The organism is Paenibacillus sp. 37 (assembly GCF_008386395.1).
In the GTDB taxonomy this organism is placed as follows: Bacteria; Bacillota; Bacilli; order Paenibacillales; family Paenibacillaceae; genus Paenibacillus; species Paenibacillus amylolyticus_B.
Genome location: NZ_CP043761.1, coordinates 6,686,252 through 6,743,922 on the forward strand (window position 1 = coordinate 6,686,252; position 57,671 = coordinate 6,743,922).

Consider the following 57,671-nt stretch of genomic DNA (forward strand, 5'->3'; position numbering starts at 1 on the left):
CATGTTCATTAAAAGGGGAGATCGTAGCTCCATCTAAATTAATAGCAGCAACAAACCACCGCATCTACGTCGTTCCTCCTTCCGTCGAAAGAATAATCTGGAATTGATCAGTATACTGAGAATCTTCATTGATATTTTGTCCATTAAGCATTAACCATGCATGAGCACCGAATGGCATCTTTCGAACGCCAACAACTAACTCCACAGGCAAATAAAATTTTTTCCGTAAATATTGATAACCCAGAAAAGAGCGATGCATACATTGAGCAGAACGTGGGTACACTGTACAGACATAATCAATGGTTACCAACATTTTATTGATTTCTTCTTTAATATAATTAGTTTCCTTTACTTTTTGCACATTGACTGAATCTAGTGAATAAAGTCGCATATATCTTTGAAGCAATGTTTCGAATCCGACTACCTGTAAGCTCAGATCAATTCTAACTAGTGAGATATAGAGTTTAGCAAGTTCTAACTTACTCATCATTTTAACCTCATCTCTTCTTAATGAGCTTGCTTCGTTTGAGTTCAGCGATAAATGTCTCTATATCTATATATAGTTGTTGCCTAGAAACACCTGCATATTTGTGCTGCATTAATGTAAAAATAGCATCCATATCAAGGCCAGATTCAATTCCCATCCAAATATCAGCACCAATCTCATCTATGCCGTAGAATAGACCACGTTTTGTATCAAACAGGACCTTCTCTCCATCCTCGTCAACAGTTCTAACATATGGATTAATCTTCACTAATTTCTCTCACCTCAATAAGTATCATTTATTTACAATCAATAATATGTATTGTTGACATAAGCAAATAATCATATTTGCTTATGTCAACGGACTACCTGAATTTCACGAAAAATTGTATATAAGAGTTCAACAGAGATAACACTTCGTTTAAAAATAGGTTCGATAACTTATTGTGAGCGATTATGTATGAGGAGATTGTCCTAGCCAATGATGAAGTTTAGCCAAGGTTATCCGCCTCTTTTCAATAACCCTCTTCGTAATGTCTGGGTTGGTGTCCGCGCACAAGGTTTAATGAATGAATTGACGAGATTAAATTAAGGATATATCTTCCATACTAAACATTAGCAGGTAGAATGATTAGCACACGTATCCGGCGGATCTTTGATTGCGCAAACAGTTTCATAATTACAATTAGCTCGCTCCAAACAATTTTTTTGAAGAAACTCATAATAACCTGTTTTATCCACTGTAAAGTTCTCCACCCCCCAATTACAATCACCTTGGATAAGATCCTTGGATTTACCGAACTTTACTAACTTCGGAGTTGCATAAACTTGGTTAAACACTAGTATTACCTCCCAGTAATTTTTTTGCAGCTTTTATACAATTAAATACAGCTACACCCTTAATCTATCATCATATGCCAATATTTTCAATATAATTACATTTTATTGTTTAACTTGTCATATAAAAATATAAAACACCATATTAATTAATATAAGGATAGATTCAGTATAAAACTCTCTCTTTAGGATCATTAATTCTCTCAAAATAAGAGAATCACCTAAAAATACTATGATATTATCCCCCTCAAGGTAGACAGCGAAAAAGAGAGCCTATCAGAGTGAACTCAAAGTTGATAATCAGAGGTCATTTGGGCTATACCAGCAATGAAAAGAAAATCTTGAATTGAAAAGAAAGAGGCTTGTTCGTCTGCGAACGAAAGTAAAATGTACCCTATCAGATGGACACTTTGAAAAAAGTCCATCTGATAGGGTATTTTGTTTATAATAATGAAAAAAGATGTCGGAGCGGATATTATGACGAAAAGATTACTGACGAAGAAAGAACAAGAACAGCTAAAACGGAATCCAAATGTAATCGCTGTTAGCGAAAAGGGGATTACGTATACAGATGCATTTAAGCGCCATTTCATTGCCCAAAATGAACAAGGTAAACTTCCTCGTGAAATTTTTGAAGAAGCTGGCTTCGATGCCGAATGTATTGGTTTGGAGCGTATCCGTTCTGCTGGGAAACGTTGGCGTTCCTCGTATCGTGAGGCAGGTGTAGAAGGCTTACAGGATACACGCAAAACGAATTCAGGTCGCCCATCGGAACGTGAATTAACTTTAGAGCAAAAGATTGAACGATTAGAAGCAAAGAATCGATTGTTACGAGCGGAAAATGAACTGCTAAAAAAGCTCGATCTACTCGAAAGGCAGATATTGAAAAAGAAATAAAAGTTGCAGTAGAACTGAAGTTTGAACTCATTCATCTTACGATCCAAACCTACAAATTGAAGCGGTTGGTTAGCTATCTATGCGATGTCATGGAAGTATCCCGTTCGGGATATTACAATTACTTCTCTGGAAAATCAGCGCAGAAACGCATAGCTAAAACCAAAGCAGATAAGAGGGTAAAGGAAATGATCTTAAAAGCGTATCATTTTCGTAGACGGAAAAAAGGAGCACGCCAAATTAAAATGACATTAGAAAATCAATACAAGATGACGTACAACTTGAAGCGTATTCGCCGGATCATGAAGAAATTCGAAATCATCTGTCCCATTCGAAAAGCTAATCCAGCCCGTAGAATGGCAAAAGCAACGAAAGAGCATCCCACATGCCCAAACGAATTACAGCGCAATTTCAAGCCAGGCGAGGCGGGAAAGGTGTTATTAACCGATATCACATATTTAACGTACAGAGGAAATAAACGTGCGTATTTATCGACGATTAAAGACGCACAGACGAATGAAATTTTAGCGTATGAAGTATCTTCTTCGTTACATGTAGAAATTGGGCTGAACACGCTCCATCAATTGAAGAAGCACCGCCATATAACAAAAGATGCGTTGATTCATTCCGATCAAGGCTTTCATTATACGAGTCCACAATTCCAATCTCTGGTGAAAAAAATGGGATTAAGTCAATCCATGTCACGCCTGGGAAACTGTTGGGATAATGCCCCCCAAGAATCGTTCTTTGGGCATTTTAAGGATGAAACGAATATCAAAGAATGCGAAACATTCGAAGAAGTAAAACGAGAAATCAAGAGTTATATGACGTATTACAATCATGATCGAGGGCAATGGAATTTGAAAAAGCTGCCGCCTGCAAAATACAGACAGCAGCTTCAACAAGTTGCCTAGTTTTTTTCAAAATGTCCTTTACAAAGGGTACACTTTATATGACCCAGGCTCTTTTTGCTTGTTCTCAAATAAGTGATTTACTGTGATATCGTAATGACTGAGGTTACAAAATGATAAGACTCATTCTCCAAAATGGCCTGCGATAACAGGATTTTATTGCCTTCCGGACTCCAGGCGAGCGGGTCAGAGGCGTTGTCCATATCCGCCGAGATCTGGAACTGTTCTGCCGACTCCGTGTTGGAGACAAACAGCCCTTTCTCATTATCATTCTCGGAATTGATGGTGTATGCAATCTTGGAATCATCACCCGACCAGCTTGTGCCGAAAATCTGCGTGCCTCTGGCGAGCGTAGCCTTCTCATTGCCTTCCAGATCGGTGAGCACCAGCACCCGTTTGGTATCCGCTGTTCTTTTCACAATCGCAAGCCTTGCTCCATCATTGGAAGGGATGACCCACTCCACACTTTTCAGCACCTGTTTCACGTCACCCGTCTTCGCATCGTATGCATTCAACTGGCCATCTTCGCCCGTAATATAATAGAGCATATTGCCTGACACCTCGATACTCCGCACATTGAAATTACCCGTCTCCACCAGTTCCTTTGTTGTACCATCCACACTTGCTGAGATGAGATCACCCTTCATATTGGGGAAAACGACATGTTCATTATCCAGCCATGCGCCCTCTTGGATAAATCCATCCTCCTTGCCAGCAGGGGTTGTCTCCCCATTATGCAGGTTCAGGAAGTAGCCTTTTCCCGTATTTTCCTCCGGCTCCCGGTAGAACAGGTACTGACTATCTGGTGACACCAACGGTGCACCCAGGCTAACTTCACTTTCCTTGAGCGGCGTGTCTGTACCTTTGGTTAGATCATACATATATAAGTTATGCGGATATCTTTCCTGGCCTTCAACGTTAACGGATTTCAGGGATTTGTTCTCCTTGTCGGATACAATCCAGTCGTCACTTAGCCATGCAATTCCGCGCATATTCGGCAATTTATCAATTTTCTCCAGCTTAAAGCTCTGGTACACGGACGTGTTGGTATTATCTTTTACTGTAATGTCGGTGCCCGTTTTCCCACCTTGTGCGTTGCCCCCCGGCTCCGTTGTTCCCCCGCATGCCGCTGTCGTTAACAGGGCAATGGCTCCGAACGTGCCCAAAGCTGCTTGTTTCCAATTCATGATGGTCCCCCCTGGTTTCTCTTGCTATAGACCAAGCATACACATCGCATACTTCCAAAGTTATTCAGACTTGTTTCGAACTTGTAAACTTGAATCAGCCAAAGGGAACATGAGCTGGAACGTCACACCTTCCCCAGCTTCTGGATTGCCCGGCAGCAGGGTGATTGTACCGCCCTGTTTTTCAACAAACTGCTTCACGAGAGATAACCCCAGTCCGGTTCCACCGGTTTTTCTGGCTCTGTCTTTGTTTACGGTGTAAAAGGGTTCAAAAATCTTCTCCCGCGCCTCTGCCGGAATCGGCGTACCCGAGTTGTAGATGCGAATGATCGCTTGACGCTCCTGCATCCGTAGTTCATTCTTCACCCGGATCACACCATCCGGAATGTTATATTTGATGGCATTATCCAGCATGTTGATGAAAATATGCATAAGACTCTCCCGGTCGCTACGGATCACCGCCGGTTCAAGATCCAGTTCCATGTTCAGCGCAAACTTCTCCGCTTTCCCACGCATCCGGCCACAGGCATCCTCCAGTAGAGCACTGACCTCTACATCTTCGGCCTGGTTCTCGAAGTCATACTTTTCCAAGGCAGATAAATGTAAGACTTTCTCCACCATCTCGTACAGCCGCTCCGTTTCTTTGTCAATGTTACTCGTCGCATCATCAAGAAGTTGCGGATCATCCTTATACATGTCGAGCAGCTCCACATAAGCTTTGATCGATGTCAGCGGTGTCTTGAACTCATGGCTAATGTTACCGATATATTGTTTCTGCTGCTGTTCTAGCGCCTGAAGTTTCTCAATCGCCAGTTGCAGCTTCTGCTGCTCCGCATGCATGGCTGTGATATTTTGCTGAATGGATGTACTCATATAATAGATGCCCTGCCCCAGCTCGCCCAACTCATCCTTGCGCTTTAAAGGAGACTCCGTAATGTAATTCCCTTCGCGAATGGAATCTGCAGACTTTTTCAGCCGGGTAATCGCGACAGCAAACCGATTGTAGAACAGATACCCCAGAATGAAGCTCAGCGCAACAACCGCAATCCCTGCCCACATAAATAGTTGAAGGATACGGGCATAAAAATCTTGGTAACTCTGGACAGGATACTGTATCCACACGGCACCCATCTGCCCATCCGGACCGTCCAATGGTGCAGCGTAGAGCAGGGTCTCGCCCTGCTCGTGATAAGCTATTTTATTTTGCAGCGCATAGTCCAGCGTTTCCTGTACGAGTTCACTCTCTCCGGAGGCGAAGGATGCTCCCACCTGCTGACCTGTCATGTTATAAAGTGCTATTGGCAATCCGGTAGAGTTGGCCAGTTCCTGTGCCAGCCTGCGGCCATTTCGCTGTAAAAAAATGTCCTGATCGAGATGAACGGACTCGGTGTAGTAGGACTGTCGTACATTCAGGTTCACCAGCCGTGTCTGCTGCGATAGAATACCTTCAATCTGTGACTGCTGATTGCGTTCAATACCGCGCAGGACCAGTGAACTAAGCACCACCACGGTCAGGATAAGCAATGCCGCCAGAAAAACACTGAACTTCAGCTTGATGCTGACTCTCATATGGCCCCGCCTGGTTCAGGTGCAGATGCTTTGTAGCCGATCCCATATACGGTCTGCAATTTTTGCTGATCCGTATCTCCGATTTTTTTGCGCAAACGCTGAATGTGAATGTCCACGGTCCGTGTGCCACCTGCATATTCCATGCCCCAGACCCGATCCAGCAGATCATCTCTTGTGTACACCCGCTCAGGATTGGACATGAGAATGGTCAGCAGATCGAACTCTTTTGGTGTCAGATCCAGCTTTTCCTCATTCACGGTCACCGTGCGGTGAGCAACATGAATACGCAGTGTGCCATTCACGATGGCCTGATTCTTTGAATCATCCGGTGGTGGACTGCTTTTCTCGACACGGCGCATGAGCGCCTTCACCCTTGCGAGCAGTTCACGGATCTCGAATGGTTTGGTCATGTAATCATCGGCCCCCATTTCCAGGCCAACGATTTTGTCCACGATATCATTTTTGACAGTCAGCAAAATAATGCCGATATCCTCGCGGTCCTCCAGCCTGCGGCATACGCCGTATCCATCAAGCCTTGGCATCATCACGTCCAGAATCATGACCTGTGGGTGAAACGATGCGACCTTAACCAAGGCCTCTTCACCGTCACTCGCAGTATCTACTTCATATCCTTCGCGCCGCAGCGCGTAAGCAATGGCACTGACGATGCTTGATTCGTCATCTACCACGAGTACTTTTTTATTCATGGGATTCATCCTCTTTATCTATGTCATGAGTTCGTTTATGGGTCTATGTTAGCAAGGTCTATGTTAAATGGCTATGGATGAGTTGCAATTTGTATGAAAGGTGCATATCCTCTCGGCTTGGACTTCGCTTTACTTTCTTTATACCCCAAAGGCAACAAAAAGAGCCAACCCGCGATTGGATCAGCCCTTGGTCTATAGATTCCGATTCATGTTACGGTTTAGGCAACAACTTCTTGATCACCTCAGCATTTACTCCTCAAATGACAGATTCAGCGGCTCATCCGACATCTCATACTCTGTCTCCATATGTGTCAGCGGTGTGTTCAGATCAACCTCCTCGAAGCGGAAGCTGTCAACCCACACTTTTCCTTTACCGTTCAAAATAACCCCGAACGAAATGACCGCGCTGCCCTCCGGCACATCAAGCACAATACTATACTGGTTCCATGGCTGCGTACCCGTAATCGGCCGATCATGCATGTTATCGAATTGAAGTACATCATGGACATTATTATCCACACGCATCCATAATCCGCAGAACGCGTCCACACGCTCGGTCTTCACAAATCCCGATAATTTCATCCGCTTGCCTACATACTTGTCCGCTCTGAACTGTTGCATCATCGTTGCAAATTCGTTAGGCTCCATCGGCGTAACTGCTTTCAAATATCCTGAAGCTTTCCCCTGATGCACTTCGGCAGGGTCAATGCCCATCTCATAATTTTGCGGATGACTTCCCGTTAACATCCAACCTGGAATTGTTGACGTCTGATTCATCTGTACTTCTCCTCCTCTGGTTCTTCCTTCGAATAATTTCAGATCGAACAATTTGCGAAAACGTCCTGGTGGCATGCCATATAATTTGCGGAATGCACGGGTGAAGGCTTCCTGACTCTCAAAGCCACATGCCAGCGCGATGTCCAAAATACCCGCATCCGTCGATCGGAGGGTCGTGGACGCCAGACTCATCCGGCGATTGCGTATATAATCCACCACGGTCATGCCCACCTCATTACGGAAAATTCGATGGTAGTGATATGGCGACAACAACGCCTCGGATGCCACTTCTTCCAGCCCAATCTGCTCATGCAGATGAGTCTCAATATAAAACAAACTTTGCTGAATCATTGCACGGTAACGGCTCAACTGAGGTAAAGCCCCCTTCCATATCCTTACTATACGTGCTTCAGCATAAGGCGTTTTGATCATTTCTGCTACATATCGAGATAACCGTAATTGGAGAATTATTCTCTCATCGGAGTTGGTGTAACTAAGCGTTGGTTACAAGGGCATATATACGCCTCACAAAAACAAAAAAAGAGCCGATCCAGGGACAACATTGCCCCTTGACCGACTCTATACGAAAACTCAACAATCAGACAGCCGGTACCGGCTGTGCGCCAACCTCTTCGTCATCATGCTCCACCAGTTCATGTTTCTCCCAAGCTCTGCTCTTCCAGCGGAAGAACATAATGACCGCACGGGTCCACTCATCCGCCGCAATGGCAAGCCACACACCAGCAAGCCCCAGATGAAGCTGGAATATGAGCAGGTACCCCAGTGGCAGACTCATGCAGACCATGGAGATCAGACCCATGTATACCGGGAACTTCGCATCCCCTGCCGCACGCAGGGAACCAATGATCACAATATTGCAGGTACGCCCGGTTTCGAGCAAAAGACTGAGTAGAATCACTTGAGCCCCCAGCTTGATAATTTCCGGATTATCCGTAAAGATGCTCATCAGCGGCACACGGAAAAAAATGATGATTACATCAATGATGACTGTGGCCAGAAGCGCCCATTTTACACTGTCAAAAACACGTTTGTACGCATCATCTTTGCGTCGCGCACCCACAAGCCGACCTACAATGATCGATGTCCCCATACCAATCGCCATGCTGAACAAGTAAATATAGCTGGAGATGTTACCCGCATACTGCTTGGTTGCCATAGCTTCTGCGCCAAGATAGGTCACATACAGCGTGAACACGAGCTGGCAAGAATGATATACCATGGATTCCATCGCAGACGGAATGCCAATCCGCAGAATTTTGCCAATGAATTTCTTGGACAACTTAATGTAGTATTCGAAATCCACCCGCACCTCGCTCACACGATACAACAACCAGAAGAAGATCAGCAGGCAGATAAACCGACTCCCTACCGTAGAGATGGCTGCACCTTCCACCCCAAGCTTCGGCAGGCCGAAGTGACCAAAGATCAATGCATAGTTACCAACAACGTGAATCACGTTCATGAATACAGCGACGTACATTGTTTCTTTGGTGTAACCATGTGTACGAATCGTCGCAGCCAGCGCATTAATGAGTGCCTGGAGGAAGATCCCGCCACCGACGATATTTATATACGAACGGGCAAAATCATAAATTTCGCCTTGAATATTCAAGAGTGATAACAAATGTCCTCCGAACAGAAGAAAGATTCCGCTCAGGACCAGACCTACGATAAGGTTCAGCGTAATCGCATTACCTGTCACTTGTGCTGCTTCACTTAACTTTTTGGATCCAATATATTGTGCTACTACAATCGCAGCACCATGTCCAATGACTTCCAATACAAGGATAGCGATAGAAATAATCTGATTGGCTGCTCCAACGCCGGAGACCGCATTATCGGATACCGAGCTGAGCATGAGCGTATCCACGCTCCCCATCAACATAAATAAGAAGAGTTCCAGGAAAATAGGCCATGTCAGTCGAATCAGATTCAGATCCTTGGCATCAGAACGAAGGGACTCTTTGGTTGAGGATATTGCTGTCATTTTCTCACCTTTCCCATGTGGGCTTTAATTCTTAGGGTATGTTAGCACAGGTGGTTTGAAAATGCAGTAGTTTTGCGAAAAAAGTTGAAAGTTTTTTGTAATTCCATAAATAGGTATTTTCAGCATTTTCATCTAGTCCCTTTTCCGTACGACTATCCAAGGTTTTAGAAGACAAAAAAGGCCCCTCCCCACTCGCTTTTAAGCAAGTGATGAAAGGACCTTCGACGCTCAACCTTTTAACCTTTAACTGAACCCGCAGCAATGCCCTCCACGATTCGATTACTCAGGATGAGAAAAGCAATCAGAATCGGCATAATGCTGATCATCAGCGTGGCACCAATGGCTCCCCAATCCGTTGTATATTGACCGATAAAGTTCTGTACCCCAACGGTCAGGGTCTTGTATGAATCCGTACTGATGAACGTATTAACAAAGATGAACTCATTCCAGTTATAGATCATGTTGATGATTGCCGTTGTGGAGATAACCGAAGCTGTCATCGGCAAGATAATCCGAAAGAAAATTCGATGCACGGAGCAGCCATCCATCACTGCGGCTTCTTCCACTTCCCGGGGAAGCGCGTAGTAGAATCCGAGTAGAATCATAATGGTAATTGGCATATTAAAGGCAATATAAGACAAGATGACTGACAAAGGATGATCTGTGAGATGAAGCTTCAGGAACAAGCTGAACAGCGGGATCAACGTGGAGTGTACAGGGATCATCAGACCCACCATGAATAGCCCCAGCACCAGCGAACGACCCTTCCAGCGCATACGTGTAATGGCAAAGGTCACCAGACTGGCAAACAGCACGGTGACCACCACCGAGACCACGGTAATCCATACACTGTTGAAGAAGTACAAGCTGATATTTCCCTCTGTCCATACCTTGACATAGTTTTCCCAACGCGGGGTAGCAGGAAGGGAAAAAGGCGCCATGTCGAATACTTCCTGATTATTTTTAAGCGAGAACAACAGCAGCCATACCAAGGGTAAAATTTGCAGCAAAGCTACCAGGGACAAGAGGAAATACAGCAGAATATATCCGAATCTCCTTAACCATGCCGAACCTCGGCTTGTCCCCGGGTAAGTTGACAATCTAACGGCCGTATCCGTCTTCACCGGGATGGACCTCCTTTCATTTCACTAGGGCGTGTCTGGAAACTCCGAAGGTGGCAGATTTTGCCGAATTTTCGTTCCAAGCAAGGAAATTTTCCGCAGGCGTGCCCGGGCACGTCAAGGGAAAGTGACGCAGCAGGGGGAGAAAAGGCGGTAAAAGATGCACTTCAGCGAGTTTTCAGACACGAACTAGCGTCAGGAATACTGGATCGTATCTTTGGATGCCGTCGCTTTACGAAGCAGCCAGGTAACAAGCAGACAGATCAAGAGCAGGAAGAACCCTACAGCACTGCCGTAACCAAAGTCGAAGCTACGGAACGCCTGACGATACATATAGGAGGCCATCACTTCGCTGGAGCCATTTGGTCCGCCATCGGTCATCACGTAGATGAGATCAAAATACTTGAGTGAGCCTACCACAGCCAGTACCACAGTCACCTTGATGACTTCAGTAATTAGCGGCAACTTGATTCGAAAAGCGATCTGCCAAGGGCTTGCCCCATCAATCCGGGCTGCTTCCACCAGAGATTCCGGAATATTTTTGAGGGCCGCATAATAGATCAAAATATAGAAGCCTGCATACTGCCATAGGATCGGTACGAACAGTGCATACAGCACCAGGGATGGCTCCGCCAGCCAAGCTGGCGGATTGCTGAAGCCGATCGCTTCCAGAAAGGTGTTCAGCACACCATTGCTGGGATGATAGATCTTCAGCCATAACTGAGCGATCGCGACCGAAGACAGCAGCATCGGGATCAAATATATTTTGCGGAACAGATTGGCACCCTTGATCTTGCCTGACAGCACCAAAGCAATCATCAGATAACCGATCAGACTCAGCGCAGAGAACAAAGCAAGCAAAAAAGTATGGTTCGCACTCTGCCAAAATGTTCCGTCCTGAAGCAGTCTGGCGTAATTATCCAATCCAATAAAGGTCATTGCACCGATCCCGTCCCATTGCATCAACCCATAATACCCGGTGAGCACGATTGGGATGTACACCAAGACCAGCAGCAGAAGCAGTGCAGGAAGCACGTACAACGCAGCAACGAGACGGTTGGACATGACTTTGTCCATCACATTATCCTCCCTTCAAGCGTTCAAACGTGTGTACGTCAATTGCCTTTATCAATCGCAGCCTGATGATTCTTCACAAAATCCTCCGGTGTAACCGCTTCGCCAAACAACGCCTGAATCATATCCAGATGTGCCTGAGCGGCTGCCGGTTTCATCTGCACGTCTGCAAAGAGCGTAAGGCTGCTGGCCTGATTCAATTCGTTCAGCAGGTCGATGTAGAGCTGTGGCAACTGTACTGCAGCCGTATCCACTTTGGTTGCCGGGATGACGCCTGCCTCAGTCACCGAACTCTCGCCCCATTTTTCCACAAAGTATTGCACGAACTTCTGCGCTTCTTCCTTCACTTTGGAATTCTGGGCCACGAACAGCCCTACGCCTGGACCACCTACCCAGCTGTTAATATCGCTCTTGCCATCTTCCATCGTTGGGAATTTGAAAAATCCGATCTTGTCTTTGAATTCCTGTGGGATGTCCGGGTTAGTCGTGAAGTTTGGCAGTTCCCACGTACCCATCAGATACATGGCAGCCTTTTCGTTCATGAATTCGGATTTGCCCTCATCGTTGGACAACCCGTTGAAACCTTTGTTGAAGGCATTCATGTCCACCAGCTTTTGTACCTCGGCAGCAGCTTGAGTCAGAGCAGGATCGTCAAACTTGCCGGAGCCATTGATTGCCTTTTCCAGTGCATCTCCACCTAACCGATTTGCCAGATACATATACCAGAGTGAGCCAGTCCAGCGGTCTTTATTGCCCAGTGCGATCGGAACCTCACCGTTCTCGGTCAGTGTCTTCAGCACGCTCAGGAATTCATCGTACGTTGCTGGCGGCTGCAAGTTATATTTCGCAAAAATGGCTTTGTTATAATAAATGGGGGAGATATTTAACTCGATTGGTAGCGCATATGTTTTGTCGTCTATGGCATAAGCTTCTGTTGTTCCGGCTATGAATTTCTCGCCCAACGAGTCGCTCAGCAGATCATCGACCGGTGCGAACAGGTTCCCCTTCACATAAGGCTCCAGAAAACCAGCAGCCCAAGTTACACCAACATCGGGAAGTTCATTGGATGCAGACAGGATTTTCAATTTGTTCTTGTATTGTTCATTCTCCAGCACTTCCTGCTTAATGGTTACATTCGGATGATCCGTTTGATACTGCTTGATGATATCGTTGACCAATTTGTTTTGCTGTGCGGAGCTGCCTGCCGGCCAGAGGTGCATGAATTTGAGGGTTACTTTCCCATCTGTGCCGTTGCTGCCTGTTTCACCCTCTTCATCCGAACTTGAACTGTTACATCCGGATAAAATTACGGCGAGAACCAGCGTCCATGACAGAAGAATGGCCATCGTCTTTTTGCTCATTATTCCAGACCCCCTTGGTTTTTTCGGTTAATGTAACCGCTTTAACCAAATTGTAGCACGGGCCTATTGCCGCTATAAGACCAGAACAATTTGGAAAAACTCCACTTTTTTGAGGTTATTTGTTATCTCGTTCAGATAGGGAATGCCGATATTTGCTTGGACTAAGCCCCTCAAGACTTTTAAATACCGTGATAAAATACTTATCCGTCTGATAACCCACCTGTTCCGCAATCTCCGAGATTGGCATCGTTGTCTGCACAAGCAACTCCTTCGCGCGCTGAATGCGTTTCCGGGTGAGGTATTCACTAAAATTGATGCCGATCTGTTCCTTAAACAAAACACTGAAGTAACTCGAGTTGAGATGCAGCAGATCAGCGATTTCACGCATGGTCACATGTTCACCCAGGTGAGTATCCACATAGGTCAAAGCTTCACTGATCTGGCTATTTAGTCTCTGTTCCCCTCGCTCCTTAACATCCAGCAGCTTGGGGTCAACCATTTCTTGCATCGTTTGAATACGTCGCTGTTGTTCGCTGAACTTTAGGGCTTTTTCGACGGTCTGTAGCAATTGTTCCTTATCAATCGGTTTCAACATATACTCCACAACACCCAACTTAATGGCCTGCTGGGCGTATTGAAAATCGGCATGTCCCGACATAATCAGGACAACAGGTTTGTTTGCAAAATGCTGAATGGCTTCAATGAGGGACAAGCCAGAGAATTCCGGCATGCGAACATCCGTTATTAACAGATCTGCCGGCTTTTTCTTGAGCCATTCGACAGCCTCGACGCCACTTTCTGCAGTCTGAATGTGATTTCGTCCTGCTGACCATCCTTCCAATGTTTTACGAATACCCTCTCTTGTACGCGGCTCATCATCCACGATAAGAATCGTTTTGTCATGAATCATATGCACCCTCCGTTCCCATGGGAATCTCAAAGCCAATGACGGTCCCTTCCCCAACCTTACTTGTTAAGGAGAGCTTGCACCGTTCGCCAAGTTGGCTGCCAAAGTAGAGCTTCAGCCGTCGATGTACGTTGATTAGACCTACACCTGTCCCCTTCTTGGACACAGCCGGCCCGCCATGTAAAGCATGAATAACAGATTGAAGTCGTGATTCATCCATACCCGGGCCATCATCCCGAACCTCAATGCGAACCAGATTCTTGTCGGTCGAAGCATCCACATGGATGCTTATCTTTCCAGGTCCCAGTTTACTTTCAATGCCATGGAGGATCGCATTTTCCACCAAGGGCTGTATAAGCAGTTTCGGAATGGGGACCTTACGAACCGCATCGCTGAGCTCAATCTCCCATTGCATTCGATCCCCCAACCGCATCTGCATAATGCGAAGATACCGCTCTGCGTGTTCCAGCTCGTCGGCAATCGTAACCCACTCATCCTGCTGAGAGCTGGAGATAATGTAACGAAACAATCGGGACATCGCCACAACCATACGTGCCATCTCCTCGTCTCCCTTTTCCTCCAGGGACCAATAGAACGCCTCCAGTGTGTTAAATAGAAAGTGGGGGTTAATCTGAGACTGCAACGCCTTCAACTCCGCCCGGGACTGCATGACTTCCTTCTCATGAACCACACGGGTCAATTCGTTCTGTCTGTAGACCATCTGGTTATACACGTTGTTGAGTTCATTAATCTCCATCGTTGCGCTGACCATTAGATTAGGTCTCATGGCTCCCGGTTGTGCACTGCGCATGGCCCGCATCAGGCGTATGAGCGGACGTGTAATCATCGTGGAGAGAAAGAAGGACATGATCAGGAACAGAACAACACCAATGATTCCCGAAACGAGAAGCGCCGTCCTCAGGATGGATACCCCTTCCGTTGTCTCCTGCAGCGGAGTCAGCACAGCAAGTGTCCATCCCGTTAATTCAGACTTTTGCCGGACGACGATATAGGATTCCTCCCCGTTCTGCACGACGGATTCGCTGTCCAATATGGCTTTTGGATCGAGATTAATCTCCAGATCAGAAGTCACCACTTCGCCTGCACCATCCAAGAGCATGATCGAGTCCTGCGAACCATCTGCCCCATTCGAATCATTGAGTTGAAAGAAACTGCGTTGCATCCGCACCACAATATAACCTCCATGCTCAAAGGAATGTTCCAGCAGGTTAATGCGCCGAATAGCCAGAAGCACACCCGGATCTTCAGGGTCAGCACCTGCCCATACCAGTCTGCCTTTGCCTTCGTCCGCCAGGCTGATCCAGTTGCGCTCCACTCTGAGATCGAGGGATCGGTCATCCATGGGAAAGATGCGGTTATAACCCGTAGTGTATATCTCCATACTCTGCGCGCCATTGATGAAAGACTGATAGCTGCCCGCAATCTGCAAGAGAGCTTGACGCTGATTAAAGGTGGCCGGGTTGCCTTGTTTCTCATCGCTGAGCAGACGCTGCACGTATGAATCATCCGCCACCTGAGCGGTCAGCGAATTCACTTGTGCAATGAGTGCATCCAATCTGCCACTGGCCTGGACGGCAGTTTGATGAATATGTTTCTCCGCATTGCTTTTTAGCAAAGCAGCTACCCGATCATAGGCCGATATGCCTGCGAACAACAGAACAACAAGCATCACCATAACAAAACCAATAAAGATTTGATTCCGAAGAGAGTTAAAATGTCCTTTTTTCCCGTGCAACTGCCCCATTCTCCTCTCTTTTTTGGCATGTAAAAGAACCCACCACCTTACGCCCGTGCTCTTGAAGACTGGGTACAAACGATGCCGGATTTATCTACGTATTCAGTTTTTCTTATTAAAGCGCTTGCAAAAATGAATCTTAATCCCCTCTTCTTATCGTCTTTGTTTATCGATTAAACTAACGACTAAAAAATAGCATAGTTTTACAGGTTAATCAATCCTTTTGACAGTTCTCAAACGTCAAATGACAAGGATCAAAAAAAAGAGAGTGGACTCTTAGAGTCCACTCTCTTGGTTCATATTCCTTCACACATAATCTTTTCTTTAGCACATCTTCGGTTATTTTACAGACCCTTGTGTAACCCCGTTGATGATCCACTTCTGTGCAAACAGGTAGATGATAATCATCGGCAGCAACGCGAGCAGGTAGGATGCAAACGCAAGGTTAAACTCGGTATTGAACTGCCCTTGGAATACATACTGTACAAGCGGCAATGTGTACTGTCCCGGATCACTGATAATAATGAGTGGCAGCAAGAAGTCGTTGTACGTGGACAGACAGGTCAGAATACCAACCGTGGCACTGATTGGCGCCATGAGCGGGAAAATGATTTTCCAGAATGTGCCCCAGGTTGTTGCCCCATCCACAAACGCCGCTTCCTCCAGCGCTACCGGAATGGACCGGATGTATCCAACGTACACAAATACGTTAAATGCCAGGCCATATACCGTGTGCAGCAGGATCAGACCTACCAGATTTGTCATCTCCAGCGATGCGGTCAGTTTAACAATCGGCAGCATGATGATCGGGAACGGAATGAACATCGCGCTGACGAAGTAATAATAGAGTCCTTTGAAAAACTTGCGCTTCTCCATATTTCTCGCAATCGCATAGGCCACCATGGAGTTACTGAGTAACGTCAAAAGCACGGTGGAGGCGGTAACGATCGCACTGTTACGGAACGATTGGAAGAAGTTTGTCATATCGATGGCTCTTGCGAAATTCTCCCAGTGTAAAGTTGTCGGAAGGGCAAAGACCGATTGGGCCATCTGCTCCGGATTTTTCAAAGCAATCGTAACGGTCATATACAAGGGGAACAGGATAAACAGGGTACCCAGTACAACGAGCAGCATAACGAGCCAATTGATTCGTGTACGGCTTCTCATTACAGATCCATCTCCCTTCTTTGCAGGAACCGGATTTGCAGAATTGAAATCACCGCAATAACGATGAAGTAAATAACCGAGTTCGCAGATTGATATGCATATTCGCCGCCTTCAAATCCTCCGGTGTAGATCAGATGGGAGATGGACTGCGTCGCCCGTCCGGGACCACCGTTGGTCAAGGCTACGATTTGGTCGAAGACCATAAGTGAATTTTTCATTGCCAGCACCATATTAATGGTGAAGAACGGGGCAATAAGCGGGAAGGTAATACTCCAGAATTCACGCCATTTGCCTGCACCGTCGAGGTTGGATGCCTCGTACAGTGTCGTTGGTATCGTTTGCAGACCAGCCAAATACAGAATCGTATTCAGGGCCACGGATTGCCATACGGCAACAATGACGATACCGATCCAAGCCAGACTCTCGCTGCCGAGTATGTTCGTGGATAGCGCGTTGATGCCCAGATTTTGTCCCCAGATCGGGAATACGTTGGAGAACAGGTAGTTAAATATGTAACCTACAATCAGTACACTCAGAATATTGGGCAGGAAGTAGATGCCGCGGAAAAAGTTACGGAACTTAATCTTGGCATTCAGCCCGAGTGCAATGAGCAGGCTCAGAATATTGGTCAGGATCGTCACCACGATCGCGAATTTGAACGTAAACCAGTAGGCGTTACCTACATTGTCGTCCTGGAACAAGTTGAAATAGTTTTTGAAGCCAACAAAATCATACTCTTTCCCGAATCCATTATAATTCGTAAATGAATAATAGATGCCCTGGAGGGCCGGCAGTGTCATAAATACAAAGAACAATATAACCGCCGGAACCGTCATCCAGTAATAAGGTGCGATACGCTTGTTCATACTCCATCCTCCTTCAGACAAGGCTTAGCGCCGATTGGCAACCTTGTCCCATTCTTTGTCGAGTGTATCTAGATAGTTGTCGATGTTTTGGTTCTGCAAAAAGGACTGTACGATGGAATTCAGCTGCACCGCAGCCGGAATATAGTGATCGGGAAAGTCAATAACCTTGCCCTGCTCGATATAAGGCATCAATTCCTGTACCGCAGGATCATCCTGCTTCACATCTTCGACCGCAGAGAACAGCGTCTGTTCGTCAATGTATCTTCCGATATTTTCAGGCTTCAGCAGAAAAGCAATAAACGTCTCTGCCTGCTCGCGATTAGGTGTGTCCGCTGCAATCGTAAATAGGGAGTCGATCCCGTTCACCAGCTTGATCTTGCTTGCATCATTGCCCGTTGGGAACGGGAAGAAACCGATCTCAATATTCGGGTTTGCTTTGCGAATCTCGGAGATGGCCCAGGTTCCCTGGATGTACATGAAGGCTTCACCGTTAGCGAAAGCACGGTTACCGTCTGAATAGGCTTTACCAAAGTTATCGCCGTGACCGTACTTCATGAGCTCCAGCTGCTTCTCAGCTACCTCGCGGTACTTCTCCTTGAACGTAACTTTGTTATCGCGCCGTTCCTGATAGAAATCAATGCCGACCAGGTTGGAGGCAAGTGCATTGAACGGCAGGCTTGTCTGCCAGTCATCCTTGTATGTGAAATAAAATGGAATTTCGCCCGCATCCTTAATCTTTTGGGCAGTCGCGATTAGTTCATCCCACGTCTTGGGCACGTCCAAGCCCATTTCCTTAAACAGCGTCTTGTTGTACATGATGCCGTTTGCATTCGTCGCGTAAGGAATACCCGTCACTTCGTCCATACCTGTGAGATCCTTAAGCATTTGTATGTAGTTTGGATCAATCGTCTGGAGCAGTGAACTGTCCGTCAGATTGGTGAAAATATCACTCTGGGCCAGAATGGAATAGGTGTCGGTTGCCCCCATGGCCATAATGTCCGGGATATCATTTTTGACAACACGTGTCTTCAATACGGTCTCCGCATCTGGCGGATTCACCTGTGTCACCTGAATATCGTCATGCTCCGCATTAAACGTTTTGATCAATTCGTCAAAGGTTGTTTTGGCTTCAGGCTTGTTCTGGAAAAATTCAATCTGCACTTTGCCATTCGCGCTATCTCCACTGGTACAGGAAGATAAAAGTACAGCCATCATTCCGCATAGCAACATTGTCCCGAGAGCCTTGGTAAGCGTTGTTCTCATGTTGTACCTCCCTCAGCTTTAAAAATTGAACTAATGTGATTTACACGGTGTCACTCCGATTGCAGTACCATCTTCCGATCGTTGTTATCCCCAGATTTTTTTGATTTCCTTCCTCAAAGGGAAAATCCGGTGATAAACACGCACGCTTCGCTTCTTCAGATTGGTTCTGCACTCTCCGTGTTCGTGTATATCTTAGTTTCACTTTATATACGTAAAGATTTACCCATTCAGGTGGTGAAATAACCATTTGGTTAATCCTTCCACAAACTCATACTATGAGCGTTGGCTATACAAGCCTTTATTATTCCTAAAACGATTTCGGTAAAAATGAATCAAGGCATTTCTTCCCACGATTCGAATTGGGCATAACAAAAAGGACATTGGAAGATATCCAATGTCCCTCATTTATTAAGCTTATATTCACCCACTGTAACGCTTTTATCCATGTTACGAACGTTCTGCTTTCGGCAAAGCATTGCGTAAACGTTTGGCCCGATAACTCTGATATGCACGAATCAACATGCCAATGATAATCATGACAACACCGATGTTAATTGCGACATCAGCGAGATTCAAAATCCCGCGTCCTGACGGAAATACGAGGAAATCCGTTACCCGGGCATAGATAAATCGATCGATCGCATTTCCTAAAGCCCCTCCGACCATAAAACCCGCGCCAGCTTGCATCCAGAAACCGCGAATCTCACCTTTACTCCGGTAATACAGCATGCCTGCTATGAACAGAACAGCAATCGCACCGAACAAACGCGCATTCCCCTGAAACATGCTGCCCGCCATTCCACTGTTCTCGTAATGCTGTAACTGCATGCCCGAGTTACCCAGTCTCATGACGTCGCCAACCTCCATATACATCCTCACTGCAATCTTGGTCCCCTGATCCACTAAAGTCACCAGCAGTGCTACAAAATAAAACAGCATCGTGCTTCTCCTCCTGCCTACTGAGCGCTAACTTATTTTAACTTTAAGAGTTTTGTATATTAGGTTACCTTCACTTTAACACAGCTGATGTACGGTCTCCAAATGAGCCATCCCCAGCCATACATATAGCGTCCAGTAACATGGTCCAGTCGCACTTGGAAGGTACTGTCCCCATTCATGTCGAATTTAGACATCAATCATATATGTAAAGGGGATGCCTGTAATTTGAACCTCACCATGATCGAAAAATTAAAGGAAATGAAACAGGAAGAATTAGAATTGGTATTTGCCACATTTGGTTCTGAAACGGCGCTTAACCTTGGCCTGCATCTGGTTGAAGAAGCGAAGCGTCGTTCACAGGCCGTGACCATCGACATTACCCTGAAGGGACATCGTCTCTTTTTGCATGCGATGGAAGGAACTCATCCCGACAACGAGGACTGGATTCGACGTAAAAACAACGTGGTGAATCATTTTTCCTCCAGTTCTTGGCATACCGCCCTGCGTTTGAGAAACGAGAACCAGACCCTTGAGCATAACTTCAATCTGCCTTCATCGGACTATGTACTGGCTGGTGGCGCTTTCCCGCTGATTCTCGAAAATGAGGGACAGGTCGGCACCATTACGGTATCGGGTCTGCCTGATGAGGAAGACCATGATCTGGTCACGACAGGAATTCGCTCGTTTTTGTTGCAGCAAGGGTAGATTAAACGTGTAAAAAAGCCCACCTGATCTATATAGTAGATAGGTGGGCTTTACTATCCAAAGCAACATGCTCAGGACGGATTTTTGCTTTTCATAATATGGTACACATTGCTAAAGCTGCCGGAGAGAATACCGGTAATCGGAAATATGGCCCAATTGATATCCCACCGTTGATATACAAAGCCTGTGAACAAGAAGATGGCTGTCGCCAGCGGCCATACAATCGCTTCCACGGCTCTCACAACCTTGACCTCCTGCTTCTTCTCTACCGTCAACTGGTGCTTCTCCAGCAAGTTTGTGTAAGCCCCCTGAATATTACCGTAATATACAAACAGGAATACTCCTACCCCAGCCATAACCATAAAGGCAGATACACCATAAGAGGCGTAGTTATCATTGATAGAAGAGGCTGCGAAAATAAACACAGGAGACAGAATGCACAGGCAGACACCCGTAATGATGGCTATACGGTAAGTTAGAGCAAAGCTCTCCCGACTATGCTGAATACTCATTTTAAGTGTATAAGGAAGTTGGAAGCCCTTCTCCATATAATTGAAGCGTTCCAGCTTCATACCGCTGTATATGAACATGCCTACCGCAATGGCAATCAATACGAACATGCCGATCAGGCCTAGTACAGCGCCCGTTTCCACCGAACGGTTTGCAGCTGAAATGGCATAGTTCTCAAATAAGGCATCCATGAAAATTAGAAATGCCACACCTGACGCGCACAATAAAACACCCAGTCCAATCCAAAATCCAGCATTTCTCTTCGCAGTGGTATATGCGTAAATCTCTTCTTCCGTTAACACAGGTACTGTCTCTTCCGGGCTGACTGGCTGAATACCGAGTTCGGCTGTTAACTCCTCGATGTTACCAAATTCCGAGATCACAATGCCGATGGCTTCATTCTCCGACTTGCCTTCTCGCTTCAATTCCAGGTACTTATCTTCCATCCCCGAAAGGAGTTCCTGCTTCAGATGTTCCACCTCGGGTGTCTTCGGCAGACCAACAAACATGTTCTCCAGATACACCATAATTGTCTCCATTTTCTGTCACAACTCCCTGATAAATAGATTAACAACCTCCTGCGTAACCTTCCATTCCTCACACTTTTCTCTGTAATAGTCGAGGCCGGGCGGCGTAATCCGGTAATAGGTACGACGCTTCCCCAAACTATTCTCATCCAGGTAAAACGATTGAATATAACCGTTCTTCTCCAATCTGGTGAAGGCCGAGTATAAAGTCGTTTCCTTCATGACGTACTTTTCCTCTGTCAGCTGTCGGATGTTCTTGGAAATCTCGTAGCCGTACGACTCCCCTTCGAGCAGCATGTAGAGGATCAGCGTATCATTGTAGCCACGTATAACGTCACTGCTGATCACAAAAGATACTCCTCCTCGTTACTTCATCTGTCGTAGTAGTTGAAGTATAGCACAACTTACTACGACAGGTGAAGTAGTTATTCCAAAAATGGGCAATAAAAAATCCGTACCTGGGAAAGGCACGGACTTTTTTGTTTTTCCTGCAGTTTAATTACTGCGTTTATTGGATCGCTGAGAGAACATCGAGCAACATGGATTTGAACTTCGGCCGATCAATGGCTTCACAGACACGTACATTCGGCTCTTTGCCAAAACGTCCGTTAATATCAACCACACTGTATCCGCGTGTCAGCTCTCCTGCCGCTTCTACATCCACATAATATTGACCCGACTTGGTCATGATGGATTCATCCGCGGCTACAGCCATCAGCAACGTATCGGGATGAGTGGTGCCATTGAGTTTATGTACCGACTTGTTGAACTGCATAACCACTTTGTTAATGGATGTAAAGAAATCGGCACCCGATGTACCGAGAGCGGCAATCTCTGCATGGTCGTCATCATCCATCACTGAATATTGCGTGCACATCTCCCAGCCAACCATTGTGATCGGAATGCCCGCATGCAGTACAATTTTCGCTGCTTCCGGGTCTACGTAGAAGTTATACTCCGCCGCCGGGGTGATATTGCCCAGTGCATTATTCGTTCCGCCCATGATGTACAGGTGGGCAATCTCCGGAATAATCGTGGGGTCTTTCTGAATCGCCATTGCAATATTGGTCAGCGGTGCAATTGCCAGCAGTTCAATTTCACCTGGATGTGCGTGTACCTTCTCAATGATAAAATCAACCGCATGCCCGCTCTCGGGACGCTGATCCGCCTTCGGGAAATGCGCGCCGCCCATGCCGTCATCGCCATGCACGTCTTCCACTGTACGGTGCTGAGCTTTACCGTAGGCCATTAGCGGTCGCTCGCATCCTTTATACACAGGCACCTTGCCGCCATGTCCAGCAACCTGTACCGTGTACAAGGCATTTTCAACCTCTTGGTCGAATTGTACGTTACCGCCCGTAATGGTGATGCCTTCCACCTGAAAGTGATGCAATGCCGTCAGGATCGCAATCGTATCGTCTCCTGCTGTATCTGTATCGATGATGACTCTTCTCATGATGCCGCGCCCCTTCTTCCGTTTATATAGTAAATTCTATAAAACACTATGTCTTATTTTACATTAAAAATGTACCGATGACGATGGAAACGCCGATGATAATTGAACGCAGCAGCTGCGCTACCGCCATATTTCCTCGTGCGATTTCATCGCAAACTCGCATTTTGGGCGTGAGGAAGTCAAATATAATATAGACTAGGCACAGCACAATAATTCCAAACGCCGACCACAGCAGCATATCCAACCACGAATGCGTTGAGAAAGATACCATGCCCACAATAATACACAGTCCCAACAATTTGCTGCCCATGTACATGCCCGCCGCTTCGTTTCCTTTCGCGATCTCTTCACTATCGTTATACCGGGTCAATTTGCTAAAAGCGAAATATCCACATACCAATACCACTAGCAAAATGCCTATACCCACCACAACATTCAGCAAGTTCAATCCCAAGTTCTCCATTCCTTCTTCTCCTCCTCATCATTCATCCGTTCACGAACCGCAGCCGCGCAATAATAGGCCATATCTCCGGTTACTTTCTCCCCAACCCGTGGCAGCACTCCAGCCAAACGCCCACCGATAACAAATACCCCTGTAAGCAGATAACCGCTGTACGCTCCATTTTCCGTCTCAATCACGACCTGTTCCATCGGAACCAGCTTCTGATAGATTTTGGGCTGATTTTCGTAATAAGCTGTAATCTCTTCATCCTCGTCTGTTGTCGCAGTTGCACGATTGGATTCCAGCGTCTCGTTAAGAGGATGCTCCATATCCTGCTTTCCAAAGGCATTGTTCGTTCCTCCATCCAGCAAAAGAGTTCCTCTGCCTTCGCGCCCCCAATAGCTTTTGGCTACATATGGCATGGCGTTCAGATCGAAGGGTTCAGCTGAAAAATAGGTTGGCAGCAGATATCGGGAAATGACGTCCATCTCTGTATCATCAAAGAGGGTAAACCCGCAATATTCCGGGGTTTGCTCATTACGCTCGTAGAGCGACCAGATTGCCGCCATGAAGCCTTTGCTCTGCATGAGCACATGCTGAACGGGATTCATCAGGCCTAGCCGTCCTTCCCGTACAAGTTCAAGTAACGCAGCGCCAATGTCCACGCCTGTCGTCTCATCCCGATCATCGATCAGATATTCCAGTGGATAGAGGCGGTAGAGCAGATTAATCTCCCGACCTTTATGGTAAAGCGCCTCTCCCGGAACAATCTCCAGTTCATCAAGTGGAGCATAGAAAACTTCGTATCCCGCTTCCTGACATCGTCTCATCAGGTATTCCGTATTTGTTCGATCTTCGACATGTTCACCAAAAGAAGTGAACGTCACCGGACCCTGCAATCCTTGCTCTGCATAGAATTCCAGCCATATCTTGAAACACGCCTGAATACGTGCATCCATCTCGGCAGATGGCGCTGCTAGCGTAGCATCCTCGGCAAGACCGACCAGGATATTTTCCAGAGCAGCAGCCTCCGGTATGCCCGTTGGAGTGTCCGTATTATTTTCAATACACTTGGGCCCAGCTTCTCCGATAATCCAGTCCTGACGGGTAATGCCTCCAGTCACCATCTCCATGCGTGCCGCCGGGATAAGCCCGGGATGGATACCCAGCTGATGCTCCAAAAAGGAATCCGGCATGTACTGTTGGATAAATCGCATCACTTTGCAATAGATGCTGTCTACCGCCTCGGCTGCGGTACGCAGCTCTTGTACCTCCGAAGGAGAATAGACTGTTAATGCAGGCACACAATATTGCTTCCCGTACATCCGATGGTATGGAATCTGTCGTTCTGTTGCACCCTGAAATACCTCTTCGTGACTAAACGGTAGTTGAACCACTTGCCTCATCCGTTTATCCTCCCGAACTGCGGAAGAAGCTACCGAAGCCGCTTGATTTGGACTTGGATTTGCTATAGGAGCTGTTACTGTCCTTGTTGCTTCGATACGACGACCCACCGTAGTAATAGTGTCCACTGCTGGAATCATATTCACATCCGGTATCATACTCCGGGTCACATTCATCATTGTTGCTGCCACAACCGGATAACACGGCAGGAACCGCCAGCATCAGGGAGAAAGCAACCAGCTTTGCTTTTGATCCGGGTTTCGATGCTTGCCCCCGCTCTTGGTCACTCATTACAGATCCACCTCTTTCATATAAAACAACACTTTCTTGCGATCCGCATCCAGCACGGAATACAGGAACTCATACGTCTTGCCACTGCGAACCATGTAATGGTCCAGCAGTTGCTCGGCAAGCTCCATCGTATAGGTGGATGACGCTGTGAGTTCCAACTCCTGAAACGAACTTCCATTCCACAGCATATACTCTGCACTATACATGGAAGACATTTTGCACATGGCCAGCGCAGCATCCGCAATGGCTGCACCGTACTCGTCCGGCATCTGTTGCTCATACGCCGTTACGTATACCGCATGTTCCCGTCCATCCTGGCATTCATTGGACAGATGCGCCCAGAGTTTGTTTTTCACCAGGGTAGCATCCACCAGTTTGCGCATGAACAGTTCATCTCGTGTGACTGAAGTCTGTTCCAGCACTCCCGTCTCCGCCTGTCGATCATCCGACCAATTCCGATACGTCAATGAATAATAGATACCGATAACCTCCCTTTTTGCGAGCTCTTAGGTGAGCCGTTTCAATTCATACAAACGTATTTAACGCATGTGAAGGTAAAAAGTTCCACTAGTGAATCAATTTCACAATACCTTTAGCTACTTCAATCAAGTTGACGATGCTACATTCGTGCTTTAACGCTCTCTTGGCTAACACAAAACGTATGGTATTTAACCCCGGTCAAAAAGGCCGGAAATGATTCTCCGACCTCGCTTGTTCCATCTTATGCTCATGCCATTCTGACTTATAACTCAGCCCACTGCGCCAATATATCATTATATTCAGCGGACAATTGCTCGCGATCATTCCAGATTTGTTCCAGTTCAACCGGATTGTTCTGTACGGATTCCAACTGTTGGTCCAGTGCCTGAATCTGTGCCTCAAGACGAGCTAACGTCTGTTCCAGCTTCTCCGCAGAATGGTTGTTGCCATTGCTACTTCTATAATTCGATGCAGTTGCTGCCGAAGGAGTCAACGCCTTGCTTGATCCTGTGGAAACTTCATGATCACGACTTCCATCGGTAGCCGTAACAGTGGAACCGTTCAATGTCGAGGTTGCTTCTGGTTTCTTCCCTGATCTGGCAGTTCCGCCGGGAGCAGACGTTAAACCTGACTTCATCTCTGACTTGGCACTCCCACGAGAAGGAACTCCCACTCCTGCTGTAGCCTGAGTTGTCTCCGCCGCACGAGCTTGCATTTCAAGCTTCTTCTCCCGATATGCCTCATAGTCTCCCAGATAAGCGGTCATCTGACCGTCCTCCAGTTCCCAGACACGGGAGGCGAGGCGATTGACGAAATACCGATCATGTGAGATGGCAAGTACGGTTCCTTCAAAATCAACCAGCGACTCTTCCAGCGCTTCTCTGGATGCGATATCCAGATGGTTGGTTGGCTCATCAAGCAGCAGTACATTGGGTTTGCGCTGCACCAGCAGAGCCAGCCGCAGGCGCGTCCATTCCCCGCCGGATAACTGCCCGACTGAGCGGAATACATCCGCTCCATAGAACAGGTATCGAGCCAGAATCCCGCGTGCTTCGCCTTCCTCCACGCCCGCTTCCAGACGGAAGTATTCAAGCACATTCAGCTTCGGATTCGTAGGTTCCTCCTGTTGAGCCAGATACCCTACATCCACGCGTGCTCCCCACTCCAGCTTGCCCGCATTGGGCTGCTCATCACCAAGCAACAGCTTGAACAAGGTCGTCTTGCCGGAGCCATTGCGTCCAATGAGTGCAATTTTATCCCCATATTCCAACAGACCCGAGATTCCAGACAGGATTTCGCGCTCACCATAGCTCTTCTCGACCTGTTCCAATACCGCTACCCGTTTGCCCGTTCGATCCGTAGGACGAACATCGAACTCGGCATTACGGCGCTCCAGCACAGGACGCTTCACCTGTTCCATCCGCTCGATTGCTTTACGCATCGAAGCCGCCCGTCTGAAGAACTTTTCATTCCCACCAATTCGGCCCCATTCCTCCAGTTGGCGGATCGTTTCCTTCATTTTTTTGATCACCTTCTGCTGCTCCTTGAACTCCTCGAATTGCTGCAACAGCCGCTGTTCTTTCACCGCCATATATTCCGTATAGCCCCCCGCTGCCGTTAACGCCTCACCATCCTCCAGCTCCAGCGTTCGATTCACCACCCGATCCAAAAAGTAGCGATCATGCGAGATCAGGACAATGGTGCCGGGATATTCACGTAAAAATCCTTCCAGCCACTCGACCCGCTCCAGATCAAGATGGTTCGTTGGCTCATCCAGCAATAACAGATCAGGTCTTACGATTAGCTGCGAGGCCAGCACCACCCGAGTCTGCTCCCCACCGGACAAGGAACCGAAGTGCCAACCATAGTGTGCCTTGGCGATATCCAAACCGTCCGCCACCTGATCGATCCGGGCATCCATTTCGTATCCACCCTCACGCTCAAACTGGTCTTGCAGTGCCGCATAACGTTTCAACAAGCGCTCCAATTGATTAGGGTCTGCTGCACATGCTGGATCGGACATCTGCTGCTCCATTTCCTTCATTTGCGTGCGACACATCATAAGCTCCTTGAATCCAAGACTCAGCACATCCAGTACGGTATGGTCATCCAGTCCTTCTGGAACCTGAGCTACATATCCCATTCGTGTATCTTTTTTGATCATCAATTGCCCTTCATCCGGCTTGTTCATTCTTGCCATCAGGCGCATAAGTGTGGTCTTGCCGCTTCCGTTGCGGCCGATTAAGGCAACCTTGTCACCTTCCATAATCTCAAATGTAATGCCGTCCAGCACCAGATGTGCTCCGTGGTATTGAGTCAGTTGTTGCGCGCTAATCATCATCATAATAAGGTTCCTCCTATAGTTGGAAGATCCTGACCGCAACACAAAAAGAGCCGCAGGAGGTTAGCTCCGCGGCCCTTCAGAATTCAAGCAATATCGCTTATCGTCCGAATGAGGTCAAGGCAGGCATCTTCTCGCAAATGTTAACTTCCGTATATTCAAAATTGGACAGACTTCTCCCGTTGGTCAGAAAAGTATGAACAATGCCAGCCATAGCAATCGGCAGCTGGCTAATACGGTTGTTAAGCATCTCGTGATTCACCTGTCTTCACCTCCCTTGTCATAATTAATGTAAATATATCACAGACGGATGCGTTCCTGCAACCATCCCATCACCCGATTCAATCTTACTGTATAGAGGTTTCATTCTTCCGCTTAATTCCTGCCCCGTCGCCGAAGCACCACATCCCTGATCGCCACCGTAATGAGTGTTAACATTCCCGCGGTACCCAGCGATACGCCAAGCAGGGCATATCCGATGCCGTTCCACCCGCCAATATCGATGCTGATCATGATTACGACGGCACCGCCGAGCAAGGCCACACATGGCAATATATATTGTACCCACGTCATTCGGCGTCCTTGCAACCGGTAGATAAGCCATTCAATCAGCAGCTGCACCGCCCACATTCCCAATGTCCACAAGATCAGTACTTCCATAAAGTCTCCTCCTAAGTGCTGGAAAGTGAACCTCCATCCAATGGCTCTGCCTTATTTCAACCTCATCATTACTGATCCGTCCAACTTCATACCCCGCACGATTATCCTTTACTTTAACCAATCGGAGAAAAACTGCCTGTACCCTTCCTTCATCTTCGTGCGCGAAAAAGCACCAAAGGCATACTCGCGGTTGTCTTCCGACACACTGCGCGGCGCTGCCGCAGCCATGTTCACCAGTTCAAACCAGTTATCCTCGTTGCCTGCAAAGGCATGCGTGGATCGAATGTGACCGTAGCAAGCGTGCTCCGGCTTCACAACCATTTTGCCCATCGCCATCGCTTCCGTCAGCGGCATCGCAAACGTATCAAAGGCTGAACAGCTCCAATACACCTTGGCAGAGTTCATCAACGTAAATATCTCATCCTGCGTGAGCGCGAACTTCAGCTTCACGTTGGCAGGAATGTCGTACTTCTTCATGGTTTCCTTATAGCGAACACCGCCAAACACCATATATACTTCCTTGTCCGGGTTCTGCCGAGCATATTCCAGCACCAGATCCGGTCGACGATTCGCTTCATCCCTACCAATCCAGAGCACCCGATTATGCACGACCTGGCTCGGGTCATAGTGCCGGTTCGCCAGCTCTTCGCTAAAGCCAATCGGGATGACGTTCACGTCATGTACGCCGAAATTGCGACCAAGTTCTGTTTTCAAAAACTCCGTCTGTACAACCGCTTTATCCACCATCGTATAAAATGGCTTCATCATCTCATATCCCGTTAGCGCGGGATCGGGGAAACTGTGCGGGAACAGTACACTCTTTGGTAAGAACATCTTCAAAAACGTAAACCCGGATACGGTGTAGATGACATGCTCTATATTTTGGCTATGAATCTGGTCCAGCACGATATCGTAGTTTACCAGGTCACCTTTCTCATGCTCATAACCCGGCAACCAGTCGTATCCGCTGACATGACGCTCCGGCGAGATGAACACAATATCCACGCCCAGCTCCAGACCAATCTGCTTCAGTCGATCCGCAAATACGCGTGGCCCCTGTGCTTCCGTGAATTGAATTTTACGCATAACAAGTCCGACTTTACGCAAGCTTCTCACCCCTCATTTCTATTCCTCACCCATGTGCTTCATGCACTGTTCCAGCGTCGCTGCCGTCTCATGCCACTGGTTACGCAACTGTTCCTTCGGCCACACACATTCCTCACTTCTCAGGTCACCATCAATCAAACACAGCATCCAGAGCGAAAATACAATAGCATAGGCGTTGTACCATCCTGCAAAAGAATCCCGTTCAATCTGCACGCCCAGGCTCTCTAGTTTGTCCAAATAAATGTCTATAACCCGCTCTCGCAAAGCAGGCGTAACCGTTCTGGGAAACAACGGATGCGAGAGATCTACCAGATGGTACATGTCCCACAGCGGCGTATTCAGATGGGCATGCTCCCAGTCCAAGACGACCAGCCTGCCGTCAACTTCCGCCAGATTCCCGGGATGCAGATCTCCGTGACACAGAACGGTAGGAAGTTCTTCTACTGCCGTGAAGATAAACCTTGAGATCTTGTCCCAATCGAATGCGGATAGCTGCATACCCAATCTGGATAACAGTTCATCGGTAAATTGCCTATGCATCTGCAACTCATCCAGCATCGTGCGAATGGGCGGTTTCTGACCTACGCGAGGCAGCTCACTCCAATCCGTAACAGGCAATGCATGCCATGCTGCCATATGTACCGCTGCATCAAGCATCGTCGCCTCTCGCGAATCATGCACCAGTTGCCCCAGATCCTCATAGATCATCCAACTCCGTGCCGGTGCAATGGTAAGATCCGACGCTGCAATGAGTTGCGGATAGATCTGTGCTAATCCTGATAATACGCGCTCGTACATCCATCGTTCCCGTCCATGCTGTGCAGAATTCGTCAGTGGTTTGAAAATATAACTTTCACCGGTAGGAACAGTGAATCGCTCCACATATCGTCCGTTCATTCCTTTATACAACTGTTCGCGGCTTGTTATATAGTGATCATTCAGCATTCCTTCGGGCGTCACCCAGCTATATGCATCCATCTCATCTTTCACGCAATCCACCATCCGTTTCGTTCTTCCTGCTGCTCCGATGTTGATTTCTATTCATCATACGTTGCCTCTCTCAAGCCTGCAAGCTTTGTCCGTAAGCGCTTATTCCATGTCTCCATTCAGAGTTTCAAAATTGCTTATTGCATTTTGGTTAGTAATCACTTACTATACAATCATGAAGAACAAATCTCATGTGGATAGCAAAAAGAAAGATATCCTACAAGCGGCGATGCGCTTGTTCGCAACCAAAGGCGTTGACGGCATATCCGTCAAAGAGATCGGTGACGCCGCCGGAGTAACCGATGCGGCGATCTACAAACATTTTAAAAACAAAGATGCCGTTGCCCTGGAAGCCTTCACCCAATACTGCGCGGACTATACTTCACTGATTGACGGGTATGTTCGCCAGGAAGGTCCCGTGTTGGAACGCTTCAAGCAACTGATTACCGAGGTTCTTCACCTGCACGATGAAGATCCCTATGGACTGCTGTTGATTTCACAGAATCATGAAATATTTATTGAAGCCGGAAGCAGTGATGATTACCGTCAACCATTGGATGCGTTAATGGATCTGATCGATCAGGGAATGATGCGGGGCGAACTGCCTCAGCAGGATTCACGGCTCACAGCCGTTCTGGTGATCGGTGCGATTACACGTATGGCGGTCTCGAGTATGCAAGGTGAATTGCCAGAGTTGTTGGTACCCTACACCGGCGAAACCGTTCACCGACTCTCATTGATGTTGGGGCAGGTATCTCAGGAGTAGAACTGGAGAGGCGCAACCATTCTGACCTCGCAGAACACCAAAAAAGGTTCAGAACTGCACGTTAATATAAGTACGTGTTCAAAAAGTGGACTTTTTGAACACATCTAAAAGAGAATCGTCAACAAACCATCAGGATATACCGATGGATTACCGGGTCATACGTGACCTTTTCTTTTTGCACATGAGGTTAGTGTTCATTAACTAAAATAGTCAGGACGTGTCGTCATCATGAAGAAAATATTAATCATCCAAGGCAATCCCGTTTCCCCAAGTTACAATGGCGCAATTGCCGAAGCTTACCATAAAGGTGCGGTGCAGGCTGGTGCCGACGTCCGCATGATCACTCTGAACGAGCTGGCATTCAACATGAATTTAGAGGGAGGCTATCGTAATAAACTGCCGCTTGAACCGGACTTGCTAGAAGCACAAGAGGCGATTAAATGGGCAGAGCATCTCGTATGGGTATTCCCGATTTGGTGGGGAGGACCGCCTGCCCTGCTGAAAGGATTCGTTGACCGAATCTTCATGCCAGGTTACGCATTCAAGTACCAAAAAGGAAAACCTTTCCCGGATCAGCTGCTCAAAGGCCGCACCGCTCGCATGATCACCACGATGGATGGTCCTAGCTGGTACTTCAAATGGTTCCAAGGTGAGCCCGCACACAAAATGATGAAAATCTCCACCTTTGCGCTGACAGGCATCAAACCAGTTCGGATAACACCTGTAGATGTGGTGGGAAAACAGTCCGAGGAACAGAGAAAGAAATGGTTGGAGAAGATCGAGTTGCTTGGCCGGAAGATGGGGTAAAAGATTTCTGCAAGAAATCCTCATCGGAAGTATAGGTTTCTCTCCAGATGTTCACCTTATAAGTTAAATCAAAAATCTGGGGATAAGCGTAATTCAAAGGTAGTCCTGTAATTTGAGTGGTGTAAGTGTAATTTTAGTTTAACTTATATCAGAAAGCAGGAAATGTGCCTATTCCCAGGTACAAAAAAAGGGTTGTCCCCTACGTCTTGTTCAAGGCGTAGGGGACAACCCTTTTAGCATTCATTTTAATTATGGTCTAACGAATCTTACACACGTTAATAGCTCCATTTCCGACAAGTCTTCCGTTTAACGAATCGTAGAAGCGTTATTCTCCCAATCTGTATGTGCTTTCGCAGGTTTGCACCCAAGCAACCATTACCCAAACGAAATACGATCCGACGGATGCTCAGGTAAAATGGACGATACCAACTGCTGCACAACCGGATGATCCGACTGCATGACCGAATCCCCGGCATCACCGCTGTAGACCAGCTTTCCCTGATCCATTACGGTAATACGGTCACAGATGGTCATGGCGGTCCGAATATCATGCGTGATAAAGAGGTACGACAACCCGTAGGACGCTCTTAACTCCGTCAATAAGGATAAGATTTGTGTCTGGTGCACCATATCCAGGCTGCTGATTGATTCGTCCAGTACGATTAACTTCGGCTTGAGCGCGATGGCTCGTGCGATGTTGACCCGCTGTAATTGCCCACCGCTGAACTGGTGCGGAAGCTTGCTCCCATCCTCTGGTGTAAGTCCGACCTGCTCAAGCAGTTGTCCAACCACACGCAGTTGTTCTTTTGCCGACAAACGCTCGTAATTATCCAGCGGCTCACCGATAATCTGCGCGGCAGTCATAAGCGGATTCACAGCCGAATAACAGTCCTGGAACACGACTTGCAGATCACGTCGTAATTCCTTAAGCACGGGTTTGCTAGATCGATAGATATCCTGTCCTTGAAATAAAACCTGACCCTTTCTGGGCTTCTCCAAACCAAGAATGATTTTGCCCAAGGTACTTTTACCTGCCCCGCTCGTACCCAGCAGTCCCAGACATACACCTTTCTCAATCGTAAGTGAGATGTCTGCCAGCACAGGAGGACGTGCTCCCGAACGATCCAGCCAATTGCGTTTGCCATAGCTATGGCTTACTTCACGTACCTGAAGCATCAGGTCATCCTCCTCTCTTGTACTTGGCAGAAGCAATCTCCGAAGAAGACAAAATTGCAAATCACCTTGTCCATTCCATCCCTACACTACCCACTCAAAATACAGTTCATTCCCGTTCTACACATAAACTCACTGAACGATTCAACTCACCTGTAATCGCTATCGTCCCAAAGACATACTAGGTCTAGCATTTAACAACATCCGGGTATACTCATGCTGCGGCTGATCGAACAGTTGATACACATCTGCCTGCTCTACAATTCGACCCTTCTGCATAACCGCGACTTCATCTGCCATTTGCGAGATCACACCCAGATCGTGGGAGATGAGCAAGATGGATGTGCCGTATTCGGTACGTAGCCGATCCAATTCCTGAAGCACCTTCAACTGATTCACAACATCCAGTGCCGTCGTTGGTTCGTCAGCAATTACCAGGGCGGGTCGCAGACACATCGATATGGCGATCATCACCCGCTGCAACATACCTCCACTCAGTTGGAAGGGATATCGCTTCATCAGTTTAGCTGGTTCAGGTAAGTTCATATCTGCCAAGGCTGCAATCGCCCGCTCTCGGGCCGCTGCTTTGGACATTCCTGTGTGCGTACGTAAAGTTTCAATGAATTGAGATCCAATCGTGTATACGGGTGTAAAAGCATTCATCGGATTCTGCATAATAAATCCGATGTCCTTGCCACGGATGCGTCGCATCTCCTCACCAGACAACGAGCCAAGCTCCCGTCCATTCAGACGGATGCTGCCCGATACCTCCATCCTGCGCGGATCAAGCAGATGGAGCAATGCGTTACAAGTAACGGTCTTACCGCTGCCACTCTCGCCGACCAGACCGAAGACACGACCTTTTTTCAATTCGAAATCAATGGGCGCAAGTAACGGGACGGAACCCTCCGCTGTTCTAAGATTCACTTGCAGACCTCGAACTTCGAGTACCTTCGCTGCATCATCCACCGTTACGTTCACCTCCGTGTGAGTTTGGTTCCGAATCAACTACCGTTTTGTAATGCCATAACGCTCGGATAACGCTTCGCCCAAGATGTTGAACGTAATGACCACCAGTAGAATCAATGCACCCGGGTAGATCATTAACTCCGGATGACTGCGAATATAACCCGTTCCTTCATGAATCATGGCGCCCCACTCTGCATTGGGTGGTTGAATGCCAAGCCCCAAGAAGGACAGTGCGGATATATCCATAATCGCCCAGCCCATCTCTAACGTGCCCATGACAACAATGGGACGCTGCACGTTGGGGATGATATGTTTACGAATAATCGTCCATGAAGAGGAACCACTAACTCGCGCCGCCGCGATAAAATTCCGTTCCTTCAGACTCACGACCATGTTCCGGCAGATGCGTGCATAATACACCCACTGTACCATCATGAGGGCTAGAAGCACCTGCATCAGACCTGGACCAAAAATCCCCACAATACCGAGCACCAGCACCAGATTCGGAAACGCCATAATGCCTTCACACAAGCGCATTAGCAAACTGTCCACCCAGCCACCAAGGTATCCGGAGATCGAACCCACAATGACACCAATGAGCAGAGAAGACAGAAAAATCAGAGTAGCAAATCCAAGCGACACCCGCGCACCATACATCAGCCTGGTGAGATTGTCGCGTCCGAGATGATCCGTTCCCAGCCAATGCTCAAGCGATGGACTCGCCAGCTTCTGCAACAAATTCACCTTCACCGGGTCATGAGGAGCAATCCATGGAGCTAATAACGCGACTATGAAGAAGAGCAATATGATCACAGAGCAGATCTGGATGGCTCTCTGTCCTTTAAATATCGCACGCCATTTGTTTATCAATGTTCTGCCCGTCCTTTCGCTGAAATCCGTGGGTCCATAACGAGCTGCACCAGATCAACGAGCAGATTGCATACGATGAACAGGCATGCCGCCAGGAAGACATAACATTGAATCACGGGAATATCCCGGTTAAATATCGCATCGACAAAATAACGCCCGAACCCCGGCCAGGAAAACACCTGCTCTACAATAATGGTGCCTGTGAGCAGCTTGCCCATACTCATCCCCATTCCTGTAATAAGGGGCGATATGGCGATTTTCAGGACATGTTTGAGCATAATCACTCTTTCGCGAATCCCGCGTGTTCTTGCATACTTTACATATGTCTCCTGCAATTGCTCCAGTACACTGGAACGTAACAATCGGGTGTAGACCGCAATCAGGATCATGGATAGTGTTACCGTAGGCAGAACCAGATTCTCCCACGATCCACGCCCCTCCACAGGCAGCCAGTCCAGCTTCACCGAGAAAAAGAAGATCAGCAGGTAACCGAGCCAGAATTGCGGAATAGATGCTCCAATATAGGAAATTGCCCGGCTGACCATGTCAATCCAGCTATTCTTGTACACTGCGGCCAGTATTCCCAAAGGAATACTTACCAGAGCCGATAACAACATACTCCAGAAGGCTAGTTCAGCCGTAGCCGGAAGCCTTAATTTCACTTCATCCCATACGGGTTTATTGGTGAGGTACGAGGTGCCGAAGTCGAGCTTGGCAATCTTCTGAATCGTATCCGCATATTGGGTTAACAAGGGCTGATCCAGACCGAATTCATGTCGCTTTTGCGCAAGCAGCTCCGGTGTTGGATAGATATGAGCTGCTGTCAGATAAGCCTCGGCCGGATCAACTGGTGAGATATGAATAAGTGCAAAGGTAACAAGTGTAGCGATAAAAACGATAGGAATGATCGCGATCATTCGTTTACCAATATAGCCGATCACCAAACGTTCCTCCCTTTCATCAAGCTACATGGCCTTACCAAGGACCATCCACTTCCCTAATTAAAGTACTTACTATTTATTGATTGCCCAGTTCAATGCCCACAAACGGATTCTCATCACGGTTCGCCGGGAAAATAAAGTTGGAGATTTTCTTCTGATATACAGCCGTTTTCTTAATATAAGAGATCGGTACGATCGCCGATTGCTCCTGAAGTGTTTTCAAGATGGAGCCATATAACTCCTGGCGTTTCGTCTCGTCTGTAGATGACAGGGCTGCATGCACCTGATCGTCCAGTTCCTTTTTCATCGGCAACGCACTCAAGGTCTCGGAAATCCCGAATCCAGGGCTTGCCACAACGTTAATGAAGGAATGAGGATCATACGGAGCGCCATAGTTATACCAGAAATACAGGTCAAAATCATTGGCTTTCAAACGTTTGATCTGTACCGTCAGTTCCAGTCCCGTGAGGTTTACTTTAACCCCCAGCTCGCTCCACTCAGCCTGAATGGTCTCAGCCATCGCTTTCTGAATCGGGTCCGTTTTGTCAAAAATCATCTCGAAATCAAGCTGCTGACCGTCTTTTTCACGAACCGTCCCACCAGCCGGCAGCTTCCAGCCCGCTTCATCCAGTAATGCTTTGGATTTTTCCACGTCATACGTGATTGGTTCCAAGTCTACATTGGTGTACGGATAGTTTTTGGACAATACGGTATCGGCTGGTTCTTCCAATCCGGAAGTGACACCCTCAACCATCGCCTGTTTGTTAAACCCTTGCTGGAGCGCCATCCGCACTCTGACATCGGACAACTTTGGATTGGAAGAGTTCAGCAGCAGACTGCGTGTGCCCACCGGATCAGACAATTGCGTCACATATTCATCGTTGTCACGAAGCTGTTGGAATGCATCCAGACTGATCACACCTTCCCCGTAGATCAGATCGAGATCACCTTTTTCAAAAGCAAGTACACGGGTTTCACCGTCAGGAATGATTTTGACCGTAATCTGATCTACCTTCGGCGCTGTTCCCCAATAATTCGGGTTGCGTTTGAAAACAGCATATTCGTCCTGCTTGTAATCAGCCAGCATCCACGGACCAGTACCCACCGGCTCTTTGATGCCTTGGGATGTATCTCCGTCATCCGGGAATCCAGCTTCACCCAGGAAGCGGAAAGGACGAACTACCGACAAGTCCTGAAGAACCGGATAATACGGCTCTGTGAGTGTCAACCGGAAAGTCTGATCGTCCACAACCTCCGTCTTGTCGAGCACGCCTACAATGCCCAGCCAGCTATGTGTATCTTTATTTTTCATAACAGCATCAAAATTCTTTTTCACAATCTCAGCATTAAATGGCGTACCATCTGAGAATTTCACACCTTGGCGAAGCTTGAATGTATATACTTTGCCATCATCGGAGATGGTCCATGATTCTGCCAGAGCAGGTTCCAGTTTTCCGTCCTTCTGGTAACTGATCAGTGGCTCATAGAGCATGGATTGGGCAAATAATTGCGAAGGATTGTACGTATGCGGATTCATTGTACCGATATCACGTGGCCATGACATCGTAATCGACTTCGTAGATGTTTGATCCGAAGCAGCAGATGAGGATTTATCTGCACTTCCTGTATTGCTGCAGCCCACGATAACCAATAGCAACAAGAGCATAGTTGCCAGTGTGAGCGCCGAAGATTTGCGATGTTGTACAGACATGGATGTTGAACCCCTTTTCTCTATTTCATGATAATGATTCTCATATTCATCCATTAAGAATAGGCAGGAGTCCTCCTTTTGTCAATAAAATTCGACATGGTATGTGTTGTTACTAATATAGCCAAAGAACCTTTCCTGTGGGAGGAAAGGCTTCTTGACCTGAATGAGAGTTACAACTGGAAAAATGAGCTCCACCATAATCTGCTATTCCTTGCTCACAGCATGGAAATCACGAAAGTACATATAGAGATATATCACTAAGATCATCTCACATACACCTTCTTGTTTCTCGTTTAAACTTCTACAGTGATGTCTTCATAGAACCGACGAATAATTTTCTCCGCAGGCTTACCATATACCCCGTATCCGTCGTTAATCAGTGCATCCCTCTCCGCGTGCAGATGTGCGCTCCAATCCCATAGACCGAACCCGCGCACCCAGTCACGCTGACTGATATGCCGGAACATGGCCTCATAGAAACGCTCCTGTTCCTCCGCACTCACTTCGCCTTCCAGTCCCCAATCGTTCGGTACCTGGGCTGATCCACTGCGGCTGGGACAGCCTGCTTCCGCGAAGAAAAAGGGTTTGCCATATGGAGCAATCACCTGTTCAATACGATCCAGCTGTGCCTCCCAATCTCCAATGGGATAATAGCCACTGGAAGAGATCACGTCCACAGCATCCCACCATTTCACATGACCTTCCTGATATTTGTCCGTGTTGTATGACACCAGTCCCGTGTACACATCACGCACACCAGCGATAACCTCTCGCCACTCTTGATCCCGACGCTCGGATTGCACCATCTCACAGCCTACAATGAACATCTCACACTTTTCCTGCTCTGCAATCGCTGCATAATGCTTCTGAAATGCCGTGTAGCTGCGGAACCAATCCTTCCACTTCGGCTCACAAGGCACATCGATATCAAAAAAGTTAATATGTGCACGCCATGTGCCATCGGTGCAGTTGACGGTTGGTTTCAGAATGACACGCAGCCCGAGTGTACGGGCATAACCAATCATGTCGACCAGTTCATCATCCTCGACCAGATGTTCACCCCGATACTTGACCTCTACCGCCTGCGGATGATCCTGATGTGCCGCCAGTGCAAAAATAACATGCGAACTGCCTGTACGTTCAGCCATCAGGCGCAAGGACTCCTTCGCTTCCGGCTTGCGGAAGTCTCCCCTGCCACTCATCCAGCCAAATGTAAATCCTTTGATGTACTCCATGTGCATTACTCCCCTGTGTTCCTGTTCACTTAATGTAAAAAGAATGGCCGAATGTATACACTTTCACTACGATTGCAGTACCATCTTCCGATCGCCGTTATCCCCAGATTTCTGTAGATCCCTTTTATACAAGGGAGAAATCCGGGAATAAATGCGACCACTTCGCTTCTTCAGATTGGTTCTGCACTCTCCGTTATTGTGTTAATTTTAGCTTTTAAAAAATTGGTTTCACATCGGTTACAGCTTGCCTTCCTCGTGATCTCCTGCAATGACTTCGTCCGTCTCGATCACATAGTTTACGATCTCTTCTACGGTCGTGTAAGCCACGCCCACATACGTATCGGCAGCGCCGTAATAGATGGCGATACGTCCGGTCTCTGCATCATGCAATGTTGCACACGGGAAAATGACGTTATCAACGAAGCCTTGTTCTTCATACCATTTTTCTGGTGTCAGCACGAAGTTGGAGGAACGATATTTTACTTTGGATGGCTCATCCAGATCCAGAATGACCGCACCCATGCTATATACCAATCCGTTACAGGTCCCCGTGACGCCGTGGTAGAACATCAGCCAGCCTTCGGACGTTTCGATCGGAGCAGGACCGCCGCCAATTTTGACCGATTGCCACCAGCCCTGACCGCCTTTGCTCATCACATGACGGTGCTTGCCCCAGTACACGAGATCCGGGCTTTCGCTCAGGAAAATGTCTCCGAATGGGGTATGTCCACTATCACTTGGTCTGGACAACATCACATAGTTATCCTTGATTTTCCGCGGGAACAATACGCCATTACGGTTGAATGGCAACATTGGATTTTCGAGGCGGACAAATGTTTTGAAGTCATCTGTTTTGGCCAGGCCCAGTGCTGCACCGTAGAAGTCTGTACACCAGATGATGTAATACGTGTCTTCGACTTTGACCAAACGTGGGTCGTAAGCATAGTTCGGCATAAACGGATCGCCATTTTCATCGACAAAGGCAATGCGTTCCTCTTCAATCGTCCACTCCAAACCGTCCTCACTCGCCCCCATGTGAAGATGCGGACGGCCATTAACGGTTTCAGCACGGAATACCCCAATGAATTTCCCTTCATACGGTACAACGGCACTGTTAAAAATGCGGGCAACGCCTTTAACTGGATTACGTGGGACGACCGGATTCGCCAAATGTCTCCATACCGGGCCTTCCGTTCCCTCCGGTTTGTTCTCCCACGGCATATTCGGCAAAGCATCCCCAACAATGTGTACGTTTTTCGTTTCAGCAACTGACATTTTTCATTTCTCCCTTCGGTTAGGCTTTATGAAATGAATACTTAAAATTGCACTAGACCACTTCGATGACAGAACAACCTTGCGATCGCCGTTATCCCCAGATTTTTTTGATCCCTTATAAAAGGGGAAAATCCGGTTATAGCATATGCTTACGAAGTGAGCTTTCTTTCGGAAAGCTTTTAGCAAACATTCCGTTTCTCCAGCTTTTTTCTGTCCTCTTCGTTCCTGTGCATTCTCAATATGCATTTCATATAACCTCTCGTTTTTTTTATTTAACTGAGCCTTGCGCGAAGCCATTGTAGATGTATTTCTGTAACAACAGGAAGATGATCATGGTTGGAATGATGGCGATCATGATGCCAGCGCTGATGACTTCCCACTGCGATCCGAAAGGTCCCTTGAATTTGAACAAGGCGGTGGATATGACCTGTAGATCGGTCTTTGGCATGTACAGGAACGGTGTGTAGAAGTCGTTATAGATGTTCACACCCTTCACGATAATGACCGTTACAATGGCCGGTTTCAGCAGTGGCAGAATGATTTTCCAGTAGATCGTGAAGTACGACGCGCCGTCCAGCATGGCGGATTCATCCAATGCACTGGAGATAGAGCCAAGGAACTGCAGGAAAATATAAACCGCGATGATATCTGTACCCAGATACATCACGATGGCCGCCCAGCGTGTGTTGAACAGGTCGAGCGCGTTGATGATCTGGAATGTGGCGACCTGTGTTGTAACACTTGGAATCAGGGTAGCGAGCAGGAATGCCGCGACCATGATTTTCTTGCCTTTGAATTTGAACCGATCCAGCACATACGCGATCATGGAGCCCGTTAAGGTCGCTCCTATAATAGAGATGACCAGGATAATAATTGTATTTTTGAAACCAACCAGCATGTTGCCATCCACAAAAGCCTTTGCATAGTTCGCAAAGTTCAGCCAGTTGGCTGGCGGGGCAAGCGGGCTGCTGGTAGCGTATTCCGCATTCGTTTTGAGAGATGCAAACAGGATGACCACGATAGGTAACAGTGCGATAAACGCCGCAAGCACCAGGGAAGCATATTTAACCACGCTCGCAAGGGTGTATTTGAGTTGTGTCACGTTTATTCCTCCCCTTTCATGGTGACGCGCTGCACGAGTGTAACGAGAATAACGATCATGAGCAGCACCACAGCCATGGCGGATGCCAGTCCCAGCTTGCCATATTTAAACGCCAAATGAACCGTCTGAATTACAAATGTCATACTGCCGTTGGAACCATCGGTCATGATATATGGAATATCGAACGCACTAATTGCGCCGCTAATCGCCAAGATCAGGTTGAGCTGCAGGATGCGTGTAATGCTTGGCAGGATGATGTGGCGGAATCGCTGCCAGCGATTGGCACCATCAATATCGGATGCTTCATACACATCCTTCGGAATGGAGGAGATTGCACCCAGGAAAATGATAAAGTTGAAGCCCATGTATCTCCATACCGATGCACCTGCGAGTGACACGTTGATAATATTGGGGTTACCGAGCCAGAGCTGCGTATATTGTCCCAGCCCTACAGCATGCATGAGCATATCGAGTGTACCATCCGGTTTGAAGAAAAAGAGGAAGATAAAACCGATAGCTACCCCATTCAGCAAATAAGGAAAAAACAGTATGCCTTTGAAGAAGTTTTTGCCTCGAACTTTGAAACTCAGAATGGTGGCAAAGTAAAGCGCCAACCCCATCTGTAAGAACGTAGCCACGAAGTAGTACAAGCTGACAATAAATACTTTGAAGTATTCCGGATCACTGAATATGCGCGTATAGTTCTCAAACCCAACATAATCAAACCTTTTACTATATCCGTTCCAATCGGTGAAACTGTATTTGAACATGTTGATGACCGGTAAGTATGCAAACGTGAACAGCAACGCCAGGGGAATAGTTGAGAAGGCACAGATGATAAATATGCGTTGCGCTGAGTAACCCCAATTCGAAAGTTTTAAGTACTTCATGCTCTCCACACCTCCAAGCGGTTCTCCCGCCTATATATCGAAAGACTCCCGTCCAATGGAATCCTGGTGGAACACTGCCGGGGGAAGAGCATGGGTATTATGCTTTCAAATACCACATACTCCATGTTCCATTCATATATGGATTCCTTTATCCCCGCAGTTCATTCATCACCTGATCCACTTACGTTAATCCCATTATTTCGTGAGTTCTGCTCGCGCTTTTACCCACTTGTCATTTAGGTCCTTCATGATGTCGTCATAGGATTCCTTGCGGTTACCAATACCTGCTTCGATAATGCGTTTCTTGAAGTCAGGCTGCCAGAGACCGATTTCGCCTTCGTTATCAATCTTGTCAACGAGACCTTCCTGACCTTCTTTGGCAGGGGTAAGTGTGGAGAATTTAACGTCTTTATACTGATCCAAAATCGGTGGCAATTCAGCGTTTTTGTCGGCATCCATACCGCCGCCCTGTTCAACTGCATAGTTCGATTTCGCCAGGAACCAGTCAATCCAGGCTTTCGCAGCAGGTTTGTTCTCGCTGTTCACGTTCATGCCGATGTTATAGTCAGCGGAAAGTGGTACCACAACCTCGCTTGCATTCGTAGGGAAAGGAAGGAATCCGATGTTATCCGGTGTATCTGTCATCCCTTGAATCTGTGTGATGGCCCATGAGCCAAGTGCCATTGTGGCAATTTTGCCTTTGGCCAGATCCGCTTTGGAGCTTTCCCAGTCGGTTGTCGTTGGATCTTTCTCGATTAAACCGTTCTTGGCTGCATCATAGAGCACTTTATATAGTTCATAGTGCGGCTGACCAGGCACAAAGTTTTCATCTGTATTCGGTTGATCCACGTTCACGTAGTCCACGCTGCCTGCAACCGTTGGCAGGTCCGATTCCCATTGGGTGAGAGCCCAGCCGGATGCATAGTTGGTGTAGAGCGGAACCGCATCTGTATTGTCTTTGATCAACTGAAGCGCAGCCTGGAATTGCTCAGGTGTTTTTGGAACTTCCATAATGCCTGCGTCTTTGAAGACCTGTTTGTTATAAATGATTCCAGAGAACGTAATTACGGTAGGGATACCGTAGACCTGACCATCCACCATGCGTTCTTCAATGGCGGTGTATTTGTCTTTCAACTCATCGTACGTGCCAAGTGGCTCGAAGAAGTCCGGGATATCCGCGATCGGAACACTGGTCGGAATCATCAGTACATCACCATAATCCTTGGTGCTCATACGGATCTTCACTTGTCCTTCGTAGTCGGCCAGTGCCTGGAAGTTTACTTTCACATCGGGATATTCCTTGTTGAATTCTGCTGCGTAGTCTTTGAACACGGTATCCACAATATCTGTCCGTTGCGTCAGAACGGTTATTTCACCTTTGATATCTGCCGGATCTGTACTGATCTCCTCCCCAGCCTGCGAAGATCCACCTCCGGATGAACATGCAGCAAGTAGCGAAGTGATGAGCAGCATCGTCAGCAACATCATCCAACCTTTGTTTTTTCTCAATTGTTTCGACCCCTCTCTTAATTTAATTAAGTTATCGTTAAGGTTACAAAATGAATTCTATTATGGTAACGCTTACCTGTCAATTAAATTATTTATAACTTAACAAGAAAAATTGTGATGCATTTCGTTGACATCTGTTTTTTAGAGCACTAATATGGATTAATAAAGTTACCGATAACCTAATAAATTAGATTGATGCACTATTGTGAAGGAGCGCTCACTTATGAATACAAAAACAACCGAACTTCAATCTGAGATTAAGGCGCATTGGGAGAAGCAGATTTTACCCTTCTGGTCCAACCTTAAAGATACAACCCACGGTGGATTCTACGGCTGGGTTGGCAATGATCTTCAGGTGAATCCACAGGCACCCAAAGGAGGGATCGCCACGGCACGGCAACTTTGGTCTTTTGCAGCAGCCTATCGGGTTACCGGAAACGAAAGATGGCGCGATCACGCGGAGCACGCCTATCGTTTTCTCGCTGACCATGTGATGGATAGCGAATATGGCGGCATGTACTGGATGGTAGATTACACAGGGGAAGCACTGGACACGAGCAAACATGTGTATACGCAATCATTCGGCGTGTATTCACTCAGTGAGTACTATCGTGCTACCGGGGATGCTTCTGCATTGGAACTTGCGAAAACGCTTTTTGCTCTCATCGAGGACAAAGGTCTGGATGCCGAACTACCTGCGTACAAGGAACAATTTGATCGTACATGGAAGGAACAACCCAATGAAATGCTGAGCGAAAATGGGGTGATTGCGGATTACACCATGAATACGCATATCCATGTGCTGGAGGCCTACACCACGCTCTATCGCGTGTGGCCGGATCAACAAGTGAGGGCGGCGCTGGAACGCCTGCTCGGAATTTTGTATGAACGTGTGTATGACCAAGACACCACGTTTCTCGGGGTATTTTTCAACAAACAGTGGGAATCCATCATTGACCTGCGCTCGTTCGGACATGACATTGAAGCCAGCTGGCTGATTGACGAAGCACTGAAAGTTCTGGGGATGGAACAACATCCGGAGTATGCGGCGATGGTAACGGATATTGCCTATAACATCTCCAATGTAGCCGTGAATGCGGATGGTTCCTTGTTAAATGAACAAGAAGGTGAACATATCGATGAGAAGCGAATTTGGTGGGTTCAGGCCGAGGCCATGGTGGGCTTCTATAACGCATATCAGCGTACAGGTGATCCATTGTTTCTGGAGAGAATGGAACGCTTGTGGACCTATACAAAAGAAAACATCATTGATCAGCGCGCTGGTGGGGAATGGTACTGGTCGGTTGATGGGAACGGAACACCGGATCAGAGCGAAATTGCCGGACCATGGAAATGCCCGTATCACAATAGCAGATTCTGTATTGAACTAATTGAGAGGATGGGATCAGAATGATACACCCGAAATACAAGGAGTTACTGGAGAAACAGGAGCAACTGCTTGCTCGCCCCAATGAGATCAATTCTTCATTCTACAACGGCGTATATGATCGGTATCAATATCCGGTAATCACTCGCCATCATGTGCCGCTGCATTGGAGATTCGATCTGGATGAGACGACGAACCCGCATTTTATGGAACGCCTGGGCATTAACGCAACGCTGAATCCGGGAGCCATCTATTTTAATGGCAAATACATCATGGTCATCCGTACGGAAGGATTGGACCGTAAATCGATCTTTGCGCTCGCCGAAAGTGACAATGGAATTGATGGATTCCGTTTCACGGGTAAACCACTGGTCTGGGATGATATCGATGCGGATGAAACCAATCAGTATGATATGCGTCTCGTTCAACATGAAGACGGCTGGATCTACGGCATCTATTGCTCTGAACGCAAAGACCCGGAGGCTCCTGCATTTGATACGTCCAGCGCAGTTGCACAGGCAGGGCTGGTCCGTACACGGGATCTTACAAGCTGGGAACGGTTGCCCAACATCACCACCAATTCCCCTCAACAGCGCAATGTCGTATTGCACCCGGAATTCGTGGATGGAAAGTATGCCTTCTACACCCGTCCACAGGACGGATTCATCTCGACAGGCAGCGGCGGCGGAATCGCCTTTGGCCTGTGTGAGGATATCTTGAACCCGGTCATTCATGAAGAGACGGTTATTGATGAACGGCAATATCATACGGTCTACGAAGTCAAAAACGGTCAAGGCCCTGCTCCGCTCAAAACGGATCGTGGCTGGATTCACATTGCTCACGGGGTTCGGAACACCGCAGCAGGACTGCGCTATGTGTTATACACTTTCGCAACGGATCTGAATGATCCGACGCGTGTGATTGCCAAGCCCGGCGGCCATTTCATTGCCCCTTATGACGACGAGCGTGTAGGCGATGTATCCAATGTTATTTTCTGCAATGGTGCTGTGGTGAATGAGAAGGAAGAAGTCTTTATCTATTACGCATCCAGTGATACCCGCTGTCATGTGGCAACTACCACTCTGGAGAAACTGGTTGATTATACGTTTAACACACCGGCAGATCCATACCGCTCCCTGGACTGTGCCAGCCAGCGGGGTCAGCTGATTGAACAGAATGAGAAGCTTTTACAGAAACAATTAACGTAACATCGGTAGAGCGTCCTCTCAGGGAAACCTGCAATGTGCTGAAAATTAGCGAAACAACAGCCAGAATGGCTTTATTCCAAGTGGGTAACGATGTATACTGATATGGATTGTTATTATGTTGGAGGAAAGCACTCATCATAGTGACAGCACATTGTGCCTATACCGGCTTGAAGGAGGCGACCATACTGAAGAACAATATCACCATGCGGGATATCGCCGACAGGCTCGGGGTCAGCAGTGTGACCGTCTCGAAAGCGTTGAATGATAAAGATGGCGTGAGTGGCGAATTAAAAGAAAAAATTAAAGTGCTTGCTATTGAAATGGGCTATCGGTATAATGCCGCTGCCCGTTCGATGAAGGAAGGCTTAACTCATACTATTGGCGTAATTATCCCGGAGCGTTTTACCGGACCTACGCAGTCGTTCTATGTACGCGTGTTCCAGCGCATCACCAAACATCTGGAGGAACAGGGCTACTACGGCATTCTGCACATTCTGAATGTGGAGGATGAAGAAGAATTAACACTGCCCAAGCTGTACAGCGACAACAAGGTCGATGGTTTCATCGTGCTCGGACAGATCAGCAAAGAGTATATTGAACTGGTGCGATCAATGGAAGTTCCCAAAATGTTTCTCGACTTCTATGATGAACATTCGGACATTGATTCCGTCGTTACCGATAACTTCTACGCTGCCTATGAGCTGACGAACTATCTGGTTCAGCAGGGCCACCGTAACATTGCCTATGTGGGGAACCTATATTCCACGAGCAGCATCCAGGACCGATTCCTCGGGTATTACAAATCCTTGCTGGAACATCGGTTGCCGATGAATCCGGATCTGGTTCTGAATGATCGGGATGAACGCGGTACGTTTATTGAGATTGATCTGCCTAAACAACTGCCAACGGCCTTTGTATGCAACTGTGATCAGGTCGCTCATCTGCTCGTTCAAAAACTGAATTCGATGGATATTCAGGTACCTGGCCAATGCTCTGTTGTTGGTTTTGATAATGATATCTATGCCATGCTCTCCGATCCCAAGCTGACAACTGTCGAAGTGGATGTGGAACAGATGGCGCGGACGGCGGTCCAGTCGATGCTCAAAAAGGTCGACAACCCCAACCGTAGTTTCGGCCGTGTACACGTGAAAGGCAATATCATCTATCGTGACTCGGTGAGTGCTGCGTCTGCCTCATCAGATACAAATGGATAGCTGAATAAAAGAATTAAAAACGAACACAGATGACTGGCCTCTATCTTACTGGCCAGTCTTTTTCTGATGCACCGGAGCTTAAGGACGGCGACGATCTGTTGAATCCATCAAAAATGTAGTCGTTCTCCAGATTGAGAGAATGAGAATCAGCTCATACACATTGGTTAACGCCCCACTCTCCACGGGCAGGGAGATTAACTGCCCTACAAACAATAATGCAGTCCCAACAAACAGCCATACCCATTTATGTCTGAAAAGCACAATCAAACTAACAAACAAGAGTACAATGCCCACGATGATAACCATCATCGGCGGACCTCCATGACCTTCTGCCATATATCGCAGTACTCCATACTCTTCTATAGCAGTGAGGTTTTTAACCTCGGATAAAGTAAAGCCTACAATCTGGTAGATAACCAGACCCAGCGTTATCAGCCATGCTGCCACATTCGTTATACTTCTATTTGCAAACTTGGCACCTGAGCTACGCAAGATATGGTAGCCAACAAGAATAAGGGTAGGCGTAGCGAAGGCATGTAGCCAAAATCGAAGGCTACTAAGAACGGTTAACAATTCCCCTTCTCCTACCAGGTTACCTACAGCAATAATTCCATTATCATATGCCAAGCTAAACGCTACGAATAGCTGAAAACTGGAATATGTGAGCCATTGTTTCCTTTGGGTTAAAACGACGACCATCCGAAAAACAAGTATCAAATAAACAAGAGTCAGTGCGGAGTATATCCATACATCCAAGCTGCTTCACCATCCTTATTGGTCAATTCTAATAAATTATACTTACCGGTAAGTATAATTACAAGGCGTACTTGTATAAATGGTTAATTTGTCATAAATTACTCACTGGGGTAATGAAGATAAATATCAATTTACAACGTTTACCCGGGAGACCAACACATGCTTTAGCTGGAGATAATACACCCTTACAAGGAATCATTCTTCTATAGACCACCAAACAGTTTATGGAGCTAAATTATATAAAAAGAGCACTCCCGGCTATCGTAGCCGCAGGAGCACTCTTTTCTTAGTTTAAAGAATGAAAAAGCAATAGGTTACTCTGATATCAATAACTTGTCTTCAACCAATTGTCCTTGGACCAGGTCAGTTTACCTGAACCCACGCCATTGGAAGCAATGAGGCGTGCATTCAACGTAGATGGATCATCCGTGGTATAACTGTAAGGAAGTGTCGAGAAACCGTTCCAGGAGAACGATTTCACCACGGCCGGGATTGGCGCCAGTGGACTACCAGACGTATCACTGCTGCCACGGAATGAGCTTCCATCCAAAGAATACATGGTATCAGTCACTCTGATTTTGCCGGTATAGGTTGGGTCTGCCGGATCGGTCTGATTGTTGCGAACAGGATACAGAACGTCCTTGATGACTGATTTCTCAACCAACACGGCTCCGCTCTCTGTGGAGATTGCCCCATTGCCAATGATATCGAACTTATAACCTTTGGACGCAATCGCTGTTGCCATCGCCGTTGTAATTTTGGCTTTAGCGGCACGTGCCCCTGTCGAATCCATCACGATGTTGTAAGCATGTGCGTTGCCTCCACGCAGGCGTGGCATCCGGTCCTGAATATCTTTGTACAGATTATGGTGAAGCGTCATGGACAGGTTCGCGTTAGCTGATTCCAAGCTGGTCGAACCGACCAGATGTCCTTTCTTTTGGGGTCCCGAGATGGCGATAATATCGGCTTTGCTAAGACCTACCGCACTGCTGCGCAGGTAGTTATACATGGGATAGGAAGCCTTGTTTGCTTCCAATTCGTTAATCTGCTGGGTAACCCAGCTGTTCGAGCTACCGTCATCCCCTTTGAAGAGGGACCAGGAGATGGTCACGCCGCTGGTTCCTTTTTTCGAATCGACGAGTCCGTCATAGGCTTTATTAAATGTGCAGTGATCAATCCATACGTTGCTGTTCTCCTCCAGGGTGATGTAATCCCAGTCATTCTTGTCGTAATCACCTTTGGTGGATTCATCCCATTCCCATAACTCATCAAACTCCAGATTACGGATGATGACATTCGAGCTTCGTTTCACGCTGATCGCTGCGTGTTTGATTTTGGAACCATTGGCGGAGAAAATCGTGAGTCCATTGAAACCGTCAATCGTGAGCTTGCTGACACCGGTCTGTTTTAATACGGGATGCGTCAGCGCATCATTATGCTTGGCAAAAGGAGAAGTCTGCGCTGCACTCGGAATTTCATTCCATCCCAGATTCAGATCGTTCATGATCTCAACGACTTTGACACCGGAGTTCTTTTTCAGTGCCAATGCCAGATCGGTCGCATTATACACTTTCTTATACGTGGCTGTGTTTGATTCGCTAATGATGCCGCCGCCCGCGTTCCCTTGGGAGAAGCCTGTAAGATTGTAATCTGCGTTACCCGCTGCCTGCACACTTGCCGGTCCGGACAATAAAGTTAACCCCAACGTTAGAGCCAGGGCTGTGCTGCATAAGCTTCGAAATTTAGTTTTCATCGATTCCATTCCTCCCAATATATGATGATGACATTCGTCCATCGCTGCCATGCCAAGTTACGAAGGACATGTTCTCAATGTAAGCGTTGAAAGCGATTACAACAATAATCCCTATCTCACATGTGGTTAGGAAAGGCTGGTATGGTAAGGGTTTGTACTGTAAGCAACCTTGAATCGTACAGAGTTAACTAGGGGAGTAAGGTTTCAGGGATATATCGTGGTAACAAGAAGGTGTCGGATAAAATGAAACCAAAAAAGCAGGACTGCATCTGCCGCAGACCTGCTCGATTTTACTTTTTGATGGAACGTGTCCAGAAGCCGCCATGGAACTGTTTGGGCTCCACGGTAATGACAAATGCTTTGGGATCCAGGCTGAGAATCGTCTGATAGAGCAGTTTCTGGTTTTTTCGTTTCGCCAGAATCTCCATCACAAGCCGATCTCCGTCACGTCCACTACCCACCCACGCAGTAACACCGTATCCTTTGTCCCGCAGGGCATTCGCAACGTTGCTTCCCATCTGGTTACAGATTACTTTAACGGTAACGTAACCGAGGGCAATCTTCTCTTCGATCCAGGCCCCTAGTAATACACCGAGTCCATAACCTACCGCGTAGACGATCAGGGCAGATGGTTGGGTTAAATACTTGAGTACCAGATTCAGACCGAGCACATAGATCACAATCTCACCCATGCTGATCAGTGCGGCGATATATTTCTGGCCTTTGAGTGTCAGAATCATCCGTAATGTATAAGCCGATACATATACAATCTGGATCAAAAAGATAAATACCAATATTTTAAACAATCACAATCCCTCTTTCCTGGCCTTCACAACGGAATTGGCCCTTTGCTGCATATCCTCGACGATTTCGTATCATCTATGCTTCCTGTACGTTCGCTCTATCTCCATCATTGGACGTTATACCCTCATTCTAAACGGTTGGATGTAAATCCGTAGGCATTTTCTGCTCTCTGGCATGCCGGAACTGCCATTATAGAACCGTTTGTACCGATTATCAACCCGGCGGAGGTCCCAGGGTCGAAAACGGGGGTCTTTGAATATGCTGTATCATCATAAAGTCAAGCACGCTGGCACAGGATATCAGGTCAGAACCAGGATGGATGGTCAATACAAAAGGGGGTACCGTCATGCAGCTATGGCAGGAGATGGAGCGGGAAGGCATGGAGGAACTCATTTTTTGCCATGATGCACATAGTGGATTGAGGGCAGTCATTGCCATTCATAACACGGTCCTTGGACCTGCGCTCGGCGGATGCCGCTACTGGTCGTATGCGTCCGAGGAAGAAGCTGTTCGGGATGCTGTGAAGCTTGCAAAAGGCATGACATACAAAAATGCAATCTCCGGACTGCCGTATGGTGGCGGGAAAGTGGTCATATGGAATGTGCCTTTTGTGAAGAATGTAGTACCGGATGATGGTAGTTACAGGTCTCAGAGTGGTGAGCCGGTTGCTGGAGATCTAGGGGTAGAACAGCAAAAGGGCGCTGCCGCTGAACGGAAAGTCGCCGCTGATGAGATGACACATCCACAAGATAAAATTCTGGATACGGACGTATCCAAGCGGGCGCAGCGCTTTCGCGCACTGGGTCGTTGTCTGGAGCGGCTGAACGGACGGTACGTGACCGGTCTTGATCTGGGTACCACGGCGACAGACATGGACCAGATCCGACTGGAGACCGCACATGTGACGGACACCACGGGCTCGCTTGGGGCGCAGGATGACTTCACTGCCGAGATGACCGCCTACGGCGTACACATCGGCATTGTGACCTCGCTGCGCCAGCAAGGCATTGCATCTTTGCAGGGCATACCCGTTGCCGTCCAGGGACTGGGCAAGGTCGGGCATGCCCTGTGCCGTTACCTGCATGCAGCCGGGGCACGGCTCATTGTGGCAGACGTTGTACCGGAGCGTGTACAACGTGCCCTTGTGCAGTTCAGCGGCGCCATCTCGGCCGATCCGGCCCATATCCACGCCGCTGACTGCAAGGTCTTCGCCCCCTGTGCCCTAGGGGGCGTACTGACCCCGGCAACGGTGGAGGAGCTGCGCTGCTCCATCGTTGCCGGGGCGGCCAACAACCAGCTGAGTGAACGACAGCTGGTTGCAGGCCGCATGCAGGCGCGCGGCATCCTGTACGCGCCTGATTATGTGCTCAACGCAGGCGGAATCATCTCCACCGCCTACGAGCTGGAAGGCGCCGGGCCTGACCTGATCCGCCAAAAGGTGGCGGGGATTGCAGGCACGCTGAGCAAGGTATACGCAGAAGCTACGCAATCTGCAATCTCCACAGCGGATGCAGCCGATCGGCTGGCGGAATCCATCCTCCGATCAGGCCATACAAGATAGGGTGCCCCCTCCTGAAGAACCTCCACTGCTTTACTTCATTCTAAAGAACCTGATACACGCTATTTGGTCCTTTTAGCATGGATCTAATATCTAACGAATCTCAGACACGTTATTGTGCCTAGTTTGGTCCTTTTTCAAGCTAAACAACTACTTTTCCGAAGGATAGTTCCTGAGGTTCGTTAGAATTTATATTTCAGATTTTTGCCCCGAATAGGTTTTCTCAGGTTCGTTAGCGCTGCGGCCGAAGATTTCTTTGGGGTAGTATCACCTATCAAAAAGAGCTAACCCCGACATCCGTGTCCAGGTTAGCTCTTTTACCCTCTCTTATTGTTTAGCCCTCTTACTCTCCTTCTCTACTACTCTATTCTCAAACTGCAACCGGCCTCTTCTCCGCTGTCTTCTTCTCTCGAAACAGCAGCGTCCACAGCAACACATTCGCTACGATTAGTAGCGCACCATAGATCCATACGCCCCCTGCCACCGAACGGAAGAAGACATGGACTCCCCATAACATAGCAAGCACAGGGAGGGCGGCAAATACATACCAGCCATCACTTTGTTGCGCCATACTGAAGGATTGGGAGAACGGTGGCTTGCGCAGCAACAACTTGCCTGCCAGTGGCACAAGTGCCGTAGCTGTTAGCATAATTATCGCAATATCCGGCAGTATCCGTAATCCAAATGTCCATGTGAACAGAATAGCATTTGCCAGAAATATAGGCAGGAACATGTTGCACAGGAACGCCTTCAGAGCACCTTTATATAACGCGCTATCATTCGCCATCGGTGTAGCGCGAAAGGTCCAGAACGCCTTGTATTGTCCCGAAAATTTCAGCATGACTACCACCGTTACAACCAGAATCAGTACGATGTAAAAGGTGTATACAAACGAACTTTGCCTAAACTCCGCCCAGGTGGAGGATTGCAATTGGGTATACCAAAATATATAAGGCAAAACAAAGGATAAACCAAGCGATGGATACACCTTCAGCTTGAATTCCCGTTCGTTACGCATCATGCTGGCGGACAGACGGAAGCAAGCCTGCTCCTCTCTGGAACGACTGACCACCTTGGAGATCAAACGATCCCATGTTCCGCGTCTGCGTCCAGATGACTGACCCGAGTGTGCCATTTTCTCCAGATACATTTCAAAGGAAGGCATCAGCTTCACATATACGATCAGACTCACCACAGGAACCAAGACTGCCAGTGCTGTGAACGTATAGAGCCACACATTCCCTCCCCCTGCAAATAACCATTCATAGGCAGCCGCATACCATAACGGGGGCAACAGCAACTGCCACCAAGCCGGTGTAAATACCATACCAAAGTCAAACATGCTGAACGAACGAATGACCAGCTGATAACCGATCGCAATCCCCACCGAGAGAAGAATCTGTACCATATTGATCATATCCTTCAGCTTCTCGCCATCCAGAAACTTCATCATGAGAAGATAAATCAGGGATGTGGTCACCAGAATCAGCATGTTGATCAAAATTAATTCCACAAGGAAGATCAGAAAGAATCCGATGCCATGCGTAATCAACGCGGCAATTAGCGGTACACCTGTTAACGAACCCGTCAGCAGGAACAGATAGACACCTGCATGAATGGCTCGGGCCATACCTACCGTTCGTCCATTAACAGGCTTCGTCATGATAATATTACGGTCCCGGATGTCCAGCAGTACGGAGGAGAAATCCGAGATCATGGACGTCATGATCATAAACATTAAGATGCCGAACACCAGACCCATTTGAAGCATGAAATGCCCTGTATCCCACACGATGAAGGGAACCATCATCAGTCCCATTAATCCATACAACCACAGGGATCGATGAAACTGATTACCTTCCTTGCGCTCCTTTTTCCCTGAATTGTTGGACAAAATGGTAGGTACTCTACGTTGATCCATCTGGAACTTCACTCGCAAAATCAGGCGCAGCACATCATAATCAGCCCCTGTTCTGACGATGATCGGACGAAAGCGATCCAGGATCTTCAGCGTGCGGAAGTCGGAGGTTTCCTCCATATCAGTACACCTCCTGCACAATCGATACGAATCGCTCAGCAATGGCTATGTGCTCATTGAAACCCGTCAATTGATTGAAAACTTCCTCCAGCGTACCCTCCATGGACTGCTGTTGGAGCTGCTTAAACGTACCGTCTGCCACGACGCGTCCTTCAGCGATCAGTACAATTCGACTGCTGATCTTCTCCACCACATCCATGATGTGTGACGAATAGAAGATCGTTGTGCCTTTGGCTGACAACTGCGATAAAATCTCTTTGACCACCATCACACTATTGGCATCCAATCCGCTGAGCGGTTCATCCAGGAACAACAGATCCGGGTCATGCAGCAGCGCAGAGATCAACAGCACTTTCTGACGCATACCTTTGGAAAAGGATGCAATGCGGGAATGATATGATTTTTCCAGTCCAAAACAATCCATCAATAGCTTGGCTTTGTAATCCGCATCTTCATAGGACATACCGTATAACTCTCCCGTAAAAGTCAGATACTCCGCAGGCGTTAATTGTTCGTACAATTCCGCCACCTCCGGAACATAGCCGATTCTGCGTTTATACTCCACATCGCCATCCGCAATATCTTTACCAAAGATTCGCACCGTGCCTACATACCCTTCAACCAGCCCGAGTAAAATCTTAACCGTCGTACTTTTGCCAGCCCCGTTGGGACCAATATATCCAATCATCTCACCGCGATTCACTTCCAGATCGATGCCGTTCAGCACATAACGTCCGTTGTATCTCATACGCAAGCTTTCAATTGATAGCACTTGTTGTTCACTCACTTCGTTATCCAGCTCCTGTCTCTATCTTTTTCTACAATTCTACTAGTTTACCACAGTTTGGTATGGTAATGATCGGATATAGGTCACGATATGAGCCATCAGCTGGATATCCCCATCGAGTAAGAGCATCACATAACATGCGTGAATACATCACAAAGCCCCTGTCCCACCTTATGGTAAGAGACAAGGGCTTCCACTTTATGTTGAACTTTATTTTATAATATCTAAAACGTCTTACTGCACTTTAACAATCTGAAAATGCTGATTCGTACCGCCATTATCCGTCCACTGGATGGCCGCAGCCCCATCTGCCAGGGATTGACTAGAGATATCCAAGACCTTGCCTGTACTACGATTCTTCAGTTTATAATAACCACCACCTACATGGACGAGCTGCCATTGCTGGCTGGCCCAGCCCCCGTCATTCCACTGTTCAATGACAGCCCCATCGGTCGTGGAACCATTCTCCACACCGATCAGTTTGCCGCTGGAACGGTTGATAATTTTGACATAGCCCCCACCCGCATCGGTAATCTGCCACTGTTGACTTGTTGTTCCCCCATCTGCTCGCTGCTCCACATCCGCACCGTTGGCGGAAGAACCCCCGATGACATTCAGTAATTTATTGCTTTTACGGCTAATCAGCTGATATGAAGCATTCGATTCCCAGACATCCGGTGTATTCACTCCGGTCACATTCCCTGTTGCTGTATCAATCGTAATACTGCTGGCCCAGTTCATCGCCAGACTAGTTGCGCTAGGGAACGATAGGGGTAGCCAAACATACTTGGAATCCTGCACAGGTCCGCTCCATACACCAGCCCAGCGGTCACCCATGTAAAGATAGGATGTGGTCTGTGAACCTTCTACAGGAACGACATAGGTGGATTGGGAACCATACGTTGTGCTGTCTCCAAAATTGCTAAGGCCGCTCCATGTGTCTGTAATGCTGGAGGCTGTCGCATATTTGGCCTGATTTGGATTCCAGCCGGTCGCACCCGAGGTGATCAGGAAGTAAACGCCGTCTTTTTTGAATAAAGCAGGTGCTTCACGATATTGTCCGGGCCACAGCGTTGTGACAAGCGATTCCACACCCAGGAAATCCGGGGTCAGCTTATATATATTCAGATCGGCATTCACTCGGGTCGCGGAGATCAGATAAGCGGTTCCGTTATCGTTGTACACCGTCATATCTCTGGAATCATATCCAAGGGGACGATAGCTGCCCACATACGTGTAGTTGCCATCAACCGTATTCGAAGTAGCTACGGCCACTCTGGCCTCGCCATAATCCAGACCATTCTCCTTGTGCATCCAAAGTACATATTTTCCAGTCGAACTATTGTAGATAACTTTCGGGCGTTCAATGTTGGAGATATTTAATTCGGCTGCCGAGCTGCTGGTCAGCACATCATTGCGATATTCCCAGTTTTTCAGATCCGATGAACGATACACAGATACCGCCTTGAACGTTCCATTCGGGTTGCGATTCTCCCCAAACCAGTAATAATACCCATTTGCCTTGATCATCCCACCCCCATGGGCATGAACGACATTGCCAGTGGTATCCTTGAACTGTATCCCGTTCGTTACACTAAGCGGAGCAGCTGAAGCATCCGGTCCGGGTGCAAGCAGCATACCTATGGATTGCAGCGCCAAAACCAAAGCAAGCAGATAACTCAAGCGGCGGGTAAAGCGACGTGAATGTGTATTCTTTTTCAACCATCTATCGTTCATAGCCATATCGTAATGCACCTCCACGTTTTTTATGAAGCGCTTACATAAAATTAAAATCGATATGTCTTATCTGCCTCCGATCGATGATGCATTTCAGCATTAGAATTCCTGGCAATACTGGCTGGGCGTTCACCTCCTTGATTCCGATTGTATCCGCCACGTTCCTGCTCGAATAGTGAACAATCCGGCGGAAGATGTACAATTATACACTCCGCTCTCTCCATCAACAGCAAAAAGACGCTTCCCCCGAAGCGTCCTCTGCTATCCCTGCCCTGCCCCTCCATGATGTAACGATCTCTAGCTGTGTGCGGCTGTTCGTGGGCAGGTTCGTTAAATGATGTTTTATCGGCATTTTCTCGCCCTTATTGCTTAATCTTGGTCGTCAAAATCCTGGTCGAACGATAACACTTTACCTGTGTTGGCATCGATATCTACATCTGCTTCAC

Annotated in this window: 55 protein-coding genes (2 of these 55 running past the window's edge); 8 read left to right on the forward strand and 47 right to left on the reverse strand. The window is 47.5% G+C overall.

Translation table 11 applies throughout. The features are described 5' to 3' along the window. From F0220_RS28640 to F0220_RS28655, 4 genes are all read right to left on the reverse strand, one after another. On the reverse strand, window positions 1-64 hold the 5' end (the start) of the coding sequence (locus F0220_RS28640; protein ID WP_105600332.1) for an asparagine synthase-related protein. 1,754 nt of this gene lie to the left of the window's left edge; the window shows 64 of its 1,818 coding nt (coding positions 1-64); it begins with the start codon at window positions 62-64; the stop codon falls past the left edge of the window. Next, window positions 65-490, reverse strand: a complete 426-nt coding sequence (locus tag F0220_RS28645) for a lasso peptide biosynthesis B2 protein (protein WP_105600334.1) — start codon at window positions 488-490, stop codon at window positions 65-67. Window positions 491-497: 7 nt separating this feature from the next. After that, window positions 498-755: a PqqD family protein gene (locus F0220_RS28650; protein WP_105600335.1), complete on the reverse strand. Its 258-nt coding sequence runs from the start codon at window positions 753-755 to the stop codon at window positions 498-500. A 344-nt stretch (window positions 756-1,099) separates the two neighbouring features. Next, window positions 1,100-1,324, reverse strand: a complete 225-nt coding sequence (locus F0220_RS28655) for a hypothetical protein (RefSeq protein ID WP_105600337.1) — start codon at window positions 1,322-1,324, stop codon at window positions 1,100-1,102. 474 nt (window positions 1,325-1,798) lie between these two features. On the opposite strand from F0220_RS28655, the gene F0220_RS28660 reads away from it, so the two are divergent. Further along, window positions 1,799-3,129, forward strand: a protein-coding gene (locus tag F0220_RS28660) for an IS3 family transposase (RefSeq protein WP_223200018.1) whose coding sequence is annotated in 2 segments (ribosomal slippage) — window positions 1,799-2,180 and window positions 2,180-3,129 — 1,332 coding nt in all. Because the reading frame shifts where the segments join, the coding sequence is not laid out codon by codon here. Between the two features lie 77 nt (window positions 3,130-3,206). On the opposite strand, the gene F0220_RS28665 is transcribed toward F0220_RS28660, so the two are convergent. From F0220_RS28665 to lspA, 14 genes are all read right to left on the reverse strand, one after another. Next, window positions 3,207-4,313, reverse strand: a complete 1,107-nt coding sequence (locus F0220_RS28665) for a hypothetical protein (protein ID WP_105600338.1) — start codon at window positions 4,311-4,313, stop codon at window positions 3,207-3,209. Between the two features lie 60 nt (window positions 4,314-4,373). Further along, on the reverse strand, window positions 4,374-5,879 hold the full coding sequence (locus F0220_RS28670) for a sensor histidine kinase (RefSeq protein WP_105600340.1): 1,506 nt from the start codon (window positions 5,877-5,879) through the stop codon (window positions 4,374-4,376). Continuing rightward, window positions 5,876-6,586, reverse strand: coding sequence for a response regulator transcription factor (locus tag F0220_RS28675; protein ID WP_076216802.1), 711 nt, complete (start codon window positions 6,584-6,586; stop codon window positions 5,876-5,878). The genes F0220_RS28670 and F0220_RS28675 overlap by 4 nt, the downstream gene beginning before the upstream one ends. Before the next feature lie 249 nt (window positions 6,587-6,835). Then, window positions 6,836-7,732 carry a helix-turn-helix transcriptional regulator gene (locus F0220_RS28680; protein WP_105600342.1) on the reverse strand — a complete coding sequence of 299 codons (897 nt, stop codon included), beginning with the start codon at window positions 7,730-7,732 and terminating at the stop codon, window positions 6,836-6,838. Between the two features lie 229 nt (window positions 7,733-7,961). Then, entirely contained in the window at window positions 7,962-9,371 is a 1,410-nt protein-coding gene (locus F0220_RS28685; protein ID WP_091012600.1) for an MATE family efflux transporter, read from the reverse strand. 236 nt (window positions 9,372-9,607) lie between these two features. Next, on the reverse strand, window positions 9,608-10,495 hold the full coding sequence (locus F0220_RS28690; protein ID WP_373419796.1) for a carbohydrate ABC transporter permease: 888 nt from the start codon (window positions 10,493-10,495) through the stop codon (window positions 9,608-9,610). Window positions 10,496-10,687: 192 nt separating this feature from the next. Beyond that, window positions 10,688-11,569: a carbohydrate ABC transporter permease gene (locus F0220_RS28695; RefSeq protein ID WP_036606643.1), complete on the reverse strand. Its 882-nt coding sequence runs from the start codon at window positions 11,567-11,569 to the stop codon at window positions 10,688-10,690. A 38-nt stretch (window positions 11,570-11,607) separates the two neighbouring features. Next, window positions 11,608-12,927, reverse strand: coding sequence for an extracellular solute-binding protein (locus F0220_RS28700; RefSeq protein ID WP_105600344.1), 1,320 nt, complete (start codon window positions 12,925-12,927; stop codon window positions 11,608-11,610). A 115-nt stretch (window positions 12,928-13,042) separates the two neighbouring features. Then, a complete protein-coding gene (locus F0220_RS28705; RefSeq protein WP_105600345.1) occupies window positions 13,043-13,837 on the reverse strand; it encodes a response regulator transcription factor in 795 nt (264 codons plus the stop codon). Further along, the gene (locus tag F0220_RS28710; protein ID WP_105600347.1) at window positions 13,827-15,590 is read right to left on the reverse strand and encodes a cache domain-containing sensor histidine kinase; all 1,764 of its coding nucleotides are present in this window, start codon (window positions 15,588-15,590) and stop codon (window positions 13,827-13,829) included. Before F0220_RS28710 ends, F0220_RS28705 begins: the two co-directional genes overlap by 11 nt. A 339-nt stretch (window positions 15,591-15,929) precedes the next feature. Further along, window positions 15,930-16,757: a carbohydrate ABC transporter permease gene (locus F0220_RS28715; protein ID WP_105600348.1), complete on the reverse strand. Its 828-nt coding sequence runs from the start codon at window positions 16,755-16,757 to the stop codon at window positions 15,930-15,932. After that, complete coding sequence (locus F0220_RS28720; protein WP_091012591.1) at window positions 16,757-17,623, reverse strand: carbohydrate ABC transporter permease; 867 nt, start codon at window positions 17,621-17,623, stop codon at window positions 16,757-16,759. Before F0220_RS28720 ends, F0220_RS28715 begins: the two co-directional genes overlap by 1 nt. A 24-nt stretch (window positions 17,624-17,647) precedes the next feature. Continuing rightward, on the reverse strand, window positions 17,648-18,838 hold the full coding sequence (locus F0220_RS28725; RefSeq protein WP_374954418.1) for an ABC transporter substrate-binding protein: 1,191 nt from the start codon (window positions 18,836-18,838) through the stop codon (window positions 17,648-17,650). A gap of 495 nt (window positions 18,839-19,333) precedes the next feature. Then, complete coding sequence (lspA, locus tag F0220_RS28730) at window positions 19,334-19,825, reverse strand: signal peptidase II (RefSeq protein WP_091012590.1); 492 nt, start codon at window positions 19,823-19,825, stop codon at window positions 19,334-19,336. Window positions 19,826-20,062: 237 nt separating this feature from the next. Here lspA and F0220_RS28735 point away from each other — a divergent pair, with 237 nt between their 5' ends. Then, a complete protein-coding gene (locus F0220_RS28735) occupies window positions 20,063-20,530 on the forward strand; it encodes a heme-degrading domain-containing protein (RefSeq protein ID WP_105600665.1) in 468 nt (155 codons plus the stop codon). Window positions 20,531-20,601: 71 nt separating this feature from the next. Here F0220_RS28735 and F0220_RS28740 read toward each other — a convergent pair whose 3' ends face one another. The 12 genes from F0220_RS28740 to F0220_RS28790 all read right to left on the reverse strand — a co-directional run bounded on the left by F0220_RS28740 (window position 20,602) and on the right by F0220_RS28790 (window position 30,738). Further along, on the reverse strand, window positions 20,602-21,579 hold the full coding sequence (locus F0220_RS28740) for a permease prefix domain 1-containing protein (protein ID WP_105600349.1): 978 nt from the start codon (window positions 21,577-21,579) through the stop codon (window positions 20,602-20,604). 6 nt (window positions 21,580-21,585) lie between these two features. Next, window positions 21,586-21,915, reverse strand: coding sequence for a PadR family transcriptional regulator (locus F0220_RS28745; protein WP_105600351.1), 330 nt, complete (start codon window positions 21,913-21,915; stop codon window positions 21,586-21,588). Window positions 21,916-22,075: 160 nt separating this feature from the next. Beyond that, on the reverse strand, window positions 22,076-23,023 hold the full coding sequence (locus F0220_RS28750) for a nucleoside hydrolase (RefSeq protein WP_105600352.1): 948 nt from the start codon (window positions 23,021-23,023) through the stop codon (window positions 22,076-22,078). A gap of 58 nt (window positions 23,024-23,081) precedes the next feature. Next, window positions 23,082-23,486: a DUF350 domain-containing protein gene (locus F0220_RS28755; protein WP_105600354.1), complete on the reverse strand. Its 405-nt coding sequence runs from the start codon at window positions 23,484-23,486 to the stop codon at window positions 23,082-23,084. Beyond that, window positions 23,468-24,871, reverse strand: a complete 1,404-nt coding sequence (locus F0220_RS28760) for a glutathionylspermidine synthase family protein (protein WP_105600356.1) — start codon at window positions 24,869-24,871, stop codon at window positions 23,468-23,470. Before F0220_RS28760 ends, F0220_RS28755 begins: the two co-directional genes overlap by 19 nt. A gap of 4 nt (window positions 24,872-24,875) precedes the next feature. Continuing rightward, complete coding sequence (locus F0220_RS28765) at window positions 24,876-25,160, reverse strand: hypothetical protein (protein WP_036671603.1); 285 nt, start codon at window positions 25,158-25,160, stop codon at window positions 24,876-24,878. Then, complete coding sequence (locus tag F0220_RS28770) at window positions 25,160-25,627, reverse strand: hypothetical protein (protein WP_105600357.1); 468 nt, start codon at window positions 25,625-25,627, stop codon at window positions 25,160-25,162. The genes F0220_RS28765 and F0220_RS28770 overlap by 1 nt, the downstream gene beginning before the upstream one ends. A 275-nt stretch (window positions 25,628-25,902) precedes the next feature. Beyond that, window positions 25,903-27,984 carry a ribosomal protection-like ABC-F family protein gene (abc-f, locus tag F0220_RS28775; protein WP_105600359.1) on the reverse strand — a complete coding sequence of 694 codons (2,082 nt, stop codon included), beginning with the start codon at window positions 27,982-27,984 and terminating at the stop codon, window positions 25,903-25,905. Window positions 27,985-28,081: 97 nt separating this feature from the next. Then, window positions 28,082-28,243 carry a hypothetical protein gene (locus F0220_RS32665; protein WP_017691697.1) on the reverse strand — a complete coding sequence of 54 codons (162 nt, stop codon included), beginning with the start codon at window positions 28,241-28,243 and terminating at the stop codon, window positions 28,082-28,084. 113 nt (window positions 28,244-28,356) lie between these two features. Beyond that, entirely contained in the window at window positions 28,357-28,641 is a 285-nt protein-coding gene (locus F0220_RS28780; protein WP_105600361.1) for a YesK family protein, read from the reverse strand. A gap of 108 nt (window positions 28,642-28,749) precedes the next feature. Beyond that, window positions 28,750-29,748 carry a glycosyltransferase gene (locus F0220_RS28785; protein WP_105600362.1) on the reverse strand — a complete coding sequence of 333 codons (999 nt, stop codon included), beginning with the start codon at window positions 29,746-29,748 and terminating at the stop codon, window positions 28,750-28,752. An 18-nt stretch (window positions 29,749-29,766) separates the two neighbouring features. Next, window positions 29,767-30,738 (reverse strand): phosphotransferase family protein, encoded by a 972-nt coding sequence (locus F0220_RS28790; protein ID WP_223199808.1) that lies wholly within the window; start codon window positions 30,736-30,738, stop codon window positions 29,767-29,769. Between the two features lie 172 nt (window positions 30,739-30,910). On the opposite strand from F0220_RS28790, the gene F0220_RS28795 reads away from it, so the two are divergent. Together F0220_RS28795 and F0220_RS28800 are read left to right on the forward strand one after the other, a co-directional pair. Next, window positions 30,911-31,501 (forward strand): TetR/AcrR family transcriptional regulator, encoded by a 591-nt coding sequence (locus tag F0220_RS28795; protein ID WP_105600668.1) that lies wholly within the window; start codon window positions 30,911-30,913, stop codon window positions 31,499-31,501. 225 nt (window positions 31,502-31,726) lie between these two features. Then, window positions 31,727-32,308, forward strand: coding sequence for an NAD(P)H-dependent oxidoreductase (locus tag F0220_RS28800; RefSeq protein ID WP_105600364.1), 582 nt, complete (start codon window positions 31,727-31,729; stop codon window positions 32,306-32,308). A 375-nt stretch (window positions 32,309-32,683) separates the two neighbouring features. Here the strand turns inward: F0220_RS28800 and nikE are convergent, their stop codons facing one another. The 10 genes from nikE to F0220_RS28850 all read right to left on the reverse strand — a co-directional run bounded on the left by nikE (window position 32,684) and on the right by F0220_RS28850 (window position 43,983). After that, window positions 32,684-33,484 (reverse strand): nickel import ATP-binding protein NikE, encoded by an 801-nt coding sequence (gene nikE, locus F0220_RS28805; protein ID WP_105600366.1) that lies wholly within the window; start codon window positions 33,482-33,484, stop codon window positions 32,684-32,686. Window positions 33,485-33,643: 159 nt separating this feature from the next. Then, the gene (gene nikD, locus F0220_RS28810) at window positions 33,644-34,450 is read right to left on the reverse strand and encodes a nickel import ATP-binding protein NikD (RefSeq protein ID WP_105600367.1); all 807 of its coding nucleotides are present in this window, start codon (window positions 34,448-34,450) and stop codon (window positions 33,644-33,646) included. A 39-nt stretch (window positions 34,451-34,489) separates the two neighbouring features. After that, a complete protein-coding gene (gene nikC / locus F0220_RS28815) occupies window positions 34,490-35,320 on the reverse strand; it encodes a nickel ABC transporter permease subunit NikC (protein ID WP_105600369.1) in 831 nt (276 codons plus the stop codon). Beyond that, on the reverse strand, window positions 35,317-36,261 hold the full coding sequence (nikB, locus tag F0220_RS28820; protein ID WP_105600370.1) for a nickel ABC transporter permease subunit NikB: 945 nt from the start codon (window positions 36,259-36,261) through the stop codon (window positions 35,317-35,319). The genes nikC and nikB overlap by 4 nt, the downstream gene beginning before the upstream one ends. Before the next feature lie 76 nt (window positions 36,262-36,337). Continuing rightward, entirely contained in the window at window positions 36,338-37,972 is a 1,635-nt protein-coding gene (gene nikA, locus F0220_RS28825; RefSeq protein WP_105600670.1) for a nickel ABC transporter substrate-binding protein, read from the reverse strand. Between the two features lie 293 nt (window positions 37,973-38,265). Next, window positions 38,266-39,207 (reverse strand): glycoside hydrolase family 113, encoded by a 942-nt coding sequence (locus F0220_RS28830; RefSeq protein ID WP_105600373.1) that lies wholly within the window; start codon window positions 39,205-39,207, stop codon window positions 38,266-38,268. Between the two features lie 237 nt (window positions 39,208-39,444). Next, a complete protein-coding gene (locus F0220_RS28835) occupies window positions 39,445-40,482 on the reverse strand; it encodes a glycoside hydrolase family 130 protein (RefSeq protein ID WP_105600375.1) in 1,038 nt (345 codons plus the stop codon). A 268-nt stretch (window positions 40,483-40,750) separates the two neighbouring features. Further along, on the reverse strand, window positions 40,751-41,584 hold the full coding sequence (locus F0220_RS28840; protein WP_091012558.1) for a carbohydrate ABC transporter permease: 834 nt from the start codon (window positions 41,582-41,584) through the stop codon (window positions 40,751-40,753). Window positions 41,585-41,586: 2 nt separating this feature from the next. Then, complete coding sequence (locus F0220_RS28845; protein WP_105600378.1) at window positions 41,587-42,474, reverse strand: carbohydrate ABC transporter permease; 888 nt, start codon at window positions 42,472-42,474, stop codon at window positions 41,587-41,589. A gap of 195 nt (window positions 42,475-42,669) precedes the next feature. Next, the gene (locus tag F0220_RS28850) at window positions 42,670-43,983 is read right to left on the reverse strand and encodes an ABC transporter substrate-binding protein (RefSeq protein WP_091012554.1); all 1,314 of its coding nucleotides are present in this window, start codon (window positions 43,981-43,983) and stop codon (window positions 42,670-42,672) included. Window positions 43,984-44,206: 223 nt separating this feature from the next. Between F0220_RS28850 and F0220_RS28855 the strand changes: the two genes are divergently transcribed. The 3 genes from F0220_RS28855 (at window position 44,207) to F0220_RS28865 (ending at window position 47,792) form a co-directional block, all read left to right on the forward strand. Next, window positions 44,207-45,397: an AGE family epimerase/isomerase gene (locus F0220_RS28855; protein WP_105600380.1), complete on the forward strand. Its 1,191-nt coding sequence runs from the start codon at window positions 44,207-44,209 to the stop codon at window positions 45,395-45,397. Then, window positions 45,394-46,578, forward strand: a complete 1,185-nt coding sequence (locus tag F0220_RS28860) for a glycoside hydrolase family 130 protein (protein ID WP_105600381.1) — start codon at window positions 45,394-45,396, stop codon at window positions 46,576-46,578. Before F0220_RS28855 ends, F0220_RS28860 begins: the two co-directional genes overlap by 4 nt. Window positions 46,579-46,718: 140 nt before the next feature. Further along, entirely contained in the window at window positions 46,719-47,792 is a 1,074-nt protein-coding gene (locus F0220_RS28865) for a substrate-binding domain-containing protein (protein WP_223199809.1), read from the forward strand. A 78-nt stretch (window positions 47,793-47,870) separates the two neighbouring features. On the opposite strand, the gene F0220_RS28870 is transcribed toward F0220_RS28865, so the two are convergent. From F0220_RS28870 to F0220_RS28880, 3 genes are all read right to left on the reverse strand, one after another. After that, on the reverse strand, window positions 47,871-48,548 hold the full coding sequence (locus tag F0220_RS28870) for a hypothetical protein (RefSeq protein WP_105600383.1): 678 nt from the start codon (window positions 48,546-48,548) through the stop codon (window positions 47,871-47,873). A 325-nt stretch (window positions 48,549-48,873) separates the two neighbouring features. Further along, entirely contained in the window at window positions 48,874-50,301 is a 1,428-nt protein-coding gene (locus F0220_RS28875; RefSeq protein ID WP_105600384.1) for a pectate lyase family protein, read from the reverse strand. A 290-nt stretch (window positions 50,302-50,591) separates the two neighbouring features. Then, window positions 50,592-51,107 (reverse strand): DUF2179 domain-containing protein, encoded by a 516-nt coding sequence (locus F0220_RS28880; protein ID WP_091012544.1) that lies wholly within the window; start codon window positions 51,105-51,107, stop codon window positions 50,592-50,594. Window positions 51,108-51,451: 344 nt separating this feature from the next. Between F0220_RS28880 and F0220_RS33345 the strand changes: the two genes are divergently transcribed. Then, window positions 51,452-52,666 carry a Leu/Phe/Val dehydrogenase gene (locus tag F0220_RS33345; RefSeq protein ID WP_188310508.1) on the forward strand — a complete coding sequence of 405 codons (1,215 nt, stop codon included), beginning with the start codon at window positions 51,452-51,454 and terminating at the stop codon, window positions 52,664-52,666. A 367-nt stretch (window positions 52,667-53,033) separates the two neighbouring features. Here F0220_RS33345 and F0220_RS28890 read toward each other — a convergent pair whose 3' ends face one another. The 4 genes from F0220_RS28890 to F0220_RS28905 form a co-directional block, all read right to left on the reverse strand. Beyond that, on the reverse strand, window positions 53,034-54,701 hold the full coding sequence (locus tag F0220_RS28890) for a hypothetical protein (protein ID WP_105600386.1): 1,668 nt from the start codon (window positions 54,699-54,701) through the stop codon (window positions 53,034-53,036). A gap of 1 nt (window position 54,702) precedes the next feature. Then, window positions 54,703-55,488, reverse strand: coding sequence for an ABC transporter ATP-binding protein (locus tag F0220_RS28895; protein WP_105600387.1), 786 nt, complete (start codon window positions 55,486-55,488; stop codon window positions 54,703-54,705). Window positions 55,489-55,722: 234 nt separating this feature from the next. Continuing rightward, window positions 55,723-57,231 carry an RICIN domain-containing protein gene (locus F0220_RS28900; RefSeq protein WP_223199810.1) on the reverse strand — a complete coding sequence of 503 codons (1,509 nt, stop codon included), beginning with the start codon at window positions 57,229-57,231 and terminating at the stop codon, window positions 55,723-55,725. Window positions 57,232-57,594: 363 nt separating this feature from the next. Next, window positions 57,595-57,671: the final stretch of a PepSY domain-containing protein gene (locus tag F0220_RS28905; protein WP_181155511.1), read on the reverse strand. Its footprint extends 553 nt past the window's final position; only the last 77 of its 630 coding nucleotides appear in the window; its start codon lies beyond the right edge, outside the window — the gene reads right to left on this strand; its stop codon occupies window positions 57,595-57,597.

What these genes read in the sequence shown, in the direction of transcription:
- F0220_RS28645 (WP_105600334.1), bottom strand. Translation starts at nt 490, where the DNA reads ATGATGAGTAAGTTAGAACTTGCTAAACTCTATATCTCACTAGTTAGA.
- F0220_RS28665 (WP_105600338.1), bottom strand. Translation starts at nt 4,313, where the DNA reads ATGAATTGGAAACAAGCAGCTTTGGGCACGTTCGGAGCCATTGCCCTG.
- F0220_RS28670 (WP_105600340.1), bottom strand. Translation starts at nt 5,879, where the DNA reads ATGAGAGTCAGCATCAAGCTGAAGTTCAGTGTTTTTCTGGCGGCATTG.
- F0220_RS28675 (WP_076216802.1), bottom strand. Translation starts at nt 6,586, where the DNA reads ATGAATAAAAAAGTACTCGTGGTAGATGACGAATCAAGCATCGTCAGT.
- F0220_RS28685 (WP_091012600.1), bottom strand. Translation starts at nt 9,371, where the DNA reads ATGACAGCAATATCCTCAACCAAAGAGTCCCTTCGTTCTGATGCCAAG.
- F0220_RS28695 (WP_036606643.1), bottom strand. Translation starts at nt 11,569, where the DNA reads ATGGACAAAGTCATGTCCAACCGTCTCGTTGCTGCGTTGTACGTGCTT.
- F0220_RS28700 (WP_105600344.1), bottom strand. Translation starts at nt 12,927, where the DNA reads ATGAGCAAAAAGACGATGGCCATTCTTCTGTCATGGACGCTGGTTCTC.
- F0220_RS28705 (WP_105600345.1), bottom strand. Translation starts at nt 13,837, where the DNA reads ATGATTCATGACAAAACGATTCTTATCGTGGATGATGAGCCGCGTACA.
- F0220_RS28715 (WP_105600348.1), bottom strand. Translation starts at nt 16,757, where the DNA reads ATGAGAAGCCGTACACGAATCAATTGGCTCGTTATGCTGCTCGTTGTA.
- F0220_RS28720 (WP_091012591.1), bottom strand. Translation starts at nt 17,623, where the DNA reads ATGAACAAGCGTATCGCACCTTATTACTGGATGACGGTTCCGGCGGTT.
- F0220_RS28725 (WP_374954418.1), bottom strand. Translation starts at nt 18,838, where the DNA reads ATGATGGCTGTACTTTTATCTTCCTGTACCAGTGGAGATAGCGCGAAT.
- lspA (WP_091012590.1), bottom strand. Translation starts at nt 19,825, where the DNA reads ATGCTGTTTTATTTTGTAGCACTGCTGGTGACTTTAGTGGATCAGGGG.
- F0220_RS28735 (WP_105600665.1), top strand. Translation starts at nt 20,063, where the DNA reads ATGATCGAAAAATTAAAGGAAATGAAACAGGAAGAATTAGAATTGGTA.
- F0220_RS28740 (WP_105600349.1), bottom strand. Translation starts at nt 21,579, where the DNA reads ATGGAGACAATTATGGTGTATCTGGAGAACATGTTTGTTGGTCTGCCG.
- F0220_RS28750 (WP_105600352.1), bottom strand. Translation starts at nt 23,023, where the DNA reads ATGAGAAGAGTCATCATCGATACAGATACAGCAGGAGACGATACGATT.
- F0220_RS28755 (WP_105600354.1), bottom strand. Translation starts at nt 23,486, where the DNA reads ATGGAGAACTTGGGATTGAACTTGCTGAATGTTGTGGTGGGTATAGGC.
- F0220_RS28760 (WP_105600356.1), bottom strand. Translation starts at nt 24,871, where the DNA reads ATGAGGCAAGTGGTTCAACTACCGTTTAGTCACGAAGAGGTATTTCAG.
- F0220_RS28765 (WP_036671603.1), bottom strand. Translation starts at nt 25,160, where the DNA reads ATGAGTGACCAAGAGCGGGGGCAAGCATCGAAACCCGGATCAAAAGCA.
- abc-f (WP_105600359.1), bottom strand. Translation starts at nt 27,984, where the DNA reads ATGATGATGATTAGCGCGCAACAACTGACTCAATACCACGGAGCACAT.
- F0220_RS28780 (WP_105600361.1), bottom strand. Translation starts at nt 28,641, where the DNA reads ATGGAAGTACTGATCTTGTGGACATTGGGAATGTGGGCGGTGCAGCTG.
- F0220_RS28795 (WP_105600668.1), top strand. Translation starts at nt 30,911, where the DNA reads ATGAAGAACAAATCTCATGTGGATAGCAAAAAGAAAGATATCCTACAA.
- nikE (WP_105600366.1), bottom strand. Translation starts at nt 33,484, where the DNA reads ATGCTTCAGGTACGTGAAGTAAGCCATAGCTATGGCAAACGCAATTGG.
- nikA (WP_105600670.1), bottom strand. Translation starts at nt 37,972, where the DNA reads ATGTCTGTACAACATCGCAAATCTTCGGCGCTCACACTGGCAACTATG.
- F0220_RS28830 (WP_105600373.1), bottom strand. Translation starts at nt 39,207, where the DNA reads ATGGAGTACATCAAAGGATTTACATTTGGCTGGATGAGTGGCAGGGGA.
- F0220_RS28835 (WP_105600375.1), bottom strand. Translation starts at nt 40,482, where the DNA reads ATGTCAGTTGCTGAAACGAAAAACGTACACATTGTTGGGGATGCTTTG.
- F0220_RS28845 (WP_105600378.1), bottom strand. Translation starts at nt 42,474, where the DNA reads ATGAAGTACTTAAAACTTTCGAATTGGGGTTACTCAGCGCAACGCATA.
- F0220_RS28855 (WP_105600380.1), top strand. Translation starts at nt 44,207, where the DNA reads ATGAATACAAAAACAACCGAACTTCAATCTGAGATTAAGGCGCATTGG.
- F0220_RS28860 (WP_105600381.1), top strand. Translation starts at nt 45,394, where the DNA reads ATGATACACCCGAAATACAAGGAGTTACTGGAGAAACAGGAGCAACTG.
- F0220_RS28875 (WP_105600384.1), bottom strand. Translation starts at nt 50,301, where the DNA reads ATGAAAACTAAATTTCGAAGCTTATGCAGCACAGCCCTGGCTCTAACG.
- F0220_RS33345 (WP_188310508.1), top strand. Translation starts at nt 51,452, where the DNA reads ATGCAGCTATGGCAGGAGATGGAGCGGGAAGGCATGGAGGAACTCATT.
- F0220_RS28890 (WP_105600386.1), bottom strand. Translation starts at nt 54,701, where the DNA reads ATGGAGGAAACCTCCGACTTCCGCACGCTGAAGATCCTGGATCGCTTT.
- F0220_RS28900 (WP_223199810.1), bottom strand. Translation starts at nt 57,231, where the DNA reads ATGGCTATGAACGATAGATGGTTGAAAAAGAATACACATTCACGTCGC.